This is a genomic window from Knoellia sp. p5-6-4, assembly GCF_029222705.1.
In the GTDB taxonomy this organism is placed as follows: domain Bacteria; phylum Actinomycetota; class Actinomycetes; order Actinomycetales; family Dermatophilaceae; genus Pedococcus_A.
Window position 1 is genome coordinate 2,032,051 of record NZ_JARGZF010000001.1, and the last position, 55,346, is coordinate 2,087,396.

53 protein-coding genes (2 of these 53 only partly in view) are annotated in these 55,346 nt (G+C 72.5%); 28 read left to right on the forward strand and 25 right to left on the reverse strand.

Translation table 11 applies throughout. The annotated features are described in order from the left end of the window. Nucleotides 1-83, forward strand: the 3' portion of a protein-coding gene (locus P2F65_RS09860) for an LppX_LprAFG lipoprotein (protein ID WP_275806338.1). The gene continues 646 nt to the left of window position 1, outside the view; the window shows 83 of its 729 coding nt (coding positions 647-729); the start codon falls outside the window, past its left edge; the stop codon is at nt 81-83. Next, nucleotides 64-1,698 carry an MFS transporter gene (locus P2F65_RS09865; RefSeq protein ID WP_275806340.1) on the forward strand — a complete coding sequence of 545 codons (1,635 nt, stop codon included), beginning with the start codon at nt 64-66 and terminating at the stop codon, nt 1,696-1,698. The genes P2F65_RS09860 and P2F65_RS09865 overlap by 20 nt, the downstream gene beginning before the upstream one ends. Nucleotides 1,699-1,759: 61 nt before the next feature. On the opposite strand, the gene P2F65_RS09870 is transcribed toward P2F65_RS09865, so the two are convergent. Then, nucleotides 1,760-2,551 (reverse strand): exodeoxyribonuclease III, encoded by a 792-nt coding sequence (locus tag P2F65_RS09870; protein WP_275806342.1) that lies wholly within the window; start codon nt 2,549-2,551, stop codon nt 1,760-1,762. 36 nt (nt 2,552-2,587) lie between these two features. On the opposite strand from P2F65_RS09870, the gene P2F65_RS09875 reads away from it, so the two are divergent. After that, on the forward strand, nt 2,588-3,364 hold the full coding sequence (locus P2F65_RS09875; RefSeq protein ID WP_275806344.1) for an SDR family oxidoreductase: 777 nt from the start codon (nt 2,588-2,590) through the stop codon (nt 3,362-3,364). A gap of 11 nt (nt 3,365-3,375) precedes the next feature. Then, nucleotides 3,376-3,936 (forward strand): orotate phosphoribosyltransferase, encoded by a 561-nt coding sequence (gene pyrE / locus P2F65_RS09880; RefSeq protein ID WP_275806346.1) that lies wholly within the window; start codon nt 3,376-3,378, stop codon nt 3,934-3,936. Between the two features lie 74 nt (nt 3,937-4,010). Here the strand turns inward: pyrE and P2F65_RS09885 are convergent, their stop codons facing one another. Continuing rightward, a complete protein-coding gene (locus tag P2F65_RS09885; RefSeq protein ID WP_275806348.1) occupies nt 4,011-4,883 on the reverse strand; it encodes an SDR family oxidoreductase in 873 nt (290 codons plus the stop codon). Nucleotides 4,884-4,991: 108 nt separating this feature from the next. Between P2F65_RS09885 and P2F65_RS09890 the strand changes: the two genes are divergently transcribed. The 5 genes from P2F65_RS09890 to P2F65_RS09910 all read left to right on the forward strand — a co-directional run bounded on the left by P2F65_RS09890 (nt 4,992) and on the right by P2F65_RS09910 (nt 9,309). Then, on the forward strand, nt 4,992-5,666 hold the full coding sequence (locus tag P2F65_RS09890) for a LemA family protein (RefSeq protein ID WP_275806350.1): 675 nt from the start codon (nt 4,992-4,994) through the stop codon (nt 5,664-5,666). 97 nt (nt 5,667-5,763) lie between these two features. Then, nucleotides 5,764-6,672, forward strand: coding sequence for an ABC transporter ATP-binding protein (locus P2F65_RS09895; protein ID WP_275806352.1), 909 nt, complete (start codon nt 5,764-5,766; stop codon nt 6,670-6,672). Continuing rightward, complete coding sequence (locus P2F65_RS09900) at nt 6,669-7,469, forward strand: ABC transporter permease (RefSeq protein WP_275806354.1); 801 nt, start codon at nt 6,669-6,671, stop codon at nt 7,467-7,469. The genes P2F65_RS09895 and P2F65_RS09900 overlap by 4 nt, the downstream gene beginning before the upstream one ends. Continuing rightward, on the forward strand, nt 7,469-8,665 hold the full coding sequence (locus P2F65_RS09905) for a sensor histidine kinase (protein WP_275806356.1): 1,197 nt from the start codon (nt 7,469-7,471) through the stop codon (nt 8,663-8,665). The genes P2F65_RS09900 and P2F65_RS09905 overlap by 1 nt, the downstream gene beginning before the upstream one ends. Further along, nucleotides 8,662-9,309 carry a response regulator transcription factor gene (locus tag P2F65_RS09910; protein WP_275806357.1) on the forward strand — a complete coding sequence of 216 codons (648 nt, stop codon included), beginning with the start codon at nt 8,662-8,664 and terminating at the stop codon, nt 9,307-9,309. The genes P2F65_RS09905 and P2F65_RS09910 overlap by 4 nt, the downstream gene beginning before the upstream one ends. Before the next feature lie 34 nt (nt 9,310-9,343). Here P2F65_RS09910 and P2F65_RS09915 read toward each other — a convergent pair whose 3' ends face one another. Then, nucleotides 9,344-10,981: an alpha/beta hydrolase gene (locus P2F65_RS09915; protein WP_275806359.1), complete on the reverse strand. Its 1,638-nt coding sequence runs from the start codon at nt 10,979-10,981 to the stop codon at nt 9,344-9,346. A 180-nt stretch (nt 10,982-11,161) separates the two neighbouring features. Continuing rightward, the gene (locus P2F65_RS09920) at nt 11,162-11,842 is read right to left on the reverse strand and encodes a VTT domain-containing protein (RefSeq protein WP_275807375.1); all 681 of its coding nucleotides are present in this window, start codon (nt 11,840-11,842) and stop codon (nt 11,162-11,164) included. A gap of 148 nt (nt 11,843-11,990) precedes the next feature. Between P2F65_RS09920 and P2F65_RS09925 the strand changes: the two genes are divergently transcribed. Continuing rightward, on the forward strand, nt 11,991-12,362 hold the full coding sequence (locus tag P2F65_RS09925) for an STAS/SEC14 domain-containing protein (RefSeq protein ID WP_275806361.1): 372 nt from the start codon (nt 11,991-11,993) through the stop codon (nt 12,360-12,362). A 95-nt stretch (nt 12,363-12,457) separates the two neighbouring features. After that, the gene (locus tag P2F65_RS09930; protein WP_275806363.1) at nt 12,458-12,871 is read left to right on the forward strand and encodes a VOC family protein; all 414 of its coding nucleotides are present in this window, start codon (nt 12,458-12,460) and stop codon (nt 12,869-12,871) included. A gap of 3 nt (nt 12,872-12,874) precedes the next feature. Here the strand turns inward: P2F65_RS09930 and P2F65_RS09935 are convergent, their stop codons facing one another. Next, entirely contained in the window at nt 12,875-13,429 is a 555-nt protein-coding gene (locus P2F65_RS09935) for a DinB family protein (RefSeq protein ID WP_345803684.1), read from the reverse strand. On the opposite strand from P2F65_RS09935, the gene P2F65_RS09940 reads away from it, so the two are divergent. After that, nucleotides 13,428-14,096 carry a TrmH family RNA methyltransferase gene (locus P2F65_RS09940; RefSeq protein WP_275806367.1) on the forward strand — a complete coding sequence of 223 codons (669 nt, stop codon included), beginning with the start codon at nt 13,428-13,430 and terminating at the stop codon, nt 14,094-14,096. The genes P2F65_RS09935 and P2F65_RS09940 overlap by 2 nt on opposite strands. Here the strand turns inward: P2F65_RS09940 and P2F65_RS09945 are convergent. Beyond that, on the reverse strand, nt 14,071-15,477 hold the full coding sequence (locus P2F65_RS09945) for a hypothetical protein (RefSeq protein WP_275806369.1): 1,407 nt from the start codon (nt 15,475-15,477) through the stop codon (nt 14,071-14,073). The two genes, P2F65_RS09940 and P2F65_RS09945, sit on opposite strands and share 26 nt — an antisense overlap. Continuing rightward, on the reverse strand, nt 15,474-16,016 hold the full coding sequence (locus tag P2F65_RS09950) for a SigE family RNA polymerase sigma factor (protein WP_275806371.1): 543 nt from the start codon (nt 16,014-16,016) through the stop codon (nt 15,474-15,476). The genes P2F65_RS09945 and P2F65_RS09950 overlap by 4 nt, the downstream gene beginning before the upstream one ends. A 140-nt stretch (nt 16,017-16,156) precedes the next feature. Between P2F65_RS09950 and P2F65_RS09955 the strand changes: the two genes are divergently transcribed. From P2F65_RS09955 to P2F65_RS09980, 6 genes are all read left to right on the forward strand, one after another. Then, the gene (locus P2F65_RS09955) at nt 16,157-16,990 is read left to right on the forward strand and encodes a GNAT family N-acetyltransferase (protein WP_275806373.1); all 834 of its coding nucleotides are present in this window, start codon (nt 16,157-16,159) and stop codon (nt 16,988-16,990) included. A 95-nt stretch (nt 16,991-17,085) separates the two neighbouring features. Then, nucleotides 17,086-18,117: a class II fructose-bisphosphate aldolase gene (gene fbaA / locus P2F65_RS09960; protein ID WP_275806375.1), complete on the forward strand. Its 1,032-nt coding sequence runs from the start codon at nt 17,086-17,088 to the stop codon at nt 18,115-18,117. A gap of 11 nt (nt 18,118-18,128) precedes the next feature. Continuing rightward, nucleotides 18,129-18,536, forward strand: a complete 408-nt coding sequence (locus P2F65_RS09965; protein WP_275806376.1) for a DUF3151 domain-containing protein — start codon at nt 18,129-18,131, stop codon at nt 18,534-18,536. Nucleotides 18,537-18,815: 279 nt separating this feature from the next. Continuing rightward, a complete protein-coding gene (locus P2F65_RS09970) occupies nt 18,816-19,667 on the forward strand; it encodes a hypothetical protein (protein ID WP_275806378.1) in 852 nt (283 codons plus the stop codon). A gap of 132 nt (nt 19,668-19,799) precedes the next feature. Continuing rightward, a complete protein-coding gene (locus P2F65_RS09975; RefSeq protein WP_275806380.1) occupies nt 19,800-21,089 on the forward strand; it encodes an adenylosuccinate synthase in 1,290 nt (429 codons plus the stop codon). A 9-nt stretch (nt 21,090-21,098) separates the two neighbouring features. Further along, nucleotides 21,099-21,653 carry a DUF402 domain-containing protein gene (locus P2F65_RS09980; protein ID WP_275806382.1) on the forward strand — a complete coding sequence of 185 codons (555 nt, stop codon included), beginning with the start codon at nt 21,099-21,101 and terminating at the stop codon, nt 21,651-21,653. 92 nt (nt 21,654-21,745) lie between these two features. Here P2F65_RS09980 and P2F65_RS09985 read toward each other — a convergent pair whose 3' ends face one another. From P2F65_RS09985 to P2F65_RS09995, 3 genes are all read right to left on the reverse strand, one after another. Further along, nucleotides 21,746-26,413, reverse strand: coding sequence for a SpaA isopeptide-forming pilin-related protein (locus tag P2F65_RS09985; protein WP_275806384.1), 4,668 nt, complete (start codon nt 26,411-26,413; stop codon nt 21,746-21,748). Between the two features lie 270 nt (nt 26,414-26,683). Further along, the gene (locus P2F65_RS09990) at nt 26,684-28,891 is read right to left on the reverse strand and encodes an AAA family ATPase (protein WP_275807378.1); all 2,208 of its coding nucleotides are present in this window, start codon (nt 28,889-28,891) and stop codon (nt 26,684-26,686) included. Nucleotides 28,892-29,054: 163 nt separating this feature from the next. Next, nucleotides 29,055-30,086: a LuxR C-terminal-related transcriptional regulator gene (locus P2F65_RS09995; RefSeq protein WP_275806386.1), complete on the reverse strand. Its 1,032-nt coding sequence runs from the start codon at nt 30,084-30,086 to the stop codon at nt 29,055-29,057. A gap of 291 nt (nt 30,087-30,377) precedes the next feature. Between P2F65_RS09995 and purD the strand changes: the two genes are divergently transcribed. Continuing rightward, nucleotides 30,378-31,661, forward strand: coding sequence for a phosphoribosylamine--glycine ligase (gene purD, locus P2F65_RS10000; protein ID WP_275806388.1), 1,284 nt, complete (start codon nt 30,378-30,380; stop codon nt 31,659-31,661). Between the two features lie 57 nt (nt 31,662-31,718). Here purD and P2F65_RS10005 read toward each other — a convergent pair whose 3' ends face one another. Together P2F65_RS10005 and P2F65_RS10010 are read right to left on the reverse strand one after the other, a co-directional pair. After that, on the reverse strand, nt 31,719-32,051 hold the full coding sequence (locus tag P2F65_RS10005) for an HNH endonuclease signature motif containing protein (protein ID WP_275806390.1): 333 nt from the start codon (nt 32,049-32,051) through the stop codon (nt 31,719-31,721). Between the two features lie 1,151 nt (nt 32,052-33,202). Further along, on the reverse strand, nt 33,203-34,600 hold the full coding sequence (locus P2F65_RS10010; protein WP_275806392.1) for an MFS transporter: 1,398 nt from the start codon (nt 34,598-34,600) through the stop codon (nt 33,203-33,205). A 273-nt stretch (nt 34,601-34,873) separates the two neighbouring features. Here P2F65_RS10010 and P2F65_RS10015 point away from each other — a divergent pair, with 273 nt between their 5' ends. Then, nucleotides 34,874-35,773: a phosphoribosylaminoimidazolesuccinocarboxamide synthase gene (locus P2F65_RS10015; RefSeq protein ID WP_275806394.1), complete on the forward strand. Its 900-nt coding sequence runs from the start codon at nt 34,874-34,876 to the stop codon at nt 35,771-35,773. Between the two features lie 7 nt (nt 35,774-35,780). On the opposite strand, the gene P2F65_RS10020 is transcribed toward P2F65_RS10015, so the two are convergent. From P2F65_RS10020 to P2F65_RS10040, 5 genes are all read right to left on the reverse strand, one after another. Beyond that, nucleotides 35,781-37,400, reverse strand: coding sequence for an ABC-F family ATP-binding cassette domain-containing protein (locus P2F65_RS10020; RefSeq protein WP_275806396.1), 1,620 nt, complete (start codon nt 37,398-37,400; stop codon nt 35,781-35,783). A 151-nt stretch (nt 37,401-37,551) separates the two neighbouring features. Further along, nucleotides 37,552-38,253: a hypothetical protein gene (locus P2F65_RS10025; RefSeq protein WP_275806398.1), complete on the reverse strand. Its 702-nt coding sequence runs from the start codon at nt 38,251-38,253 to the stop codon at nt 37,552-37,554. 103 nt (nt 38,254-38,356) lie between these two features. Next, nucleotides 38,357-39,298 carry an NAD(P)H-hydrate dehydratase gene (locus P2F65_RS10030; protein ID WP_275806400.1) on the reverse strand — a complete coding sequence of 314 codons (942 nt, stop codon included), beginning with the start codon at nt 39,296-39,298 and terminating at the stop codon, nt 38,357-38,359. Beyond that, nucleotides 39,288-40,058, reverse strand: coding sequence for a histidine phosphatase family protein (locus P2F65_RS10035; RefSeq protein ID WP_275806402.1), 771 nt, complete (start codon nt 40,056-40,058; stop codon nt 39,288-39,290). Before P2F65_RS10035 ends, P2F65_RS10030 begins: the two co-directional genes overlap by 11 nt. A gap of 59 nt (nt 40,059-40,117) precedes the next feature. Then, on the reverse strand, nt 40,118-40,582 hold the full coding sequence (locus tag P2F65_RS10040) for a nitroreductase/quinone reductase family protein (RefSeq protein WP_275806404.1): 465 nt from the start codon (nt 40,580-40,582) through the stop codon (nt 40,118-40,120). Between the two features lie 99 nt (nt 40,583-40,681). On the opposite strand from P2F65_RS10040, the gene purS reads away from it, so the two are divergent. From purS to P2F65_RS10060, 4 genes are read left to right on the forward strand one after another with little or no spacing between them, the layout of a single operon-like run. Further along, nucleotides 40,682-40,978: a phosphoribosylformylglycinamidine synthase subunit PurS gene (purS, locus tag P2F65_RS10045; RefSeq protein WP_275806406.1), complete on the forward strand. Its 297-nt coding sequence runs from the start codon at nt 40,682-40,684 to the stop codon at nt 40,976-40,978. Beyond that, nucleotides 40,975-41,658, forward strand: coding sequence for a phosphoribosylformylglycinamidine synthase subunit PurQ (gene purQ / locus P2F65_RS10050; RefSeq protein WP_275806408.1), 684 nt, complete (start codon nt 40,975-40,977; stop codon nt 41,656-41,658). The genes purS and purQ overlap by 4 nt, the downstream gene beginning before the upstream one ends. Then, nucleotides 41,655-43,964 carry a phosphoribosylformylglycinamidine synthase subunit PurL gene (gene purL, locus P2F65_RS10055; protein ID WP_275806410.1) on the forward strand — a complete coding sequence of 770 codons (2,310 nt, stop codon included), beginning with the start codon at nt 41,655-41,657 and terminating at the stop codon, nt 43,962-43,964. The genes purQ and purL overlap by 4 nt, the downstream gene beginning before the upstream one ends. Nucleotides 43,965-43,977: 13 nt before the next feature. Beyond that, nucleotides 43,978-44,340: a sterol carrier family protein gene (locus P2F65_RS10060; protein WP_275806412.1), complete on the forward strand. Its 363-nt coding sequence runs from the start codon at nt 43,978-43,980 to the stop codon at nt 44,338-44,340. 57 nt (nt 44,341-44,397) lie between these two features. Here the strand turns inward: P2F65_RS10060 and P2F65_RS10065 are convergent, their stop codons facing one another. The 3 genes from P2F65_RS10065 to P2F65_RS10075 form a co-directional block, all read right to left on the reverse strand. Beyond that, nucleotides 44,398-45,429 (reverse strand): Gfo/Idh/MocA family oxidoreductase, encoded by a 1,032-nt coding sequence (locus tag P2F65_RS10065; RefSeq protein ID WP_345803685.1) that lies wholly within the window; start codon nt 45,427-45,429, stop codon nt 44,398-44,400. Nucleotides 45,430-45,476: 47 nt separating this feature from the next. Further along, entirely contained in the window at nt 45,477-46,232 is a 756-nt protein-coding gene (locus tag P2F65_RS10070; protein WP_275806416.1) for a fused MFS/spermidine synthase, read from the reverse strand. Nucleotides 46,233-46,306: 74 nt separating this feature from the next. Continuing rightward, nucleotides 46,307-47,353, reverse strand: a complete 1,047-nt coding sequence (locus tag P2F65_RS10075) for a zinc-dependent alcohol dehydrogenase family protein (RefSeq protein WP_275806418.1) — start codon at nt 47,351-47,353, stop codon at nt 46,307-46,309. A 53-nt stretch (nt 47,354-47,406) separates the two neighbouring features. On the opposite strand from P2F65_RS10075, the gene P2F65_RS10080 reads away from it, so the two are divergent. Next, nucleotides 47,407-48,282, forward strand: coding sequence for an LLM class flavin-dependent oxidoreductase (locus P2F65_RS10080; RefSeq protein ID WP_275806420.1), 876 nt, complete (start codon nt 47,407-47,409; stop codon nt 48,280-48,282). Here the strand turns inward: P2F65_RS10080 and P2F65_RS10085 are convergent. The 4 genes from P2F65_RS10085 to P2F65_RS10100 form a co-directional block, all read right to left on the reverse strand. Then, entirely contained in the window at nt 48,279-49,031 is a 753-nt protein-coding gene (locus P2F65_RS10085) for an anti-sigma factor (RefSeq protein ID WP_275806422.1), read from the reverse strand. The genes P2F65_RS10080 and P2F65_RS10085 overlap by 4 nt on opposite strands. Next, nucleotides 49,028-49,627, reverse strand: a complete 600-nt coding sequence (gene sigK, locus P2F65_RS10090) for an ECF RNA polymerase sigma factor SigK (RefSeq protein ID WP_275806424.1) — start codon at nt 49,625-49,627, stop codon at nt 49,028-49,030. Before sigK ends, P2F65_RS10085 begins: the two co-directional genes overlap by 4 nt. A 27-nt stretch (nt 49,628-49,654) precedes the next feature. After that, nucleotides 49,655-50,293, reverse strand: coding sequence for a fasciclin domain-containing protein (locus P2F65_RS10095; protein ID WP_275806426.1), 639 nt, complete (start codon nt 50,291-50,293; stop codon nt 49,655-49,657). Between the two features lie 114 nt (nt 50,294-50,407). Next, a complete protein-coding gene (locus P2F65_RS10100) occupies nt 50,408-52,003 on the reverse strand; it encodes a molybdopterin-dependent oxidoreductase (RefSeq protein WP_275806428.1) in 1,596 nt (531 codons plus the stop codon). A gap of 84 nt (nt 52,004-52,087) precedes the next feature. On the opposite strand from P2F65_RS10100, the gene P2F65_RS10105 reads away from it, so the two are divergent. Then, nucleotides 52,088-52,300 (forward strand): hypothetical protein, encoded by a 213-nt coding sequence (locus P2F65_RS10105; RefSeq protein ID WP_275806430.1) that lies wholly within the window; start codon nt 52,088-52,090, stop codon nt 52,298-52,300. Between the two features lie 30 nt (nt 52,301-52,330). Continuing rightward, nucleotides 52,331-53,869 (forward strand): amidophosphoribosyltransferase, encoded by a 1,539-nt coding sequence (gene purF, locus P2F65_RS10110; RefSeq protein WP_275806432.1) that lies wholly within the window; start codon nt 52,331-52,333, stop codon nt 53,867-53,869. Here purF and P2F65_RS10115 read toward each other — a convergent pair. After that, a complete protein-coding gene (locus tag P2F65_RS10115) occupies nt 53,856-54,779 on the reverse strand; it encodes a hypothetical protein (RefSeq protein ID WP_275806434.1) in 924 nt (307 codons plus the stop codon). The genes purF and P2F65_RS10115 overlap by 14 nt on opposite strands. A gap of 136 nt (nt 54,780-54,915) precedes the next feature. Here P2F65_RS10115 and purM point away from each other — a divergent pair, with 136 nt between their 5' ends. Then, nucleotides 54,916-55,346, forward strand: the 5' end (the start) of a protein-coding gene (gene purM / locus P2F65_RS10120) for a phosphoribosylformylglycinamidine cyclo-ligase (protein ID WP_275806436.1). It continues 685 nt past the right edge of the window; only the first 431 of its 1,116 coding nucleotides appear in the window; its start codon is at nt 54,916-54,918; its stop codon lies beyond the right edge, outside the window.

Genomic DNA, 55,346 nt, shown 5'->3' on the forward strand with positions numbered 1-55,346 from the left:
GGCCGTTCTACGAGGGCGCCACCTCCACCTACACGCTGCGGCTCAAGCGGCTCGACCAGCCCGTTGAGATCACCCGCCCCTAGGGCGCTGCTCGCCACGGCCTCGGTCGCCGTGGCGCTGGCGGCGGCCGACATCTACGTCGTCGTGCTGGCGCTGACCGACATGATGACCGGTGTCGGGATCGGCATCGACGCGCTGCAGAAGGCCACCCCGATCATCTCGGGCTTCCTGCTCGGATACATCGCCGTGCTGCCGCTCATCGGGCGGCTGGCCGACCTGGTCTCACGCCAGCAGGTCCTCCTCGGGTGCCTCGCGGTGTTCGTGCTGGGCTCGGCCGTCACCGCTCTCGCCGTCGAGCTGCCCGTGCTGGTGGTCGGTCGGGTCGTGCAGGGCATCGGTGGTGGCGGGCTCGTGCCGGCCACCCTCGCCCTCGTCGCCGACCTCTGGCCGGCGGGCAGGCGCGGCACGCCGCTCGGGGTGGTGGGGGCCGTGCAGGAGCTGGGCAGCGTGCTGGGGCCGGTGCTCGGCGCCGCCGTGCTGGCCGTCGCCGACTGGCGCGCCATCTTCTGGCTCAACGTCGTGCTCGGCCTGCTCCTCGCCGGCGCGGTGATGCTCACCGGTCGGCACCGCCCGGCCCGGCCACGCGGCATGCCGGTGGTCGTCGGGGCGCTCGCCCTGGGAGCCGGTGCACTCGCACTGGCGGCGCCCTCGGCCCTCGTGACCGACGTCGAACTCGGCGTGCCGTTCGTGCCCTTCGACCCCGAGTCGGGCTCGCGGGTCGCCACCCCGATCGGTCTGACCGCCCTCGGGCTCGGTGTGGTCTGGCTGGCCGTCACCGCCCCGCGCTGGTGGCCCGTGCTGCGGCGGGCCGACCTGCCGGGCGCGGTGCTGCTGGGTGTGGCGCTCGGCACGGTGGTGCTCACCTTCGCCGCCTCCGACCCCGAGCGGGAGGTGGTCGGCCCGCCGGGGTTCGCCCTGCTGCCCGTCGGCGTCGTCGCCGCCGTGCTCTACCTGTGGCGGCACCGGCGGGCGGCGGAACCGCTCGTCGCGCGCGGGGTGGTGCGGGGGCGGGCCCGACCGGCGCTCGCGGTCAGCCTGCTCGTCGGGGTCGCCCTCGTGGCGGTCGTCGTCGACGTGCCGGTGCTGGCGCGCCTCACGCTGACCGACTCGCAGACCACCGCCGCGCTGGTGCTCGTGCGGTTCCTCGTGGCGGTGCCGGTGGGAGCGCTCGCCGGTGGCTGGCTGCTGCGACGTCTCGGCGACGGGGCGGTCGCCGGCGTCGGCCTGCTGCTGGCAGCCGCGGGCCTGTGGCAGATGAGCCGGTGGGGCGAGGGCTCGCTCGACCGGGGCAGCACCACCGTGGTGCTCGCGGCCGTGGGCGTGGGGATGGGCCTCGCGCTGGCGCCGGTCAACAACGCCGCCCTGGCCAGCGCCCCGCACGACGCGCACGGCGTGGCCAGTGCCCTCGTGGTGGTCGCGCGCATGGTCGGCATGGTCGTCGGGCTCGCGCTGCTCACCGCGATCGGGCTGCACCGCTACTACGAGACGGTCGCCGCCCTGCCCGACCAGACCGACACGGCGGCGCTGGTGGGGGCGGGCCTGGTGCAGGTGCAGACCGTCTTCGCGGGTGCGGCCCTGGCGGCGCTGGCCGGCGCCGGGCTGTCAGCGGGCCTGGGACTGCGCCGCGTCGAGGTGTGAGAGCAGGAGCCCGGAAGTCCGTGCTGTGCGGGCCCGCGAGGGTGCCGCCGAGGCCGGCAGGTCAGTCCTCGAGCTCGACGACGACCGGGGCGTGGTCGGAGGCGCCCTTTCCCTTGCGCTCCTCGCGGTCGATGACGGCGCCCACGACGCGGTCGGCCAGGGCGGGGGAGCCGAGCACGAAGTCGATGCGCATGCCCTGCCGCTTGGCGAAGCGCAGCTGGGTGTAGTCCCAGTAGGTGTAGACGCCGGGGCCGGGGGCGTGCGGGCGCACGACGTCGACGAAACCGGCGTCGAGGAAGCCTTGGAAGGCCGCGCGCTCGCCCGGGGAGACGTGGGTGCGGCCCGCGAAGTACGCCATGTCCCAGACGTCGTCGTCCTGGGGGGCGATGTTCCAGTCGCCCATGAGGGCCACCTGGGCCGACGGGTCGGCGGCGAGCCACTGCTGGGCGTTGCGCTTCAGCGTCGCGAGCCACTCCAGCTTGTAGGGCATGTGCGGGTCGTCGAGGGTGCGGCCGTTCGGCACGTAGAGCGACCAGGCCCGCACGCCGCCGCACACCGCACCGATGGCCCGGGCCTCCGCGGCCACCGGGTCACCCCATCCGGGCACGTCGGTGAAGCCGAGCTGCACGTCCTCGAGCCCGACGCGGGAGAGCAGGGCGACACCGTTCCAGTGGTTGAGGCCGTAGTGGGCGACCTCGTAGCCGAGGCCCTTCAGCCGGTGATGAGGAAACTGGTCTTCACGGCACTTGGTCTCCTGGATCGCGAGCACGTCGACGTCGCTGCGCTGCAGCCAGGCCTCGAGGCGGTCGATGCGGGAGCGGATCGAGTTGACGTTCCAGGTGGCAATACGCACGCAGTCACCCTAGGTGGCCCGCCTAGAGTGGGGCACATGAGCACCGCCCTGGTGACCGGCGCCACATCCGGTATCGGCCTGTCCTTCGCCCACCAGCTCGCCGAGCGCGGGCACGACGTCGTGCTGGTCGCCCGCGACCGGGTGCGGCTCGAGAACGTCTCCGACGAGCTGCGCGCCAAGTACGGCGTCAGCACGGAGATCCTCGTGGCCGACCTCTCCGACCGTGCCGAGACCGGCAAGGTGGCCGAGCGGCTGGCCGACCGGGCCAGGCCGGTGGACCTGCTCGTCAACAACGCCGGCTACGCCTTGAAGAAGCGCTTCCTCGACAACGACGTCACCGAGGAGGAGGCGGTCTTCGACGTGCTCGGCCGGGCGGTCCTGGTGCTCTCACACGCCGCGGCCCGCGCCATGCGCGAACGCGGCCACGGCGCCATCGTCAACGTCTCCTCGGTCGCGGGCCAGATCAGCTCCGGCACCTACTCGGCCATCAAGTCCTTCGTCACGGTCTTCACCGAGGGCCTGTCGGCCGAGCTCGCCGGCACCGGTGTGACCGCGACCGCCCTGCTGCCGGGCTTCACCCGCACCGAGTTCCACCAGCGGGCGAGGCTCAACATGTCGCGGCTGCCGAAGTTCATGTGGCTCGACGCCGACCGCCTCGTCGCCGACTGCCTCGACGACGTGGCCAAGGGCCGCGTGGTCTCCGTGCCCGGGACGCACTACAAGGCGATCGTGGCCGGCCTCAGGTTCGTGCCGCGCTCGGTCGTGCGCAGCCGGGCGCGGACCGTGCACCGGCCGAAGGCCGACCGGGGCTAGGCTGGCGGCCCGTGACCGACACCGCTGTGACCACAGACCGCGCTCGCCTCCTCGAGATCGTCAAGGCCAAGGCCATCGTGCACGGCCGGGTGACCCTCTCCTCGGGCAAGGAGGCCGACTACTACGTCGACCTGCGCCGCATCACCCTCGACGGCGAGGCCGCGCCGCTCGTCGGCCGCGTGATGCTCGACCTGGTCGATGACCTCGACTTCGACGCCGTCGGCGGCCTCACCCTCGGCGCCGACCCCGTCGCCACGTCGATGCTGCACGCCGGCGCCGCTGCCGGCAGGAGCCTCGACGCCTTCGTCGTGCGCAAGGCCGGCAAGGCCCACGGCCTCCAGCAGCGCATCGAGGGCCCGTCGATCGAGGGCCGCCGGGTGCTCGTCGTCGAGGACACCTCGACCACCGGCGCCTCCCCGCTCGAGGCCGCCACCGCCGCCCGTGAGGCCGGGGCCGAGGTGGTCGGTGTGGCCACCATCGCCGACCGCGCCACCGGCGCCGGCGCGAAGTTCGCCGAGGCGGGGCTGGAGTACCGCTTCGTCTACGGACTGGAGGAGCTCGGGCTCGCCTGAGCCCCACCCGCACAAGAGGCGGTATGCCGCGCGGTCCCCGGCCGCGCGGCATACCGCCTCTCGTCGTTCGTGGGTCAGAAGACCGGCTTGCCACCGGTGACGCCGAGCACGGTGCCTGAGACGTAGCTCGCCTCGTCGGAGGCGAGGTAGACGAACGCGCTGGCGACCTCGATGGGCTGGCCGGCGCGGCCGAGCGGGGTGTCGGCGCCGAAGCCCTCGACCTTGTCCTCGCCGAACGTGGCGGGGATCAGCGGCGTCCAGATGGGGCCGGGCGCCACGGCGTTGACGCGAACTCCCTTGGGGCCCAGCATCGCCGCGAGGTTGACCATGAGGTTGTTGAGGGCGGCCTTGGTGGCGGCGTAGTCGAGCAGCGGCTCCGACGGCGAGAAGGCCTGGATCGAGGTGGTGATGAGCACCGAGGAGCCCGCGGCCATCGTCGGGGCAACGGCCTGGGTCAGCCAGAACGTCGCGAAGACGTTGGTCTCGAAGGTGCGCTCGAGCTGCCCGGGTGGGAACTCCTCGAGGTCGGGCTGGGCCATCTGGAAGGCGGCGTTGCAGACGAGCACGTCGATGCCGCCGAGCCCGCTCCGGGCCTGCTCGGCGACGTCGCGGGCCGCCTCCTCGGTGCGGATGTCGGCCGGGATGAGCACGCACGTGCGGCCCGCCTTCTCCACCTCGGCGCGCACCTGCTCGGCGTCCCCGGCCTCCTCGGGCAGGAAAGCGATCGCGACGTCGGCGCCCTCCTTGGCGAACGCGATCGCCGTGGCGCGGCCGATGCCGGAGTCACCGCCGGTGATGAGGGCCCGCTTGCCGGTGAGCCGGTCGCGGCCGGTCCACGACTGCTCCCCGTGGTCGGGCGTGGGAGTCATCTCGGCGGTGTGGCCGGGCCACTCCTGCTGCTGGGCGGGGATGTTCGCAAGGGTCTGGTCAGTGGTCGGCTCAGGCATGCCCCCACTCTCTGTGCGGCCCCCGGGCCTCGCAACCGGTGCAGAGCCCCGGTGCGCCGAGGGGTCCGCCCACTAGGATCGGCGGCACCGAGGACAGGGGAGTTCACCATGTGGGTCTGGATCATCATCGGCATCGTCGTGGTGCTGCTCGCGCTCGCGGTGGTGGGCGTCTACAACGGGCTCGTCAAGCTGCGCAACCGGGTGCAGGAGGCGTGGCGCCAGATCGACGTCGAGCTCAAGCGGCGGCACGACCTCATCGGCAACCTCGTCGAGACGGTCAAGGGCTACGCGGCCCACGAGCGGGGCACCCTCGAGGACGTCATGAAGGCCCGGTCGGCGGCCATGGCCGGGGGCCAGAGCCCCGCGGCTCAGGCGCAGACCGAGGGTGCCCTCAGCGCCGCGCTCGGCCGGCTCTTCGCCGTCGCCGAGGCCTACCCGGACCTGAAGGCCAACCAGAACTTCCTGTCGCTGCAGGAGGAGCTGACCTCCACGGAGGACAGGATCGCCTCGGCCCGGCGCTACTACAACGCCAACGTGCGCGAGCTCAACACCAGGGTCGAGACGGTGCCGAGCAACATCGTGGCCGGCATGTTCGGCATCGGCCGAGCCGAGTACTTCGAGGCAGAGGGCGCCGAGCGCGACGTGGTGAAGGTCGACTTCGGCCAGCGCGAGGCCACCATCCCGCCCCCCAGCGGGTATGCCGGGGGCACGCCCGCCGGTTCGCAGCCCGGTTCGGAGGGGCCGGCCGACCCGCCGCGGGGGGCCGTGCCGCCGTCCGAGTAGATGTCCTCCGGGACGAACCGCCGTCCACCGACCGGTGGACGGCGGTTCATCCGGTCGATGCTCCTCGCGGCCGGCCCGAACTGGACAGACTTGGGGCATGAGCACACCCATCGAGGTCGAGGGGCTGAGCAAGGCGTATGCCGGGCAGCCTGCCGTCGACGGCATCGACCTGCAGGTCCGGACCGGCGAGGTGTTCGCCCTGCTCGGACCCAACGGCGCCGGCAAGACCACCACCGTCGAGATCCTCGAGGGTTTCCGCCACCGCGACGCCGGCCGGGTCAGCGTTCTGGGGGAGGACCCCTCGAGCGCCGGGCTCGACTGGCGGCAGCGGCTCGGCATCGTGCTGCAGAGCTCCCAGGGCCTCGACCTGCTGACGGTGCGCGAGGTCGTCGCCAGCACCGCCAAGGTCTACCGCCGGCCGCGCGACGTCGACGAGGTCATCGCGGCCGTCGGCCTCGCAGAGAAGCGTGACAGCCGCACGGCCAAGCTCTCCGGCGGGCAGCGTCGCCGCCTCGATGTGGCACTCGGCATCGTCGGCCGCCCCGAGCTGCTGTTCCTCGACGAACCCACCACCGGGTTCGACCCGCAGGCCCGGCGGGACTTCTGGTCGCTCATCGCCGGGCTCGCCGGGGACGGCACCACGATCGTGCTGACGACCCACTACCTCGAGGAGGCCGAGCAGCTCGCCGACCGGGTGGGGATCATCGCCGGGGGACGCATGATCACGGTCGACACCCCTGCCGAGCTCGGCGGGCGGGCCCAGCAGCGGGCCACCGTCTCGTGGCGGGAGGGCGGGGTGGTGCGCACCGTCGCCACCGCCGAGCCGACCGCCGAGGTGGCCCGACTGGCCAGTCGCTTCGGCGGCGAGGTGCCCGAGCTCGTCGTGCAGCGGCCGACTCTGGAGGACACCTACCTGCGGCTGATCGCCCCGTTCGCGACCGCCGAGGAGGCTGCTCCCGACCTCGCGGCACCGGTCGTGGCAGCCGCGGAGGGGGCAGTGCGATGAGCACCGCCGCCGTGGCCCTCGACCGCACGGTCCTGGAGCTCAAGATGTACTTCCGCGAGCGCGACTCGGTCGTGTTCTCCTTCCTGTTCCCCGTCGTGATGCTGTCGCTGTTCGCCTCCGTCTTCGGCGACAGCTTCGAGTCGGGCGGGAGCCCCGTCGGCGCCGCGCAGTTCTTCCTCCCGGGCATGGTCGCCGGTGGCGTGATGCTCACCAGCTTCCAGACGCTGGCGCTGGGGGTGGCCATGGAGCGCGACGACGGCACCCTCAAGCGGCTGCGCAGCACGCCCATGCCGCCGGTCGCGTACTTCCTCGGCAAGGTCGGGCTGGTCGCGGTGACGTCCGTCGCCCAGCTGGCCCTGCTGCTGCTCGTGGCGCGCCTCGTGTTCGACGTCCCGATGCCCTCGGCCCCCTCGGCGTGGGCCACGTTCGCCTGGGTGTTCCTCCTCGGCGTCGCGTCGGGCACCGTGCTGGGCATCGCCTACTCCACGCTGGCCGGCTCGGCGAGGTCCGCCGGAGCCGTGGTCATCGGGCCGCTGCTCGTGCTGCAGTTCATCTCCGGCGTCTACTTCGCCTACGGCGACATCCCCTCGTGGATGCAGCAGGTGGCAGCCCTCTTCCCGCTCAAGTGGGTGGCCCAGGGCATGCGGTCGGTCTTCTACCCTGCGGCCATGGAGACCCAGGAGGTGGCCAGCGCCTGGGAGCACCCGATGGTCGCCCTCGTGCTCACCCTCTGGCTGGTCGCCGGCCTCGTCCTGTGCACCCGCACCTTCACCTGGTTCAAGCGGGGCTCGGTCTGATGGAGGCAGCGACCGCAGCAGCGCACGACCGCGACCTCGTCTGGCGCCGTCAGCTGGTGTTCTGGCACGCGACCTTCGGCGTGCTCTTCGTGGTCACGCTCTACCTCACCGCGATGGACGACCGGGGCCAGCGCCTCGCCGGCGCGGCCTGCGTGGCCGGCATCGGGATCGCGTATGCCGTGTGGGGCGCCCGGGGCCTGCAGCTCCAGGACCGCCGGCTCGGGACGACCTACCTCGCGGTGGCCTGGCCGCTGTTCCTCCTGCTCATCGCGATCAACCCGGAGGGCGACTACTACTTCGTCTCCTTCGCGCTCTTCCCGCAGACCTGGGCGCTGCTCTCGCGCCGCGCCGCGGTGTGGGTCACCGTGGCGGTGGTCGTCGGACTGAGCGTGGTGCGCCTGCTCACGCTGCCCCAGACCACCGGCGCGCTGATGACGATCGTGGTGTCATCGGCGATCACGCTGGGCCTCTCGCTCGGCATGGGCCTGCTCATCCACGTGCTGACCGACGAGATGGAACGCCGCGCCGACACGATCGAGGAGCTCCACCGCACCCAGGTCGACCTCGCCGCTGCCGAGCGCGCCCAAGGCGTCTTCGCCGAGCGGGAGCGGCTCTCCCGCGAGATCCACGACACCCTCGCGCAGGGGTTCACCTCCGTGGTGACCCTGGCACGGGCGGCCGATGCCGCGCTCGACCGGGGCGACCTCGAGACGGTGCGCGAGCGGCTGGCGCTGCTCGAGTCGACGGCGGCGGAGAACCTTGCCGAGGCCCGGCTGATCGTCGCCGCGCTGACGCCCGGGCACCTCCAGCAGGGCACCCTTGCCGAGGCGCTCCAGCGCGTGGTCGACACCGCGTCGGCCGAGTCGGGCATCGACGGCACCCTCACCGTGGTGGGCTCGCCCGCGACGGCGGCCGCCAACTCCGAGGTGGTCCTCCTCCGCACGGCGCAGGAGGCGATCGCCAACATCCGCAGGCACTCGGGCGCCTCCTCGTTCTCGGTCCGCCTCGACTACTCAGACCCCGCCCGGGTCGGCCTCGAGGTCACCGACGACGGCCAGGGCTTCGATCCCGGCCGGGTGCGGTCGGGCTTCGGGATCGTGGGCGCCCGGTCACGGGCAGCCGACCTCGGGTCCGAGCTCGTCGTCGACACCGTGCCGGGGTCGGGCACCACGCTGCGCGTGAGCGTGCCCCGATGACGCTGCGGCTGGTGGTCGTCGACGACCACCCCGTCGTGCGTGCCGGGCTCGTGGCGATGCTGGGTGAGGAGCCCGACTTCGAGGTGGTCGGCGAGGCGGCGGACGGAGCGGAGGCCGTGGTCCGGGTCGGTGAGCTCGCGCCCGACGTCGTGCTCATGGACCTGCGCATGCCCGTGCTCGACGGCGCCGAGGCGACCGCGCGCCTGCGGGAGAACGGCGGACCGCCGGTGCTCGTGCTGACCACCTACGACACCGACGCCGACATCGTCCGGGCGGTCGAGGCCGGCGCCACGGGTTACCTGCTGAAGGACGCCCCCCGGGCGGTGCTGGCGCAGGCCGTGCGCGCCGCAGCCCGGGGCGAGACGGTGCTCGCCCCGCCGGTGGTGGCCCGTCTCGCCGGCCGGCTGCGCGCCGATGCCGCCTCCGCCCAGGCTGGCGCAAGCGCGCCGCAGCTGACCCCCCGCGAGGTCGAGGTGCTCGGCTGCGTCGCCCGCGGCCTGTCCAACGCCGAGGTGGGGCGCGCGCTGTTCATCGGCGAGGCCACGGTCAAGACCCACCTGCTGCGGACCTTCGAGAAGCTCGGGGTGACCGACCGCACGGCGGCGGTCACCGCGGCATACCGTCTGGGGCTGCTGGAGCTCTGACGCGAGCCCAGCAGCCCCAGCCGGAGCGTGGTGCTCAGCGGGTCATGCCCAGCAGGTGCTGGCGCAGCGCCAGCTGGTGCGGTGACAGGACGGCCCCTGAGCGGCTCATTCCCGAGGCGGCCGAGGCGCTCGACGGGTCGGGCGGGGGCAGCGGGTCGCACCGCAGGTCGGCGCGGTTGCCGGAGCGGCGGTCGGGCAGCTCGCCGGTGGCGAGGTAGGCCGCGATGGCCCCGTCCGTGCAGTCCACGCCGGAGAGGGAGGCGGAGTGGGTGGTGCCGCCCACGCCCTCGATGAGGCGCGACTCCGGGAACAGCCGGCGCGTGGCGAGCGCGCCGGAGAACGGCGTCGCCGCGTCGTGGGTCTCGGAGACGAGCAGGATCGGCGGTGCGTCCGAGCCGTCGACCTCGACGGGCTCGCCCACGTCACCGGCCCAGGTGCGGCAGGGGGCGTTGAACCACGCGTTGCCCCAGGTGAGGAACGGAGCCTTCTCGTGGATGCGCCAGTTGACCTCACGCCAGGTGTCCCAGTCCTGCGGCCACGGTGCGTCCGTGCAGATCACCGCGAGGTACATGGCGTAGCCGTTGTCGGCCCCCGGTCCCGAGGGGCCCTGGAAGGCGTCGGCGAGGGCCTTGACGGGGGCGTAGTTCCCGTCGTTGACCGCGGCGGCGAAGGCTGTCGCGATCTCGTGCCAGGCGAAGACCCCGTAGCCGGCGACCACGAAGACGTCGTTCCACTCGGTCGCCCCGAACTGGCCACCCGCCTGGGGCGAGCTGGTCAGCGCCTTGAGGACCTCGTAGTAGGCGTCCTCGACGTCGTCACCGCTCGTCCCGAGGCCGTAGACGTCGTCGTGCTTGGCGATCCAGTCGAAGTAGATCCCGATGGTCTTCTCGAACGCGAAGTCCTGGTCGAGGTTCGCGTGCCACCAGACCCGGTCGGGGTTGATGACGCCGTCGAACACCATCCGCCGAACGCGGTCGGGGTGCAAGGTGGCGTAGACCTCGCCGAGGTAGGTGCCGTAGGAGAAGCCGTAGAAGTTGATCTTCTTGGCGCCGAGGGCGGCGCGGATGCTCTCCATGTCGGCGATGGTGTCGGTCGTCTTCAGGTGGTCGAGCAGGCGCCCGCCGGCGGCCTCGCAGTCCTCGGCGTAGTTCTCGGTCTTGGTCAGCCAGGCCTGCTCGATGCTCTTGGTCCGCGGGACGTACGAGGGCGGTGTGTCCTCGAAGTAGCTGCCGTCGCAGGTGAGCGAGGGCCTGCTCGCCCCGACGCCGCGGGGGTCGAAGCCGATCCAGTCGTAGGTCAGGCCCGCGCCGTCGGGGACGATCCGCTGGAGCACCGAGTAGATGAGCCCCGAGCCGCCCGGACCACCGGGGTTGACCAGCATGACGCCCTGGTACTCCGAGGCCGGTGACGTGTGGCGCATGCGGGAGACGGCCAGCTGGATCTTCTCGCCCTTGGGGCGGTCGTAGTCCAGAGGCACGCTGACCATGGCGCACTCGGCGCCGAAGTCCTTCAGGAGCTGGTCGACGCAGTCGCCCCAGCTGGGCGCCGGCGGGACGTAGCCGGTCGCCATGGTGGCGGTCGTGGTGGTGGCGGTGACGCCCTGGGCCGGCGCAGCGACGGCCAAGGCGCCGATGGTGATCCCCGCGGCAGCCGCGGCGAGCAGTCTCCTCATCGTGGTCCTCCCCCGTGAGTGGCACGGCGATGTGCCGGTCGAACCACTCTTCCCGCCGCAGGGGCGCCCGGGGACCGCCACGCGGGCTAGTCAGGGGCGCCCCGCATGGGCGTCGTTTGCCGTAGTCCGCTGCGCCGGTGCGCCGCTCGGGACGGCGTGCGATGGGGGTGGGACGACGGGTCAGTCGCGGCCCTCGATGAGGTCCTCGACGACCTCCTCGGTCTCCTCGATCGCCACGCGGGCGGCGCTCTTGGCCCGGACGAACTCGAAGATCATCGGCACGACCGACACCGCGACGATGGCGAGGATCGCGAGCTCGAGGTGCTCCGTGAGCGCCGGGAACCGCTTGCCGAGGAAGTAGCCGAGCAGCGTGATGCCGGTGGCCCAGAGCAGCGCGCCGACGCCGCTCCAGACGAAGAAGTGGCGGCGGTCCATGCGGCTGACGCCGGCCACCACCGTGATGAAGGTCCGCACGATCGGCACGAAGCGGCCGATGATCAGGGCCTTGGCACCGTGCTTCTCGAAGAAGGCGTGGGTGTCGTCGAAGTACTTCTTCTTGATGAAGCGGCCCTCACGCTCGTAGAGCGGGGCCCCGACGGCTCGGCCGATCTCGTAGCCGGTGATGTTCCCCAGGAAGGCCGCCGCGGTCAGGACCGCGCAGGCGACCCCGATGTTGACGTCGATCGAGTCGCCGTTAGCGATGAACAGGCCCACCGCGAAGAGCAGCGAGTCACCGGGGAGGATCGGGAACAGCAGCCCGCACTCGATGAAGACGATCGCCGCGCTCACCCAGAAGAACTGCCCGCCGAAGCGGTCGAGCAGCCATTGGGGGTCCATCCAGTCGGGGCCGAGAGAGTGCATCACGAGCCCAAGGGTATGCCGCGGAGCCGGGTCTGCCCGAATCCGCGCGGTCCGCCCGGCGGGCTTTGCTCCCTCTTGGGGCCAGGCAACCGTGACGGTCACCGCCTGCCATTGACACGGTCTGCCGTGCCTGAGGACAGTGAGAGGCATGATCCGCCTACTGCGTGACATGCCCGCCGGGGTCCTCGGGCTCGAGGCGGTGGACGACGTGGAGAAGGAGGACTACCAGAAGGTCATCGTGCCCGCAGTCAACAAGGTCATTGAGGAGCACGGGAAGGTGCGCCTGGTCTACGTCCTCGGGCCGGAGTTCGACGACTACGAGGGGGACGCGGTCTGGGAGGACCTGAAACTGGGCGCACGGCACCCGACGTCGTTCGAACGAATGGCGATCGTCACCGATGCGGCTTGGGCAGGCCCGGCGGTCAAGGTGTTCAGCGTCCTGTGGCCCGGGCAGGCACGCGCGTTTCGCCTCTCTGACCTCGAGGCAGCCAAGCATTGGGCGGCCGAAGACTCCAGCTGACGGGGATGACGCCGCCCGAGGTGCTCATCCAAGGACTGGGTCAGTCCGCGCCCCGCTGCAGGAATGTGAGCGTCCGCACGGCGGTTGGCCTGCACATGGGACAGACACCAGGTCCGGGGGTCCGGCAGCTGCGCCTCACGGTCCACGCCGAGGACTACGAGCAGGCGGTGGCCTTCTACCGCGACACCCTCGGCATGCCGGTCGAGCTGCACGTCGAGAGCGAGGGCGGGGCCGAGGTGATGATCCTCGACGCCGGCCGCGCCACGCTCGAGCTGTGCAACACCGCCCAGGTGGAGCTCATCGACCAGGTGGAGGTCGGTCGTCGCGTCAGCCCGAAGTTCCGCCTCGCCCTCGAGGTCATGGACGCCGACGGAGCGACGACCCGCGCGGTGGAGTCCGGGGCCGATCTGGTCGCCGAGCCCACGCGCACCCCGTGGAACTCGCTGAACTCGCGCCTGGAGACGCCCGGAGGCATCCAGCTCACGCTGTTCGAGGAGCTCGGCGACTGAGCCCTACTGGCCCGTGCGTCCGTCGATGCACTCGCGGAGCAGGTCCGCGTGCCCGCAGTGTCGGGCGTACTCCTCGACCATGTGCACCAGCACGTCGCGCGCGCTGACCGTGTCCCCGTGGTGGGTGACCTCCAGCGCCATGTCGGGGTTGCCCTGCACCCACTGCTCGGCGAACGCGACCTCCTCACGCCACGCTTTCCACGCCTCCTCGACACACGCGGCGTCGCCGACCGCGCCGTCCCAGTCGGCGTCGGAGCGCCGCGGGCCCCAGAGCCGGGGAGCGTCCTCCTGGGACAGCACCCGGCGGAACCACGAGCGCTCGACCTCCGCCATGTGCCGCACCAGCCCCAGGAGGGACATCGTCGACGGCGGCACGGATCGCGTGGCCATCTGCTCCGGGCTCAGCCCCTCGCACTTCATCTCGAGGGTGAGGCGGTAGTGCCTCAGGTAGTCGGCGTAGGTGCCGCGCTCGTCCTTGGGCACGTTCTCGAAGGGCTGGCGCGGGTCGACGTCCGGCTCGACCCACATGTCAGGGTGCTTCCGCGGTGTCTCGGGCATGCCTGCCATCGTGGTGGTCGTGACCGATGAGGACAACCGAGTTGGAGTCGGCCCGTGGAAGGGGCCCTGGCCGGACGACGAGCGTTACGACCCCGACCTGCTGCGCAACGGCGACAGCCGCAACGTCGTCGACCCGTACCGGTACTGGAGGCTCGAGGCGATCGTCGCCGACCTCGACACCCACCGCCACGACTTCCACGTCGCCGTGGAGAACTGGGGCCACGACTTCAACATCGGGTCCGTGATCCGCACGGCAAACGCGTTCAACGCCAGGGCTTTCCACATCGTCGGCAAGCGACGCTGGAACCGGCGGGGCGCCATGGTCACCGACCGCTACCAGCACGAGCACCACCACCCCGAGGTGACCGACCTCGTGGCCTGGGCCGCCGCGGCGGGAGGCGAGGGACGCGGCATACCGCTCATCGGCATCGACAACCTGCCGGGCTCGGTGCCGCTGGAGACCTTCGACCTGCCGCGCGAGTGCGTGCTCGTCTTCGGGCAGGAGGGGCCCGGGCTGTCACCGGCGATGCGGGAGGCGTGCGTCGCCGTGCTCGACATCGCGCAGTTCGGTTCGACGCGCTCCATCAACGCCGGGGCGGCCGCTGCCATCGCGATGCACGCGTGGGTGCGTCGCCACGTCTTCAACCAGCCTGTGCGCGAGACCTGACGCGGTGCCGTCGACGTAGCCACAGCAGGACGACGAGCCCGACGCCGCCGGCGACGAGGCCGGCCTCGGGCCACCGCCACGACAGCGTCGAGACGGACGTGCCCCAGATGCTGGTGTGGGCCGGTCCGGAGAGCGCGTCGTCGGCGAGGTCGAGCCGAGTGAGGTGGAGTCGTGGGTCGGTGACGACCAGCGCGCCGGACGGGTCGGCGACACCCTCGGGGCCGAGCCTCAGCCCGTCGGGCTCGAGGCGGGGGAGCACCCAGGTGCCGTCCTGCCACTCGACCGGTGTGCCGGAGTAGAGCGGGGGTGACTCAGTCTCTGCCCCCACCGATGTCCAGCCCTCACTCGTCTGCGCGCCGGACCGCAGGTCGAAGGACAGCAGCCCGATCCCGCTCTGCCCCATGCCCTGCGGGTAGCTGCGGCTGACGCCCAAGGCGACGAACAGGGTGTGGTGATCCGGCGACAACGAGGGGCTCCACTGGGTGTAGGTGGAGCCCGGCACCTCGGTCTCGCTCAGGAGCACCGGCAGGCGGCGGCGTTGGCCGGCCAGGTCCAGGGCCACCGGTGTCAGTTCGAGTGTCGCCAGGCCCTCGACCTCGGCGGCGCGAGGCTCGAGCACGAGGAGCTCGGAGCTGCCCAGCCACCCGGCGAGGTTCACCTCCTCGGCCAACGGCAGCTCGCGCACCGACCCGTCGACACCCAGCACCAGCAGCAAGGGAGCGGCCGCGGCCCCGCCCGTGGCTCGCACGGCGACGTGACGCCCGTCGGGAGCGAAGTACGCGGGCGTCTGCACCTCAGCGAGGTAGGGCGTGGGCGACTGTGGGGTGTCGCCGCCGTAGACCCGTGCGCTGCCCACGGTCGGGAACTGCGTGAGGTCGCCGGACACCACGTCGTGGATGACGTAGCGCTGCGTCTCCCTGTCGATGTAGCTGAGCCGTCGGCCGTCTGCGGAGATGGCCGGCACCGCGACGTCCAGGAGGTCGTGGGTGGTGGGGAGACGGGTCAGGTCACCGTCCTGGGCCACGGCATACCAGGTGCCGTCGCTGGGGCCGCGGCCCTCGGTGGTGCCGAACGCGATCCCGGCCAAGGGCTCACCGCTCTTGGGCAGGTCGCTGACACGCCAAGGCTTGGCGATGCGCTCGGGGTGACCGACGCCAGGACCGCCCTCGGCCGGTGGTGCGGGCTGCGCCTGGAGCCCGGGAAACGCCAGGAATGCGGCAGCGACCAATGCGGCCGCCACCGCAGCCGTGCGGCCAGCGCGCGAGCGGAGGCGTCGACGCCGTCCCTGCCGCCAGGCCACGCCGGCCAGGTCGCGTCCGACATCCGTCGGCTGGACCTCCACGGCGAGCTCGTCGAAGGCCTCTGCCAGTGTCCTGCTCATCGCGCCGCCACCTTTCCGTGGGTGCCGACCCAGAGGTCGGCCAGCTCAGGAGCGGTGGCGCGCAGTCGAGCCAGGGCTCCCCGGGTGGAGGTCTTCACCGTGCTGACCGACCAGCCCAGGATCGCTGCCGTCTCGGCCTCGGTGCGGTCCTCGTAGAAACGCAGCACCAGCACCGCGCGCTGCTTGGGGCTCAGCCGGGCAAGCGCGTCCTTCAGCAGCAGGCGTTGGTCACTGTCGGCGAACTGGTCCGCGGTGTCCGCGCGGTGGACGGTGTCCTCGGCCGCCGGAGCCACGAGGGTGGGGCGCCTGCGGCGAGCCCGCCAGCCGTCCACGGCACGGTGGTAGAGCGCCCGCCGGGCGTAGGCCTCGGGGTTGCCCTGCCGCTGCACCGACTCCCAGTGCTGGGCGAGACGGCTCAGGCAGTCCTGCAGGAGGTCCTCCGCGAGGTGTCGGTCTCCCGTCAACAGGTAGGCCGTGCGGAGCAGCCCGACCGAGCGCGTCTGCACGAAGCGCTCGAAGTCCTCCACCGTCCCCTCCATGCCCCTCTTGACGTCCGGAGCCCGCCCGGCGGGTGTACGACGGGGGAAAGAATGCCGGATAACCGTGCTGGCCGAACAGAAAGTGCTGGCCGAACAGAAAGTGCTGGCCGAGTTCGGGCTGCTGCGGTGGGATGGCGCGAGTGACCCCTGACGAGCTGCTCGCCCGCTTCCACCAGCAGATCCGCCTGCGTGACCGCGACGCCGAGCCCGGCAACGTCGTCGAGCGCGATGGCCTCGTGCACCGCAACTACCCGGCCGACCCCACCACGCCCGGCGCGATGATCGAGACCCCGGAAGGGCTCGGGCTCGACCCGGATGCCGTGATCGCCCGTCAGCGCGACTTCTTCCGCCACCGCGGGCAGCGGGTGGAGTGGAAGACGTACGGGTACGACGAGCCGGCCGACCTCGGGCAACGCCTGGCCGCAGCCGGGTTCGTGGGCGAGGAGCTCGAGGCGCTCATCCTCGGCGACGCCGAGGTGGTCGCCGTCGACGTCGAGCTGCCGCCCGGGGTGCGGGTGCGGGCGGTGGAGGACGGTCCCGGCCTCCAGCGCGACCTCGAGCGGATCGCCGACCTCCACGACCTCGTCTGGCCCGGCACCCGCTGGATCACCCTGCGGTTCGGCGAGGAGATGCGGGCCCGCCCCGACCTCGTGCGCGGCTGCCTCGTCGAGGAGTCGGCCGACGGCCCGGTGCTCTGCGCGTCCTGGCTGCGGATGGTCGAGGACACCGACTTCGCCGGCCTGTGGGGCGGCGCCACCCACCCGGACTGGCGGCGCCGCGGCCTCTACCGCGCCACCGTGGCCCACCGGGCCCGGCTCGCGCTCGTTGCCGGCTACCGGCTCCTGCGCGTCGACGCCTCGCCGCACTCGCGGCCGATCCTCGAGCGGGCCGGCCTGCACCAGGTCTCCACCACGACGCCCTACGTGCTCGACCCGGCGACCGCCGACGGCGGGCCCGCGAGCGACCACGCCTAGAGCCGGACGGCCCCTACGCGCGCCTCGGCGAGGCATGGAAAGATCGGGGCCGAAGCTGCGCACCGCGACCTTCCGATCTCAAAGAGGAGAGACCCATGCCCATCGCCACCCCAGAGGTGTATGCCGACATGCTGGATCGCGCGAAGAAGGGCTCCTTCGCGTACCCGGCCATCAACGTCACCTCCAGCCAGACCCTGAACGCGGCCATCCGCGGGTTCGCCGAGGCCGGCAGTGACGGCATCATCCAGGTCTCGACGGGCGGCGCGGATTACCTCAGCGGCCCCACGGTCAAGGACATGGTGACGGGTTCGCTGGCGTTCGCCGCGTTCGCCCACGAGGTCGCCAAGAACTACGACGTCAACATCGCGCTCCACACCGACCACTGCCCCAAGGACAAGCTCGACGGCTTCGTCCGTCCGCTGCTCGCCGCGTCCACCGAGCGCGTCAGGGCCGGCGGCACCCCGTGGTTCCAGTCGCACATGTGGGACGGCTCGGCCGTGCCGCTCGATGAGAACCTCGAGATCGCCCGTGAGCTGCTCGACGCGTGCAAGGCCGCGAACGTGATCCTCGAGATCGAGGTCGGCGTCGTGGGTGGCGAGGAGGACGGCATCGTCGGAGCCATCGACGAGAAGCTCTACTCCACCCCCGAGGACGCCATCGCCACGGTCGAGGCCCTCGGCCTCGGCGACAACGGGCGCTACATGACTGCGCTGACCTTCGGCAACGTCCACGGCGTCTACAAGCCCGGCAACGTCAAGCTCCGCCCGGAGATCCTCAAGGCCGCCCAGGAGGCCGTCGTCAAGGCCAAGGGCCTCGGCGAGGGTGAGCGCCCGTTCGACCTCGTCTTCCACGGCGGTTCGGGCTCGACCGCGGAGGAGATCGGTGCGGCGGTCGACTACGGCGTGGTGAAGATGAACATCGACACCGACACCCAGTACGCGTTCACCCGCCCGGTGGCCGGCTACATGTTCAAGAACTACGACGGCGTGCTCAAGATCGACGGCGAGGTCGGCAACAAGAAGCAGTACGACCCGCGCGCCTGGGGCAAGGAGGCCGAGGCGGCCATGGCCCAGCGCGTCGTCGAGGCCTGCCAGAACCTCCGCAGTGCCGGCACCTCCGGAAAGTAGGGCCTGCGCCAGTGACCTCGGAGAACCTGCTCGGCATCCCGCCCACCCACCTGCCGGAGGACCCGGCCGCAACCCGGCTGGAACAGGGGGTGGCCCCGGACCAGGTGGCCGCGGCACACCCCACCTCGTCGCTGGCCTGGGCCACGCTCGCGGAGGACGCACTCGAGGACGGGCGCACCGTCGAGGGCTACGCCTACGCCCGCACCGGCTACCACCGCGCCCTCGACGCGCTGCGGCGCTCGGGCTGGCGCGGCCAGGGACCGGTGCCGTGGTCGCACGCCCCGAACCGGGGCTTCCTGCGCTCGCTCGCTGCCCTCTCGAGGGCGGCCGGCGCGATCGGTGAGGTCGACGAGGAGCAGCGGTGCCGGCAGTTCCTGCGCGACTCCTCGCCGGAGGCCGCCGACGAGCTCGGCCTGTGACGGCCTGAGCCTGCCGGCTCCGGCAGGCGCCTGTCGCCACACATGGTGAAGCCGGGGGGCCGGACCTTTACGATCCAGGCCCCCCGGCTTCGCCCCCTGCGGTCGAGCGGCCCCCATGTGCCCGCTCTGTGCCGCGACCTCGTCGTCCCCGTGACCGCGCGACACCGCCCATGATGCACACTGCAAGCGCTTGCAGGCGGTCACGAAAGTGCCATTGGCCATAACATGTCATAAATCCTGTGGACCGTCTGTGGGAGTGCTGGCGAAAGGGGCAGACCGGTGGAGGACGACTACACACCCGCGCCCGATCCCGAGTTCCTCGTGACCGACCCTCTCCAGACCCTTCACCAGGTGCTCGAGCGCGAGGTGCGGCGGGCCGAGCGCCGGCGGCTCGAGCTCGCCGAGATCGGGAACGCACTGTTGAAGCTCAGCAAGCAGCACGAGCAGCCGGCCTCCGAGCGGGCCGCCCCGGTGTGGGAGCCCGTGGCCGCCGACCTCGCCCCCACCATCGTCGAGCGCCTGGTCGCGGGCACCGAGGGCCCCCTGCGCCACTGCGTCGTCGACCTCGACGTGGGGCCGGGGCTCGAACCGGAGATCGTCGAGGCCGCCACCCGGCGGCTCGCCCAGGGGAGGGTGCAGCGCGGCATCTACCCGCTGAGCGCCTACCACCGACCCGAGACCCGCAGCCGCATCGACGCCTGGGCGCGGGCGGGCGAGGTGCAGCGGATCTGCCTCCAGCCGCCCACCGACTTCGCGGTCTTCGGCGACACGGCGGTCATGGCGGTGGCGGAGTGGGGGGACGCCCGCTCCAACTACGTGCTCATCCGCGACCCCATGCTCGTGCAGGCGTTCACCGCCCTGTTCGAGCGGGTCTTCGAGCAGGCGCTGCCCGTGCCCGACGGCGGCGGCATGGGCAGTGACGTCGACCTCGAGATGCTCAGGCTGCTCGGCGCCGGGCTCAAGGACGAGGGCATCGCCCGCCACCTCGGGTGCAGCCTGCGCACGGTGCGCCGGCGGATCGCAGTGCTCATGGCGCGCCACGACGCCGAGACCCGGTTCCAGCTCGGCCTCGCCGTCGCGGACAGCGGCCTGCTGCGGCCCGCGCGGGTGCCGAAGCCACGCGGGCGCTGATGCCCACGGCGGGAGACGGCTTGGGCCGTGCAGCGCCCGACCGGTAGCCTTCCGAGGTACGGGCCCCCGTGCACACGCACGACTGGGGCCTGTGCTGTGACCGCAGCCGCGACCTGAGGAGAAGGTGTAGCCATGCCGGCAATCGTGCTGGTGGGAGCCCAGTGGGGCGATGAGGGCAAGGGCAAGGCGACCGACCTGCTGGGCAGTGCCGTCGACTACGTCGTGAAGTTCAACGGCGGCAACAACGCCGGCCACACCATCGTCATCGAGGGTGAGAAGTACGCCCTGCACCTGCTGCCGTCGGGCATCCTCACCCCGACCTGCACCCCTGTCATCGGCAACGGCGTCGTCATCGACCTCGCCGTCCTGTTCGAGGAGATCGACGGCCTCGAAGCCCGCGGGGTCGACACCTCGCGCCTGCTCGTCAGCGCCAACGCCCACATCATCGCGCCCTACAACCGGGTCCTCGACAAGGTCAACGAGCGCTTCCTCGGCTCCCGCAGGATCGGCACCACCGGCCGCGGCATCGGCCCCACCTACGCCGACAAGATGTCGCGCACCGGCATCCGGGTGCAGGACCTCTTCGACGAGAAGATCCTGCGCCAGAAGGTCGAGGCAGCCCTGGAGTTCAAGAACCAGGTCCTCGCCAAGATCTACAACCGACGCGCGATCGGGGTCGACGAGGTGCTCGAGGAGCTGCTCGGGTATGCCGCGCGGTTGCGCCCCATGGTCGCCGACACCTCGCTGGTGCTCGAGCAGGCGCTGAACGAGGGCAGGACCGTGCTCATGGAGGCCGGTCAGGCCACCCTGCTCGACGTCGACCACGGCACCTACCCGTTCGTCACCTCCTCGAACGCGACCTCGGGCGGTGCCTGCACCGGCTCGGGCATCCCGCCGACCCGCATCGACAGTGTCATCGCGATCCTCAAGGCCTACTCGACCCGCGTGGGCGAGGGCCCGTTCCCGACCGAGCTGCACGACGACCAGGGCGAGTTCCTGCGCAAGACCGGGGCCGAGTACGGCACGACCACCGGTCGCCCGCGTCGCTGCGGCTGGGTCGACACCGTGGTGGGCCGTTACGCCACGCGGATCAACGGGGTCACCGACTTCGTCATCACCAAGCTCGACGTGCTGACCGGGCTGGAGAAGGTCCCGGTCTGCGTGGCCTACGACGTCGACGGCGTGCGTCACGACGAGATGCCGGTCAACCAGACCGACTTCCACCACGCGGTGCCGGTCTACGAGGAGCTCGACGGCTGGTGGGAGGACATCTCCGACTGCCGCAGCTTCGAGGAGCTGCCCAAGAACGCCCAGCAGTACGTCCTGCGCCTCGAAGAGCTCATCGGGGCCCGGGTCTCGGCGATCGGCGTCGGCCCAGGCCGTGACCAGATCATCAGCCGTCACTCCCTCCTCGGTGACTGACAGGGGCCAGTGAGCGACCGGATCGCCTCCGGTCCCGGCGCGCCGGCGCCGGGCGATCCGGTGCGGGTCCGCTTCCGCAAGTGGGGAGGCGGTGATCACTGGTCAGCCGACGTGGTCTGGCTGGGGGAGGACGAGCACGGCTGGTGGGCCGGCTGGCTGCCCGGCACCCGCTGGACCCGGCCCGGCACGGAGTTCGTGTCCCACGGCCGCCAGGTCGGCCTCTTCCCGCGCGACCGCGGCTTCGCAGCGACGTTCTACGAGCCGGTGGCTGACTACGCCTGGCGGCTCTACGTCGATGTCGCCACCACCCCGGCCCTGCAGGACGCGGAGCTGAGCGCCATCGACCTCGACCTCGACGTCATCGAGCGGTTCGACGGAGGGGTCTTCGTCGATGACGAGGACGAGTTCGCGCTGCACCGGGTGGTCCTCGGGTACCCGGGCGAGGTCGTCGCGGCGGCCGAGGCCGAGCGCGACCGCCTGCTCGGCGAGCTGAGGGACGGCGCCGCCCACTTCTCCGAGACCGTGGCCGCCCACTGGCGGTCCCGGCTGTCCGGGCTGGCCTGAGCCGGTCCGAGCCATCCTGAGCTGGACGCTGTGACCGTGAACAGCACCGGGGGCGCCGACCTCGTGCTGGGCGCCCCCGGCCCCTCTGCTGCTCAGACCTCCCGGCGCCCGGCGAGCCGCCACAGCCCGGCGCCGAGCGCCAGGAGCAGCGCAGCCGCACCCATCAGCTGCGGCAGCCCGTCGACGCCGGTGTAGGCGAGTGACGGCGAACCGCTCGGCGTGGCCGGCAGGGCCGGGGCCTGGGGCACGGGGCCTCGGACCGCGACGTTGACGAACACCCCCGCGTCGACGGCTGCGGCGCTGGCCCCGACCTCGACCTGGCGGCTCTCCTCGTCGAGGAGGTAGCCCGCCGGAGCCCGCGTCTCGACCAGCGTCCAGGTGCCGAAGTCCAGGCCGGAGACGGCGAACTCGCCTGCGGCAGGGTCCTCGTCGCGGCCGGTGTAGTCGCTCTGGCCCAGGTTGTCGGCCACCTCGAGGTGCTGGTCACCCAGGCCGAGCCGGAACACCGCCCCGCCCAGCGCCGCACCGTTCCCGTCGACCTTGCTCCAGCCGAGGCGTCCGTCCTCGCTGTTCACGACCGACCCGATCTGGGCGCTGCTGTCGTCGCCGTCGACCGTGAAGGTCAGCGCCGCCGCCCCCGCGTAGCCCACCGGCACGGTGGTCTCGGTCAGCGTCCAGGTGCCGAAGTCCAGGCTGTGCACCGCGAACTCGCCGGCGTCGGGGTCGGTGTCCGGGCCGGTGTACCCGGCCTGGCCCGCGAAGTCGTCCACCACGATGCGCTGCTCGTCCTGCGTGAGGGTGAAGCCGGCTCCCGCGAGGGGCCGCCCGTCCTCGCCGACCTTGGTCCACGACGCCTGGCCGTTCTCGGTGTTCTCGATGTCCGCGAGGCGCAGGATGCTGCCGGATCGGGGCAGGGGCACGGTCACAGCCGCCCCCGCGGCATACCCGGAGGGCACCGTCGTCTCCGTCAGCGTCCAGGTGCCGAAGTCGAGCCCGTCGACCAGGAACTCGCCGGTGTCGGGGTCGCGGTCGCGGCCCTCGTAACCGGCCTGGCCGGTGAAGTCGTCGACGACGACGCTCTGGCCGGGCGTGGTGAGGGTGAAGCCGGCGCCGGCCAGCGAGGTGCCGTCCTCGCCCACCTTGCTCCAGGCCAGGCGCCCGTCCTCGGTGTTCTGCACGGCGCCGAAGGTGGCGACCGGGTTGCCCGCGTCGACGGTGACGGTCCGCGGCGCACCGGCGGTGTAGCCCGTGGGCGCCCGGGTCTCGGTCAGCGTCCAGGGACCGAAGTCCAGGCCGACGACCTTGTAGGCCGCGGGGGCCGGGTCGCGGTCCCATCCGTCATAGCCTGCCTGACCGGTGTTGTCCTCGACCTTCAGCAGCTGCTCGCCCATGGAGAGCTCGAACAGCGCGCCCGTGAGGGGCTCACCGCCCTCGCCGACCTTGGTCCAGGTGAGGATGCCGTTGGTGCTGTTGACGATCGTGAGCTCGTGCCGGCTGTCCTGCGCGGTGACGGTCACCTGCCGGTCAGCCGCCTGGGCGTAGCCGCTGGGCACGGTGGTCTCCGACAGGGTCCAGGTGCCGAAGTCGAGCCCGGCGACCGCGAACCACCCGGCGCGCTCGTCGGTGTCGGCGCCCTCGTAGCCCGGGCGGCCGGTGTTGTCTGGGACGGCGACGACCTGCCCCACCCGGGTGCCCGGCACCTCGAGGGTGAGGGTGAAGCCGGCGCCGTCGAGGGGCGCGTCGTGCTCGTCGACCTTGCGCCAGACGATGCGCCCGTCCTCGGTGTTGCGGACCGCGCCCACCGCGTGCGAGCTGTCCGCTGCCGTGACGGTGAACTGCACCGCCGCGCCACCGGCGTACCCCGCGGGGGCGGTGGTCTCGGTGAGCGTCCAGGCGCCGAAGTCGAGCCCCGCCACGGCGAACCGGCCGGCGGCGGGGTCGGTGTCGGCGCCCTGGTAGCCACCCTGGCCGGTGTTGTCGACCACGACGATGCTCTGGGCGCCGGTCCGGTCTGGCGAGGTCAGCGTGAAGACCGCGCCGCCGAGCAGCTCGTCGTGCTCGCCGACCTTGCTCCAGGTGACCCGCCCGTCCTCGGTGTTCGTGATGGCGCCGAGCAGGATCGGGGTCGCCGACGCGACGACCTCGACGGTGCGCGGCTCGATGCCCTTGTAGCCGGTGGGCACCACGGTCTCGGTGAGGGTCCAGGTGCCGAAGTCGAGGCCCGCGACGGCGAAGACGCCCACGGCCGGGTTGGTGTCGGCCCCCTCGTAGCCGGTCTGCCCGGTGAAGTCGGGCACGCTGACGGTCTGGCCGCCCAGGGTCAGGGTGAAGGTGGCGCCCGCGAGCGGGCCCCCGTCCTCGCCGACCTTCGACCAGGCCAGGCGCCCGTCCATCGTGTTGCGGATCGCTCCGAGGCCGACGGTCTGGTCGTCGGCGGAGACCGTGAACGGGATGGGCGTTGCGAGGCCCGTCCAGCCCAGTGGGGCCACGGTCTCGGTCAGCGTCCAGTCGCCGAAGTCGAGGCCCTCGAGCGCGAACCGGCCAGCGCGGGCGTCGGTGTCGGCCCCGTCGTAGCCGCCCTGGCCGGTGTTGTCGGTGACGTGGATGGTCTGGGTCCTGGCCCCGGTGCCGGTGGCCGCGGTGAACTCGGCACCCGCGAGCGGGGCGCCGTCCTCGCCGACCTTGGTCCAGCTGACCCGGCCGTCCTGGGTGTTCACGACGTCGCCGACGTCGACGGCGGCCGTGCCGGCGGTGATGGTGACCTGCTCGGGTGCGCCCCCGGCATACCCCTGGGGCACGGTCGTCTCGGTGAGCGTCCAGGTGCCGAAGTCGAGGCCTGTGACGGCGAAGTGGCCGGGCTCGGGGTTGGTGTCGCGACCGGTGTAGCCGGCGGCGCCGGTGTTGTCGGTGACGACCACCGACTGCCCGGTGCGCGAGAGCGTGAAGGCGGCGCCGTCGAGCACGGTGTCGAACTCGTCGACCTTGCGCCAGGTGACCTGGCCGTTCTCGGTGTTGACGAACGAGAACGTGACGGTGTGGCTCTGCGTCGACAGCTCGAGGGTCCTCGCCGGCCCCGCGAGGTAGCCCTCGGGTGCCTCGGTCTCGGTGACGCGCCACGTGCCGAAGGCCAGCCCGCTGACCCGGAACTCGCCGGTGTCGGGATCGGTGTCGAGGCCGGCGTTGTCGGTCACGGTCACCGACTCGACCACCTGGACCCCCTCCAGGCGGTCGAGCCGGAAGCGTGCGCCGGCCAGACGGGTCTGCTCGTCCTCCCCGACCTTGGCCCAGACGAGCTGGCCGTTCTGCCGGTTCTCGAAGGCGCGGGCCAGCACCGGGTCGGGCGTCTCGTGCGACACCGTCAGGGTCTGCGCGTCGCCGTCGAGCAGGTAGCCGGCCGGGGCGTCGGTCTCGGCGACCCGCCAGTCGCCGGTGTAGAGCCCGCCCGCCTTGACGTAGCCGGCACGCGGGTCGAGGTCGCCCTCACCGTTGTCGCGCACCGTGATGGCGGTGTCCTTGTAGGGGTCCCGCGTCTTGGTGAAGGTGAACTCCGCCCCGCCGAGCGGGTCGCCGGTGGTCGCGTCGACCTTGAGCACCGTGCCGGTGCCGAGCGGGTCGACGACCTCGATCGGCACGTCGCTGTAGCGCGCGATGGTGACAGTGGTGGACGCGTCGCCCGGGAGCAGGTAGCCGGCCGGGGGAGCGACCTCGGTGACCGTGTAGACGCCGAAGCGCGAGGTGGTGAAGGCGACATAGCCGGCGCGGTCGTCCGCGTCCGCGACCTCGTTGCCGGCGAGACCGGTGGTCACGTTGTCGTTGACGTATGCCGTGCCGACCCCGTCGCGGGGGTCCGGCGAGATCTCGAAGCGCAGGCCGGCGTCGCCGACCACCTGGCCGGACGGTCCGCGCTTGGTGATGGTGGCGCGGCCGCAGTTCGGCATCACGTGCGTGGTGCCCGTGGCGACGTCGGACATCTCGGAGCTGATCGACGGCGACTGGCGGCTGCGGACGTTGAAGGTGCCGAAGCCGGCGCTCTCGCAGCCGGGCTCCATGCCGAGCACGGTGAGGTCGAGCGCGACCTCCATGAAGGCGCCGGGCGCGGCCTGGGCCGAGCCGCACAGGCCGGCGACGGCTGCGGTGTTGGACAGGCCGGCGATGGCGCTCGGAGTGATGGTCTGGGCCACCCACTGGCCGTCGACCCAGCGGTCCATGCCGTCGATGACGATCTTGCCGAGCTGCTCGTTCTGGGCGTTGCCCTGCTGCTGGAACATCAGGCGCAGGTCGCCCGTCGTGCGGGTGGGCACCGCGGCCGGCTTGCCGTTGCCGCCGGGTCGGCTCTGGTGGTTGGGCTTGTGGTTGTACTCGAAGGTGAAGTAGGTCGACCCCTCGGTGGTGGCGCGCTGGACCGCGACGTAGGTCCACTGGTGCCCGGTCTGGTCCACCCGGGAGTAGGTCTGGATCGCCGCGATGTCGGTCTTGCCGGTGGCCACGGACTCGCCTGCCCACGAGTCGACGTCCGAGCTCTCGGCGCCCTTGTAGCCGGTGGCGTCGGAGACCCCGTCCACGACGCACGCGGCGCCGCTGAGGCCGGACCAGTCGGTTGGGCCGCCTGCCGCCGGGGTCAGGTTGCCGTCGATCTCGAAGCCGCCGAGGTCGGCGGCCCACACGGACTGCACCGGCGTGAGCACCATGGCCGCCACGACGGCGGCGACCAGGGCGGCCCCGCCTCGACGTCGTGCGGTGAGTCCCGAGAACGTTCTCATGACACTTCCCCTCCGTGACCCGCGACCGTTCCGATCCCCCTCGATCCGGTCTAGCGCGCGCCTGTTAAAGGCAAAGTATTAGTAAAGAAAACGTAAAGGCAGGAGAGAATTCATGACGGTGACGTAGTCCGTTCGGCCGAACATTTCGAGCACAAGGCGCCGCGGGTCACGTCCCGTCCCACCAGTCACAGGTGCGACCGATCAGGCGGCAGCCTCCGGGCCCTGGCCGACAGGGAGCAGGGGCCGGAGCCCGGGGTCAGAGGTTCGGGGTCAGTGCACCCGGACCACGGACATCCGGTGGGCCGCGCGGGTCAGGGCGACGTAGAGCACGCGCACCCCGCCGGGCGACTCGGCGGTGATCTCCTCGGGGTCCACGATCACGGTGGCGTCGTACTCCAGGCCCTTGGTCGACATGGGGTCGATGACCTGCACCCGGCCCGACCCCGCTCCGGCCAGTGACGCGAGCCCTGTCGCGTGGGCGGCAGGAGTCACCACAGCGATCGACCCCTCGACCTCGTCGAGCCAGCGGTCCACCTCGGCCCGGGCGGCCTGCAGCACGGCGTCGGCGGCGACAGCAGCCTCCACCGGCTGGACGCCGGTCTCGCGCACCGCGGCCGGGATGTCGGCGTCGGGCACCGCGGCGCGGACCACCTCGGCGGCGTAGTCGAAGATCTCCCTGGCGTTGCGGTAGTTGGTGTCCATGTGGAAGAGGCGCCGCTCCTGGGAGCCGAACGCCTCGGCGCGGGCCCTGGCCGCCTCGGCTGCGTCGGGCCAGGACGCCTGGGCCGCGTCGCCGACGACCGTCCACGACGAGTAGCGCCCGCGGCGCCCGAGCATCCGCCACTGCATGGGTGAGAGGTCCTGCGCCTCGTCGACGAGAACGTGCGCGTACTCCTCCGGTCCGCCGATACGGCCGTGCATCAGGCGCGCACGGGGGTCGTGCGCCCGCTGCACGTGGCCGACCGCGGCCGGGGCGGCGCCCTGACGGGTGGCGCGCACCTCCGCGACCCCGTACTGCGCGAGGTCGTCGAGCTCCTCGATCTCGTAGAAGCCCCGCTCCTCGGCCGGCTCGTCCTGGATCGTGCCGAGGCGGGTGGTCAGGTCGTCGAGGAGGGCGACGTCGGCCACCGACCACTCGCCGGTCTCGAGGGCCGTGGCGAAGGAGTCGGCGAGCAGCTCTGCCTCACCCGGGGCGAGGACGCCCTGGCCGTAGCGGCGCACCCGGGCGCTGTCGGTCATCCACAGCAGCACCTCGCGGGCGTCGACCTGCGGCCACCACTGCTTGAGGAACGCCTCGACCTCGAGGTGGTCCTCGAAGTGGTCGAGGAACTCGTCGCGGTCGCCCTCGCGGTGGGAAGCCCACGCGGCCTCCGCGAGCGCCCTGGTGACGGCGGGAACGGCCAGGTTGCGGTGGTGGTTGCGCAGGACCTGCGCGCGGATGCGGTCCAGCACCGGCGCCTCGAGCCGGATGGCGCGCCCGGCCACGAAGGCGCGGAACTGGGTGGGGGCGTCCGGCACGGCGTCGTGGCAGGCGCGGGAGAGGAGGCGGCGCATGCGCAATGACCCCTTCACGGCTGCGGCCGCCGGGGTGTCGAGACGCGCCGCGGTGACGCCCTCGACGACGTCACCGAGGGAGCGCATGGTCACGGACTCCTCGCCGAGCGAGGGGAGCACCCGCTCGATGTAGGCCGTGTAGGCCGCGGAGGGGCCGACCACGAGGATGCCGCCGGACTCGAACCTGCGGCGGTCCGAGTAGAGCAGGTAGGCGGCTCGGTGCAGCGCGACCACCGTCTTGCCCGTGCCCGGCCCGCCGGTGATCTCCGTGACGCCGCGAGCCTGCGCGCGGATGGCCTCGTCCTGGTGGCGCTGGATCGTCGCGACGATGTCTCGCATCTGGGTGCCGCGGCTGCGGGTGAGCGCAGCCAGCAGGGCGCCGTCGCCCACCACGACCATGTCGTCGGGCGCCTCGGCCACCATGAGGTCGTCCTCGACCCCGATGACCTCCGAGCCCTTGCAGCGAAGCACCCGGCGGCGGACGACACCCATCGGCTCGACGGGGGTGGCCCGGTAGAACGCGGCGGCCGCGGGAGCGCGCCAGTCGATGACCAGCGGCTCGTAGTCGTCGTCGCGCACGCCGAGTCTTCCGATGTACCGCGCCTCCCGCGGCTCACCGGCCTGGCCGGGCCGGTCGAGGTCGAGGCGTCCGAAGACCAGGCCCTCGTACTGGCTCTCGAGCGTGGTGCGCCGGCGTACGGCGTTGAAGACCAGGGCGTCGCGCTCGAACAGGCCGGTGAGCTCCTCGTCGCGGACGTCGCCGGTGCGGTCGGTGCGACCACGCGCGAGGCCGTCGGCCTCGACCAGGCCCGCTCGCGTCGCGGCCTTGGCCAGCTCGGCGTAGACCCGGTCGACGTAGGCCTGCTCCACAGCGATCTCGTGGGCGACCTCGTGCTCGGATCCGTGCTCGGATCGGTCGGCCACGTGGTCGGTGGCGGCCTCGGTGCTGAGGTGGTCCGGACGCGTCACGGTTGTCTGCTCTTCCCCTGGTGTGCGAACGCACGAGTCTAGCCACGGCGCGGGCGCAGTCGGCGCCCGACTCGGCCCACCTGGTGGGAGGAGGGGGCGCGGTCGGGCGGGCGGGCCGTCAGAGGAGGCCGCGCCGCGCGGCCTGCACGCCCGCCTGGAACCGGGTGCCGGCGCCGAGCTGGTCCATCAGGGCGCGGACCCGCCGCTCCACGGTGCGCTGGGAGACGCCGGTCTGCCGGGCGATCGTGGCGTCGGGTGCCCCGGCCGCCAGCAGGGCCAGGATGGCCCGGTCCCGCGCCTCTGCGGTCCGGGCGCCGGCAGTGCGGGGCAGCGGGGAGCCGAGGTCCCAGAACAGGTCGGCCAGGGCCGCCAGCGCCCGCACCATCGGTCGGCTGCGCACGAGCACGGAGCCGGCGCCGTTCTCCTCGAACAGGGTGGTGTCGACGACCGCGGCCGTCTCGTCGACGACCAGCGCGGAGAACGGAACCGAGTTGACGAAGCGGAACCGCTCCCCGCCGCGCTCGCGGGCCTCGAGCACCTGCAGGGCGTTGTCGAGGTCGAGGACCTCGGCGGTGTAGGTCGTCGCCATGTCGAGCGGGACACCCCCGACGCCGGTGCTGCGGGCCTCATGGCTGTGCAGGGGGGCGGCGAAGAGCTCCCGGGTGCGCGGCGACATCGACCGGAAGCAGCGGATGCGCTCGGTGCCGGTGCTGATGATGTCGGCCGTGGCGGCCGCGAGCTCGTCCATCGACTGCAGCACGCGCAGGCTGGCCGGGTCGGGACGGATCGTGTTGGCCCTGGCCTGGAAGTAGACCTGCGCCAGCTCGTGCGCGGCGGAGCGGGTCTGCCGGGCCCGGTGCTCGAGCTCGGCGGCGACGTTGGGCAGGGCGATGTCGGGTGGCACGACCTCGAGGTGGCCCCCCTCGTGGAGTCGGATGAGGCCCTGGGCGTCGAGGATGCGCAGGCTCGCGTCGACCAGGTCCTCGCGGATCCCGTGGGCGATGAGCAGTGAGCGGGAGGGCTGCGGGTGCTGCAGCACGGCGAGGTAGACGCGGGTGGCCGCCGACTCGGTGTCGGGGTCCGGGTACGCGATCGGCACGTCCCCCTCGAGGCCGGGGGCCACTTTGGGCTGCTCGTCGCCAAGATCCATGCAGCGCCTCTTCCGGTCAGGCGGGGGGCCCCGCGCGGCCCCGTCGAATCACATCGTCAGGCCTTGGCGACTATCCGTCAATGACGGAACTCCGCCGCATCAGCCCTTTACCTCGGGCCCCGTCGTTTGCCACAGTTGTCCTCGTCGACCCCGTCGACCCACGTGCCAGGTTGCAGGTTCCCCCGCCAGGCGACCGCACGTCGGATGCGCGGCGTCCCCGGGAGATGTCCCCCCTGCCTCCCCGGGACGCCGCGCACTTCATTGTGGCGGGTCGTTCTCTAGGGTGTGCCTGTGAAGGTTCTCGTCATCGGCACCGGTGCCCGTGAGCACGCCCTCGTCCGCGCCCTGGCCGCAGACCCCGCGGTGGACGCCGTGATCGCGGCCCCGGGCAACCCCGGCATGGATGCGTCCGCCCTGTGCGAGCCGCTGACGGGCGGCCTGCTCGACGGCGAGGGCATCGCGGCCCTGGCGCAGGCGCGGGGCGTCGACCTCGTCGTCGTCGGGCCGGAGGCACCGCTGGTGGCCGGCGTCGCCGACGCCGTGCGCGCGGCGGGCATCCCCTGCTTCGGCCCCTCGGCGCGGGCCGCCCAGCTCGAGGGGAGCAAGGCCTTCGCCAAGGAGGTCATGGCGGCCGCCGAGGTGCCGACGGCGATGGCCCACGTCTGCGCCTCGATCGAGGAGGTCGGGGCTGCCCTCGATGCGCTCGGCTCCCCGCACGTGGTCAAGGACGACGGCCTGGCCGCCGGTAAGGGCGTCGTCGTCACCACCGACCGCGCCGAGGCGCTCGAGCACGCCCGCGCCTGTCTCGCCAAGGAGGGTGGCCGCGTGGTCGTCGAGGAGTACCTCGACGGCCCGGAGGCGTCCCTCTTCTGCATCTGTGACGGCAGCACCGTGGTGCCGCTGAGCCTGGCCCAGGACTTCAAGCGGGTCGGCGATGGCGACCAGGGGCCCAACACGGGGGGCATGGGCGCCTACTCGCCGCTGGACTGGGCGCCGTCGTCGCTGGTGGACGAGGTCGTCACCCGGGTGGCCCAGCCGACCGTCGACGAGATGCGTCGCCGCGGCACCCCCTTCGCGGGCGTCCTCTACGTCGGCCTCGCGCTGACGTCGAAGGGCCCGCGGGTGATCGAGTTCAACGCCCGCTTCGGCGACCCCGAGACCCAGGTCGTGCTCGCCCGGCTCGAGACCCCGCTCGGTGGCCTGCTCCACGCCGCGGCGACAGGCCGGCTCGACAGCGTCGGCGCGCTGCGCTGGTCGGAGCAGCACGCGGTGACGGTCGTGGTCGCGGCACACAACTACCCCGGGACCCCCCGCTCCGGCGACCCCGTCCTCGGCCTCGACGCCGTGGCGGAGGTGCCCACGGCCTACGTCATGCACGCCGGCACGGCGCTCGGCCCGGACGGCACGCTCGTGTCGGCCGGCGGGCGGGTGCTCTCGGTCGTGGCGCTCGGCGACAGCCTGTCGCAGGCGCGGGAGCGCGTCTACGAGGCGGTCGGCAAGATCGAGCTCGAGGGCTCCCACCACCGCACCGACATCGCGCTCGCCGCCGAGCGCCGTGAGCTGCACGTCGGCTGACGTCCACCGTCGGGCATGCCTCAGGCCCCACCGGTGGCGGCGGGGTGTGGGGCGGGGTCACGCTGGTTCCTGCGCGGCGCGCCTGGCGAGGAGCTCGTCGTAGGAGCCCCGGGTGAGGTCCCACTCGACCCGTTCCCCGTCGGTGTCCTTGACGACGTGGCCGGCGTGGCGGCGGGCGTGCACGATGGTGTGGTGCCGCTCGCACAGCAGGGCGGCGTTGTCGAGGTTCGAGGGGCCGGCATCTGCCCAGTGCACGAGGTGGTGGGCGTCGGTCCACTGTGGCGGGGCGTCGCAGCCGGGGTAGGTGCAGCCGCCGTCGCGGAGCCAGAGCCTCTTGGTCTGGGCGACTGCGTTCGTACCGCTTCTCCAGGCCCCAGTCCACGACCTCACCCCGGCCGCCGAGCACGATCGGGACGACCGACCCGTCGCAGCACAACCGGCGCACGGTCTGCGGGGCCAGGTGGGTGCCGGCGTCCAACCCGCCCAGGGTGGTCGCCGCCCCGAGCCCGTCGCGCAGGGACTCCCAGTCCATGGTCAGCAGCAGGGTGGTCTTGTTGGTCCTGCCGACCTCGTCCCCGGCCGCGACCGCCCGCCTCACCAACGTCACCAGGGCGTCGCCCCGCCTGCGGTCGCTGGAGCGCAGATCGCGTTCCCCGTCGACCGGCTTCGGCGCCGACAACGGCCCCAGCGCGGCCTCCAGGACTGCCTTGCCCTCGACGTCGAGGGTCAGCCGGTACTCGAAGGTGTCGGCGCCGGTGTCCCGCGGCTGGGACAGCGCGACGAACGCCTTGCCCAGGTTCTGCTGGCTCTGCAGGACATCGTTCAGCCCGTAGCGGGCCAGCATCGCCGGGCGCAGCTGCCGGCAGGCCCGCGGGCCCTGTTCGGCGGCCAGGCCGACCAGCCCCTCCAGCACGGGCGGCTCTGCGCCCTCGGCCAGCAGCGGCCGCAGCTTCTCGAACTCGGACACGACCGCCGCCGCGGATGCCACCGGCAGCCGGCCGGTGTCCACGGCCTCCATGACCGGGGCGTTGACCTGCTTCTGGAACGCCTGCGCCACCGCGACCACCGTGCCCGCCCCACCGGCCCTCGTCGACGGCGCGTGATGCCTGACCCACTGCACCATCGTCATCGCCGCCGGACCACCGGAGGTTTCGCCCCGTTCCATGGCCTCACCGACCACCGCGACCCGGCCCGCATCGCACGCCATGCCGAGGGCGTCCACCTCGCTCAACAACCCAGCGAGACCGTCCGGCCCACCGCCCGACGGTGTCTGCCACAGCACATCGCCGAGGGCAGCCATCGCGGTCCTGGCAGCCGCGAACCGCTCGAGGCACTCGGCCATGCTCAGCTGCTGCTTTCCCTCCATGACGACCACAGTAGAGCCGACCGCCGACAGCTCAGTTCGACACGATGCGGACGAAAACCATTGCAGCACAGCCAGATTCGGCGACATGGGTGCGTGTGACGCACCACAGGAGACGGGTGCCCTGTGGACGGTGTGACGACGCGGCGGCGCCTGTGGACGGTCGCGCTCGCGCCACCTAGCGGGCTCGACCGGCGACCGCTGCGCCGCCGAGGGCGATGACCCCGCCGGCGGCCATGACCGCGGCGAAGAGCCATCCCGGCAGCGCGGGCGACTGCCAGGCGATGAGCGCCCCGGCTGCCCCCAGGGTGAGCGACTGCGACACCGAGCCGGTGAGGTTGCTCGCGGCGGTGTGGCGGCCCTGCGTCGTCGCCGGCGAGAGGCTGAGCAGGTGGGTCGACAGGGTGGGCGACGACAGTCCCATGCCGATGCCGGCCACCGCCCACAGCGACAGGCCGGCCCACGCCGGGAGCAGGCCCAGGCTCAGCAGGGCCGGTCCCGCCACTCCTGCGGCGATGAGCCCGAAGCCGATGCGCAGCCGCTGCACGGGTGGGACCGTGCGTTGCACCCAGCCCAGCCCGTGTACCTGCGAGCCGAGCGACCAGAAGAGCCCGGTGACGGTCAGGCTCACGCCCGCCGTCGTGGGTGTGAAGTCGTGGACCGCCGTGAGCATCAGCGGGATGAAGGCGCCCACCAGTCCGAAAGCTGCGGCAAGGACGCCTCGCAGGGCGATGACGGTGGGTATGCCGCGGTCGAGGGTCAGCACGCCCGGCGGCAGCACCGCACGGACGGACGGCAGGAGGACGAACAGGCTCACCAGCGAGGCGGTCGCGCCGAGGAGGGCGAGCGAACCCTCGCGCGTGACGAGCGAGCCCCCCGCGGTGAGCAGGGCCAGCGCTGCGGCGACCAGAGCCGCCGCGCCGACCACCCGCCGCTCGCCGGAGGTCCACCGGGTCGGTGCCGGCGCCGTGGCGCGAGCCTGTGCCATCGCGGGCCGCAGCATCGCCGTGGCGGGCACCACCAGGACGATGGCCATGAGGAAAACGGTGCGCCAGCCGAGGTGCTCGGCCACCGCGCCGGCGAGGGCCGGGCCCATCACCGACGGCAACACCCAGGCCGCAGCGAAGGCGGCGAACATCTTGGCGCGCAGCTCCTCCGGCAGCGCGCGGGCCATGAGCACCACGAGGCCGAGGTCGATCAGGCCCTCGGCGAGCCCGCCCCCGAGCCGGGCTGCCGCGAAGACGGCCATCGAGGGGGCCAGCCCCATCGTGGCCTGGGCCAGCACGAACAGGCCCAGGCCGGCATACATCGGCTCCAGCGGACCGCGGCGGTCCGCCCACGTGCCGGCGACCGCGGTGGCGAGGACGAAGGAAATCATCGGCGCCGCCGACGCCGCACCGAAGAGCCACAGGCCGCCGAGCCGCTCGGCCACCGTCGGGAGCACCGTCATGACGGCCCGGTTCTCGAACGCCCCGAGGGTGACGAGGGCGACGGCCCCGGCGGCGAACGGGAGGTGCTCGCGCTGGAGCAGCGACGGCGGCGAGGAGGCGCAGGTCGCCCCGGCGGTGGCAGTCATGCGAGCCATCGTGAAAGATGAAGTTCACTTCAAGTCAACACCTCGTGTGAGAATCTCTCGCGTCGCACCCAACCGCCGTGCCCCGTCACCGCCTTGCCGTGGTGGAGCGAGGAGGGGCTCGGTGAGGGCACACCTGCAGGAGGAGTTCCGCGAGTTCGCGGCGGCGGCGATGCCGCGGCTGGCGCACGCCTCCTGCCGCGATCCGCACCGGGCTGAGCTCGACGCGCCGGGCGGCTCGACAGCCCGGCCCGGGCGGCTGGGAGGATGTCGGCCATGACGACCTCCGCGCCGCTGGTGCTGCCCGGCTACGCCCACGTCTACTCCGGCAAGGTGCGCGACCTCTACGCGCCGCTCGACGCCGCAACCGGCGAGCCGCGCGGCGACCAGCTGCTGCTGGTCGCCAGCGACCGCATCTCGGCCTTCGACTTCATCCTCGACAGCCCGATCCCCGACAAGGGCGCCGTGCTGACCCAGATGTCGCTGTGGTGGTTCGAGCAGCTGCAGGACCTCGTGCCCAACCACGTGGTGTCCACCGATGTGCCCGCCGAGGTGGCCGGGCGCTCGGTTCTCGTGAAGCGGCTGGCGATGCTGCCCGTCGAGTGCGTCGCTCGCGCCTACCTCACCGGTGGCGGCCTGCGCGAGTACACCGCGAACCGTCACGTCAGCGGCGTGCTGCTGCCCGAGGGCCTCGTGGACGGGTCGCGGCTCCCGGAGCCGGTGTTCACGCCCTCGACCAAGGCGCCGGTGGGCGAGCACGACCAGCCGATGCCGTATGCCGACGTGGAGCGTGTGCTCGGAGCTGACCTCGCCGCGCGGGCGAGGGAGCTGACCGTGGCGATCCTCAAGCGGGGCAACGAAATTGCCGCCGACCGGGGGATCCTCATCGCCGACACGAAGGTCGAGTTCGGCCTCGAGGACGACACGCTGGTGCTCGCGGACGAGGTGCTGACCCCGGACTCCTCCCGCTTCTGGCCGGCCGACCAGTGGAAGCCGGGGCACCCCCAGCCCTCCTTCGACAAGGAGTTCGTGCGCGAGTGGCTGACCTCCCCTGCCAGCGGGTGGGACCGTTCCTCGGAGCAGCCGCCCCCGCCGTTGCCGGACGAGGTCGTCGAGCGCACCCGCGCGAAGTACGTCGAGGCCTATGAGCGGCTCACGGGGCGCCGATTCGGCTGAGGTGGGGTCAGGCCGGGCCGAGCTCGGTGTGGTTGCCTGACCACCGGCCGCGCAGCCACCGGTCGTGGCTGGCCACGACGACGGTGGCCGGGGTGTCGCGCAGGGCGTCCTCGAGCTCCTCGACGAGGGCGAGCGACAGGTGGTTGCTCGGTTCGTCCAGCAGCACGAGGTCGGGGAGGCCCGCCATGAGCAGGGCCAGCGCCAGCCGTCGTTGCTGCCCGAGGCTGAGCTCGCCCACGGGGCGGGAGTGCTGGCCAGGAGGGAGAAGCCCCAGCTCGGCCAGGTCCCGTCGCGGAGATGCCGCCTCGAACACGGCCTTGGCGCTGCGGCCGGGATGGGTGAAGCGCACGTCCTGCGGGAGGTGGCCGACCCGTCGGGCCTGCACGTCGACGACGCCTCCATCAGGAGACACCCGGCCGGCCAGGACGGCGAGCAGGGTCGACTTGCCCGAGCCGTTGGGGCCGGTGAGCAGCAGCTTGTCCCCGGGTTCGACGTCGAGCCGGTCGAGGCGGAGCCTCCCCTCGGCGGCGACCTCTCGGGCGCGCACCCGGGCCGCGCGCACCTGCTCGTCGAAGGCGCCAGTCAGCGTCAGCGGTGCCGGTGGGCGCGGCACGGCCCTCCGGTCCAGCGCAGCGAGCCGCTGCTCGGCGTTGCGCACGCGGCGCCGCACCGTGTCCTGGACCCGGGATCCCTTGAAGTGGTGGATGAAGCCGTCGTTGTCCCGCGGGGCGCGGCCGTGGGCGACGTCCCGAGCGACCGTGCGGGTGGCCGCGTGCAGGGCTGCCCGCTCGTCCTGCTGCGCCTCGTACGCCTCTTCCCACCGTCGGCGAGCCGCCTGCTTGTGGTGCAGGTAGGTGGAGTACCCGCCGGTGAACCGGCGGCCACCGCGGCCGTCGGTCCCGAAGTGGGAGGGGTCGAGGTCGACCACACTGGTGCACACGCGCTCGAGGAACACCCGGTCGTGGCTCGCCGCGACCACCACGCCCGGGAGCGCGACCAGAGCCGACTCGAGGAAGTCCAGTGCCTCGTCATCGAGGTGGTTGGTGGGCTCGTCGAGCAGCAGGCACGCGGGCCGCCGGGTCAGCAGGGCAGCCAGGGCGAGCCGGCTGCGCTCACCCCCGGACAGCTCCGCCACGAGCTGTCCGGGCCGCAGCCCGTGCAGGCCGAGTCGACGGGCTGCCACCTGGCTGCGGCGGTCGGCGTCCCACGCGTCATGGGCCTGCGCCCAGGCCAGCGCGGCGTCGTAGTCGGCCGCCAGCCGGTCCTGCGAAGGGCGGTCATGGGCTTTGCCGTCGTGCTCAACCAGGGCGGCGGCAAGGTCTTCCAGCCGCGAGACCGCCTCGTGCAGGGGTGCCAGCGCGCGGTGCAACACCTCGCCGACCGTGGACTGCGGGTCGAGCCCGCCGTCCTGGGGGAGGTACCCCAGGTCGGGGGGCACCTGCGTCTCACCGCCGTCGGGCGAGAGGTGGCCGGCGGCTGCGCGCAGCAGGGTGGACTTGCCGGTCCCGTTCTCGCCGACGAGGCCGACACGCTCACCGGGTCGGGCGGAGAGGTCGACGCCGTCGAGGACGACGCGACCGCCGAGGGACACCATGAGGTCACGGAGACGAAGGGTGGTGGTTGACATCAGCACTCCAGGGCCGGGGCCCGGTCGATGGTGGCTCGCCGGGCAGGGCCGCGGGCGCGAGCGGGTGCGTGATGTCAGATCTCCATGATGTGGCCACGGTAGGCGGCCCCCGACGGGCGCCGCAACGGGATATCTGCGGCCACACCCCTGCTCACCGGGCAGCCATACCCTCTGCCCGCCTCTTGATGCCCTTGAGCATCCCGGCCTCCATGTAGTGGTGGAGAGGGTCGGCGACGAAGAGGTCGATGCCGCGGGCGAGCAGGTCCAGGCCGGGCACGGTGCGCACGGCGGAGCCGATCAGCCGCAGCGCAGTGGGGGCGTCCGGATCGACCGCGCGGAGGGCGGGCTCGGCGAAGCCGTCGCCGCGGTACCGGACGACCAGGCGCGTCCGGTTCCCGGGCAGCGGCCGCAGCACGAAGGTCTCGAAGGTGACGAGGTGCCGGTTCGGCTCGATGTGCGACACCGGCGCGTGGACGCCGCCGCCCATGTAGATGCGGTCACCCTGCTTCAGTTCCTGCAGCTCGGGGTGGATCCTCGTCGCCGAGTGCCGTCCCTCGACGTAGCGGGCTCGGAAGAGCAGTCGCTCCACACGGTCGTGGGTGTAGAACCCGGCCCGACGGATACCCATCTGGACCAGCCACGGCCAGACCTGGTCGGGGGGCGCCTCGATGGTGATCGCACGCGTCCACTGGCTGCGAGCGCCCGGTGTGTCCTCGTCGCCGGGCAGCGCCTCGACTGCCTCCTCCCGGGTGGCTCCCCAGGTCAACATCCGGGGACGGTAGGCCAGGTAGCCCGTCACCGTGGCTGCCGCCGCGGCACCGGCGACGCTGCGAAGCAGGTGTCTGCGGTCCATGCCCTCCTCCTCTCGACCTCCACGCTGATGGGTGGTGTGGGGTCGGGACAGGGTCGAAGGGCCGCAGAGCGCGCCGCCAGGCGCCGAGGGCAGCCCGGGCGGCTCAGGGGCTCAGCTCGTCGAGGAGCCGCGGCACACACCCGGCGATCTCGCGGGCGAGGAAGCCCAGCGTGCCGACCTCCTTCGCCAGGCGGTCGCCCGCGGACCCGTGCAGGTGCCCACCCCAGACCGCGGCCTGTTCCGGCTCGGCGCCGCGACTGAGCAGCCCCGCGACGATGCCGGCCTGCACGTCACCGGATCCGGAGACGCCCAGGCCCGGGTTGCCGCTGCTGCTCGTCCAGAGACGCCCGTCCGGGGCGGCGACGGTCTTGCCCTGGCCGCCGCACACCACGACGGCCGTGGCCTCCCGGGCCAGGCGTAGGGCCGCCGCTGCAGGGCCGTCCTCCACCTCACCGGCCTCGATGCCGAGCGTCTTCGCGAGCTCGTCGGGGTTGAGGGTCAGCACGGCCCTGCCGCCGAGGTGGGCGAGCCCGTCGCGGTGCGCGGTGACGTAGGCCGAGCCCAGCGCGTCGACCACGACCGGGCACGTCAGCTGGGGCAGCAGGTGCTCCAACAGGTGCACCGAGGCGTCCACGTCGGAGAAGCCCGGTCCGACGAGCAGCGCGTCGCAGCCGTCGGACAAGCACAGCACCTCGTCAGCGGCGCCCGGGTCGATGTTGCCGCCTCGGTCGGTGGGCAGCGGAGCCACCAGGGACTCCGGCGCCGCGACCGCCAGCGCGCTCGCCACCGGTTCCGCCGTGGCGATCTGCAGCTTGCCTCCGCCCGCCCGCAGCGCCGCCTCGCCGGCGAGGAGCACCGCTCCCGGTGTGCTTGCCGTGCCCCCGAGCACCAGCACGCGGCCACGGGACTCCTTGTCCTTGCCGGGCTCGGGCAGTGGCCACCGGCGCAGCAGGCCGGCGGTGACGTCCACCGCGGCGTCCACCCCGGCGTCCGTCGAGTCGTCAGTCGAGTCGACCGCTGCGGTGGTCGTCCGGTCAGCGGGCATCGTTGGCCTCCCGCGACCTCGAGGGCTCGGCGGTGGTCGGCGCCTGCGACTCCTCGACCGCCGTGGTGTCGGCGAAGTCGACGAGCGCGAGACCGCCCTGCTCCGACCGGTACGACGTCACCGAGCAGTTGGGCAGGTCCAGCGTGCTGTCGATCTCGAGCAGCTCCTGCTCGGTCAGGTGCTCCAGCACGTAGCGGAAGCTCATGATCACCGCCTGGTGGGTGAACAGCCACACCCGCTTGCCCTCGTAGCCGTCGCGCAGGTCCGCGAGCAGCGAGCGCACCCGCAGGGTGACGTCGCACCAGCTCTCGCCCGAAGGTGGGGTGTAGTAGAACTTGCCGATGCGGTGGCGGCGCTCGGCCTCCGAGGCGTACTGCGCCTTGATGCCGGCCGAGGTGAGCCCGTCGAAGACCCCGAGGTCACGCTCGCGGAGGCGCTCGTCCAGCACGATCTCGTGGTCGCAGCCCCACGCCTCCACGGCCGTGCGCGCCGTCTCCGCCGCGCGGCGGTAGGGGGAGCTGACGATGAGGTCGGGGCAGGCGTCCTGCGCCCGGCGGCCGAGGTGGGTGCCGACGGCCCGCGCCTGCTCCAGGCCGGTGTCCGACAGCGGGGTGTCGGCGTCGCGGTAGTCGAGGTCGAGGCGCTCGGCCCCGCTGCGTCCGGCTTCGGTCGCGGCGATGTTGCCGACACTCTGCCCGTGGCGCACGAGCACGAGCTCGCTGGGCCACCGGTCGGTGACGATGAGCTTCCCTCGGGGCATTGCAGGGGCACCTTCCATCGAGAGTCTGGTGCCCTCTTCCTACCCTGTATGCCGCCCGCTCACCTGTCGACGGCGTCCTGGCCACCCTCGTCCTCGGCCACGGTATCCAGGACGGTCAGGCGGGCGACAGGGATCGGACGCCCGGCCCGACGGGCGTACCGGGCGACCTTCGGCAGCCTCCGCAGCACGACGTCGTGCCAGACGTGCTCGCGGTCCTCCCCGGTGAGCTCGCGCGCGGTGAACCGGAACCGCTGCCCCCCGATCTGCCCTTCGCCGGCCCCCGCGTGCCGCAGGTTGCGGAACCAGTCGGGGTCGGTGGGGGAGCCCGCGCCGGTGCCCCACACGAGGTAGTCGCCGTCGTGGGGGATGGTGCGGACGCAGGCGGAGCGCGGCAGGCCGGTGCGCCGACCCGGCACGGTCAGGAGCAGCACCGGCGCGTCATCGGTGCCACCGGCGAGCCGGCCACCGGACCGGCGGTACAGAGCCGTCCCGATGTGCGTCGACCACGCCTTGGTGCGCGTCACGGCTCCATGGTCCCGCAGGGTGACCGCGCGGCATACCCCTCGTCGGGCGGTGGATAGACTGGCCGCGCTCCCTCCCGATTGCCTCCCAGGAGACCCCGCATGGGCAACGTCGTGATTGACGTGATGCTGAAGCCAGAGATCCTCGACCCCCAGGGACAGGCCGTGAACGGGGCACTGCCCCGGCTCGGCTTCGACCAGTTCACCGACGTGAGGCAGGGCAAGCGCTTCGTCCTCACGGTGGACGGGGAGGTCACCGACGAGGTGCTCGAGGCCGCCCGCAAGGCCGCCGAGACGCTGCTGTCGAACCCCGTGATCGAGGACGTCGTCTCGGTCCGGGCGGAGCACGACGTCAACGCAGGCGTCCGGGCGCAGGACGAGAAGGACCCCGACCGGTGAAGGTCGGGGTCGTCACGTTTCCGGGGTCGCTCGACGACCGTGACGCCGCCCGGGCGGTGCACGCCGTCGGCGGCGAGCCGGTCAGCCTGTGGCACGGCGACGCCGACCTCAAGGGCGTCGACGCGGTCATCCTCCCCGGTGGGTTCTCCTACGGCGACTACCTGCGCTGCGGTGCCATCGCCCGGTTCGCGCCCGTGATGGACCAGCTGGTGCCCGCGGCCAGGGGTGGACTGCCGGTGCTGGGCATCTGCAACGGCTTCCAGGTGCTCACCGAGTCGCACCTGCTGCCGGGCGCGCTGATCCGCAACGACCACCGCAAGTTCAACTGCGTCGACACCCGCCTGCGGGTCGAGAACGTGCAGACCGCCTGGACCTCCGACTTCGCGCAGGGCCAGGAGATCACCATCGTCCTCAAGAACGGCGAGGGCGGCTTCGTCGCCGACGAGCGCACCCTCGACGAGCTCGAGGGCGAGGGCCGCGTCGTGTTCCGCTACGTCGTGCCCGAGGGTGGGCGCAACCCCAACGGCTCCTACCGTGACATCGCCGGCATCACCAACGAGCGCGGCAACGTGGTCGGCCTCATGCCGCACCCCGAGCACTGTGTCGAGACCGGCTACGGCCCCAGCCTTGACGGCCTCCCGTTCTTCACCTCGATCCTCAAGCAGGTGGTGTCAGCGTGACCGTCCCGACCAGCACCTCCCAGGCCCCGCACGTCGACACGGTCACGAACGCGGGAGCGACCCCCGACCACGAGCAGCCCTGGCTCGAGCTCGGCCTCAAGGAGGACGAGTACCAGCGGATCCGCGACATCCTCGACCGCCGGCCCACGAGCGCCGAGCTCGCGATGTACTCGGTCATGTGGTCCGAGCACTGCTCGTACAAGTCAAGCAAGGTGCACTTCAAGCACTTCGCCGACAACACCACCGACGAGATGCGCGAGAAGCTCCTCGTCGGAATCGGCGAGAACGCCGGCGTCGTCGACATCGGCGACGGCTGGGCGGTGACCTTCAAGGTCGAGTCGCACAACCACCCGTCCTACGTCGAGCCCTACCAGGGCGCGGCCACCGGCGTCGGCGGCATCGTGCGCGACATCATGTCGATGGGCGCCCGGCCGATCGCGGTCATGGACCCCCTGCGGTTCGGCAACCTCAACCACCCCGACACCGCTCGCGTCCTGCCCGGCGTGGTCGCGGGTGTCGGCGGCTACGGCAACTGCCTCGGCCTGCCGAACATCGGCGGTGAGGTCGTCTTCGACGACTGCTACCAGGGCAACCCGCTCGTCAACGCGCTGTGCGTCGGGGCCATGCGCCGCGAGGACATCCACCTCGCCAAGGCGTCCGGCGCCGGCAACAAGGTGATCCTGTTCGGCGCCAAAACCGGTGGCGACGGCATCGGCGGCGTCTCCGTCCTCGCGTCCGAGACGTTCGAGGAGGGTGGTCCGGCCAAGCGCCCCGCCGTCCAGGTGGGCGACCCGTTCGCCGAGAAGGTGCTCATCGAGTGCTGCCTCGACCTCTACAAGGCTGGTGTCGTCGACGGCATCCAGGACCTCGGTGGCGCCGGCCTCTCCTGTGCCACCAGCGAGCTCGCGTCCAACGGCGACGGCGGCATGCAGGTCGAGCTCGACCTCGTGCCGCTGCGCGACGCGACCCTCCGCCCTGAGGAGATCCTCATGTCGGAGAGCCAGGAGCGCATGATGGCGATCGTCGAGCCGGCCAAGCTCGACGAGTTCATGGCCATCTGCCGCCGTTGGGACGTCGAGGCGACGGTCATCGGCGAGGTCACCGACGGAGAGCACCTCGTCATCACCTGGCACGGCGAGGTGATCGTCGACGTGCCGCCGCGTTCGGTGGCCCACGACGGCCCGGTCTACCACCGCCCGATGGAGCGGCCGGCATACCTCGATGCGTTGCAGGAGAACGGAAGCCGAGCCCTGCCGAAGCCCACGACGGGTGACGAGGTCAAGGCCGACCTGCTCGCCCTGCTCGCCTCGCCGAACCTGTGCGACAAGTCCTGGGTCACCGACCAGTACGACCGCTACGTGCTCGGCAACACCGCCCTGGCGATGCCCGACGACTCGGGTGTCGTGCGCGTCGACGAGGAGACCGGCCGCGGCGTCGCGGTCAGCACCGACTGCAACGGCCGGTTCGCCAAGCTCGACCCGTATGCCGGCGCGCAGCTCGCGCTCGCGGAGGCCTACCGCAACGTCGCCACGGTCGGCGCGACCCCGCTGGCGATCACCGACTGCCTCAACTTCGGCTCGCCCGAGGACCCGGGCGTGATGTGGCAGTTCGCCGAGGCGGTCAAGGGCATCGCCGAGGGGTGCCGCGAGCTGGGCGTCCCCGTGACCGGCGGAAACGTCTCCTTCTACAACCAGACCGGTGACACCGCGATCCACCCGACGCCGGTCATCGGCGTCCTCGGCGTCATGGACGACGTCGCGCGGCGCACCCCGAGCGGGTGGAAGACGCCGGGCCAGGTGATCTACCTGCTCGGCACGACGGGCCAGGAGCTCGACGGCGGCGAGTGGGCGCACGTGCGACACGGCCACCTCGGCGGGCGCCCGCCGAAGGTCGACCTCGCGGCCGAGAAGCTGTTGGGCGACATCCTCGTCAACGCCAGCCGCGACGGCCTCGTCGACGCCGCCCACGACCTGTCCGACGGCGGTCTCGCCGTCGCGCTGGCCGAGGCGACGCTGCGCAACGGCGTCGGGGCGCGAATCTGGCTCGAGGAGGTCTGCGAGCGCGACGGGATCGACGCGTTCACCGCCCTGTTCAGCGAGTCGACGGCCCGCGCGGTCGTGGCGGTCCCGCGCTCGGAGGAGGTGCGGTTCACCGACATGTGCACCGCCCGCGGCCAGGCCCACGCGCGCATCGGCGTCGTTGACGACGAGACCGACGGACTCGACGTGCAGGGCGAGTTCAGCGTGAGGCTGGCCGAGCTGCGCGAGGCCCACACGCGGACCCTGCCGGCCGTCTTCGGCGAATGAGGGGTTGAGCGGTATGCCGCCGCGTCGCCGGGTCCCCGTCGCAGCGGGGACCGCCGCGCTGCTCGCCTGGCGCGACGACCCCGACATCACCGACCGGGAGACGTTGGCCACCGCCGTGCGCTACGCCCTCGAGGAGCTTGCCCAGCGGGCGCCGGGGCGCAGCGTCGAGGTGCGTGTGCCGCCCTTCGGCGCGGTGCAGTGCATCGAGGGCCAGACGCACACGCGCGGCACCCCGCCCAACGTGGTCGAGACCGACGCCGTCACCTGGCTGGCGCTCGCGGTGGGGCAGCTCGGCTGGGAGCAGGCCTGGGAGGCGGGCACGCTGCGGGTCAGCGGCCACCGCGCCGACCTCGAGCCCTACCTGCCGCTGGTCTGAGTCCGCGGCAGCAGCCGCGGGTCTCACGCTCCGGCCGCCCCTCGGCGACCGGCTGCGTCACTCCCCGGGGTAGCGCACCCCCACCTGGCGGCGGACCTCATCCATCGCCTCCATGACCCGCAGCGTCTCGGCGTGGGTCATCAGCGGCGACTCGAGGGCCCCGTCGTGCAGGCAGCGGGCGACCTCCGCCGCCTCGTAGCGGAAGCCGTGCTCGCGGACGTCCGGCTCGTAGCGGTCGAGCTCCTCGCCCAGCGGCGTGAGCAGGCGAACCGGCTGGGGCACGAAGAAGTCGCCCGGGATCTCCAGGCGCGCGTGCCGCCCCACGACGGCGGCCGAGGTCGGCGTCTTCGTGACCATGGACGAGCCGACCAGTCCCAGAACCTGCTCCGCGCCCGTGACCGTCACCGACAGCTGGGCGTCGACGCCCTCGTCGGTCAGGTGACCCACCGCCGTGACGGATTCGAACGGGCCGAGCACCATGGACGTGAACGACAGGGGGTAGACGCCGAGGTCGAGCAGCGAGCCGCCGGCCAGGTGCGGCGACGACAGCCGTTCGGGGCCGTCAGGGTGCAGCGTCTGCCCGTGGTCGGCCATGACCGTGAGCACGTCGCCGAGCAGCCCGGCCTCGACCGACTGGCGGACGACGTCGATGTGGGGGAGGAAGCGGGTCCACATCGCCTCCATGGCGAACAGGCCCCGGTCGCGGGCCGCGTCCAGCACCTCGCGGGCCTCGGCGGCGTTGCGGGTGAACGCCTTCTCCACCAGCACGGGCTTGCCCGCCTCGAGGGCCAGCAGCGCGTGGTCGCGGTGCTCGGAGTGCGGCGAGGCGACGTAGACGACGTCGACCGCGTCGTCGGCCACGAGGTCCTCGTAGGAGCCGTAGGCCGCGGGCAGCCCGAACTCGTCGGCGAACTCGCGGGCGCGGTCGATGCTGCGGGAACCCACCGCGACGACCTGCTGGCGCGTGCCTTCGCGCAGGGAGGTGGCAAAGGAGCGGGCGATGTTGCCGGGGCCGAGGATCCCCCACCTCACCGGGGGTGCCTGCAGGGGGTCGGGGGTTCGGGGAGCGGGCAGGGTCTGCGCGGGCATGCCGACCATCCTGCCCCGGACCGCGGGTGGGCGCAGCGGCTGACCGGTCAGCGGAGGCGCCAGCCGTCCTTGGGCGGCGGCTGCGGCGACTCGCTCGTGTCGGCGTCCGTGTAGGGCCGTCCCCCGCCGAGCAGCCGTTCGAGCTCCGCGCGGGTGCGCAGCGAGCTGGGGAACGGGCATCCGGCCACCGCCCGGGTCAGCCGGGAAACGTCGAGCTCGACCGAGGAGCCGGCCAGGACGTAGTTGCCGAACCGCCGGCGCTTCCAGACCTCGGCCAGCGCGATCCCCAGGGTCTGCGGGAACACCTCGGCCAACCCGGCGTGCCACCGGCGCAGGTGGTCGCGGGCCGGTTCGTCGCTGACGTTGGCGAGGAAGACGCCCTCGGGCTTCAGCACGCGGCGCACGTCGGCGAGGAACTCCACCGTCGACAGCTCGGCGGGCATCCGGCCGCCGGCGTAGGCGTCGAGCACCAGGACGTCGGCGCTCGCGCCACGCAGCGCCGCCAGGCCGGTGCGGCCGTCGACCGGCCGGATCCTGATCCGGTGCCCGCGGGGCAGGGGCAGCTCGTGGCGGACTGCCTCGGTGAGCGGCACGTCCGGCTCCAGCACGACCTGCGGCGAGCCGGGGCGGGTGTGCTGCACGTAGCGGGGCAGCGTCAGCCCGGCGCCGCCGATGTGGGTGACGGCGAGGGGGCCCTCGGGGAGGGTGTCGAGAACCAGGGCGAAGTGCAGGACGTACTCGAAGAGGAGGTGGGTGGGGTCGGCGAGGTCGACGTGCGACTGCGGCTGCTCGTCGACCACCACGATGACGCCGCCGTACCCGTCCGGGACGAACTCGGCCGCCCCCGGCTCGCTGCGCTCCCTGCGCTCGGTGGGGCTCAGGGCCGCACCAGCGACTTGATGGCGCGCCGCTCGTCCATGGCGGCGTAGGCCTCGGCCACGTCGTCGAGCGGCACCTCGAGGTCGAAGACGAGCCCGGGGTCGATCGCGCCGGCGAGCACGTCGTCGCGCAGGTGCGGGAGGTACTGGCGCACGGGCGCGACGCCCCCGGCCACGCCGATGTTGCGGCTGAACATCTCGCCGATGGGCAGGTCGACGCCATGGGGGACGCCGACGTAGCCGACGGTGGCGCCGGGGCGGGCGACGGTGATGGCGGTGTTCATGGACTCGCCCGTGCCCACGCACTCCAGCACGGCGTCGGCGCCGACGCCGTCGGTGAGGTCCAGCACCGCCGCCTCGCCCTCACCGCCCCGCTCGGCGATGATGTCGGTCGCCCCGAAGCGCCGGGCCAGGCGCTGGCGCGACTCGTGCCGCGACATCGCCACGACCCGCTCGGCGCCCATGCGGGCAGCGGCGAGCACCCCGCACAGCCCCACGGCTCCGTCACCCACGACCACGACGGTGTCGCCCTCGCGGACGCCGGCGGCGACGGCCGCGTGCCACCCGGTGCCCATGACGTCCGACAGGGTCAGCAGGGAGGGGACGAGCGAGTCGTCGGGCACCTCGCGGGTGGAGACCAGGGTTCCGTCGGCGAGGGGCACGCGGACGTACTCACCCTGGCCGCCGTCGACCACGAGCCCGTCGCTGTCGCGCCCTCCGTAGCCGCCGCCGTTCCGGCAGGCGCTCTGCATGCCCACCAAGCAGTGCGGGCAGGTGTTGTCGGAGAACAGGAACGGCGCGATCACGAAGTCGCCGGGCCGCAGGCTGCGGACCTCCGACCCCACCTCCTCGACGATGCCGACGAACTCGTGCCCGATCCGCCGGGGTCGCCTGACCTCGTTGATGCCGCGGTAGGGCCACAGGTCGCTGCCGCACACGCAGGCGGCGGTGACGCGGACCAGCGCGTCGGTCGGTCGCTGGATCGTTGGGTCGTCGACCTCCTCGACGCGGACGTCGCGGGTGCCGTGCAGGATCGTGGCCTTCATGGGACCCAAGCCTGTCACGGGGCCGCCGGGAACGCGGCATACAGTCTGTGACCATGAGGTTCGGCATCACCATCCTCCCCGAGCACCGCTGGGCCGACGCCGCCCCGCTGTGGCGAGGCGCCGAGGAGCTCGGCTTCGACCACGCCTGGACCTACGACCACCTCGTGTGGGCCGGGCTGCAGGACGCGCCGTGGTACGGGACCACGCCGACGCTCACCGCTGCGGCCATGGTCACCGAGCGGATCCGCCTCGGCACACTGGTGTCGTCACCCAACTACCGCCACCCGGTCACCTTCCTGCGCGACCTCCTGGCCCTCGACGACGTCTCCGGCGGCAGGCTGCTGTGCGGCCTCGGCACCGGCGGCGACCTCGACTCGCGCCTGCTGGGCGAGGAGCACTCGGTGCGCGAGCGTGTCGACCGGTTCCACGAGTTCACCGAGCTGCTCGACCGGCTGCTGCGCGAGGACCACGTCGACCACGACGGCGAGCACTACCGGGCGGTCGACGCCCGCACCCTGCCCGGACCGGTCCAGCAGCCGCGCATCCCGTTCGTCGTCGCCGCCAACGGCCCGCGCTCGCTGCGGCTCGCGGCCCGCCTCGGGCAGGGCTGGGTGACGACCGGCGGCAGGGCACAGACGCTGGAGGAGTGGTGGGCCGGTGTCGCACGCCTCGCCGAGCGCTTCGACGAGGCGCTGGCCGGGGCCGAACGCGACCGGGCGTCGTGCGACCGCTACCTGCTGCTCGACAGCTCGCCGGCGTTCTCGCTGGAGAGCGCCGACCTCTTCGAGGAGATGACCGGCCGCGCCGGCGACCTCGGCTTCACCGACGTCATCACCCACTGGCCACGACCGGAGGGTGTGTATGCCGGAGACCTGCGTGTGCTGGAGGAGGCGGCCTCGCGTGTGGTCCGGCCGCGGGCGGGCGCCTAGCTGAACTCGATCAGGGCGATCGGGTCGCTCGTCGGCGCCGGTGAACCGCCGGCGGGTTCCACGGTGATGCCGACGCCGGTGAACTTCGAGGCGTCGCCGTCGAGCTCCATGGTGACGCTCGGCTTGGCCTCGTGCGGCATGACCCCGGCACTGACCATGGCGCCCTCCGGGTTCTGGAACCAGATCTGGAAGTCCTTGCCCTCGGGGGCGGCAGGCATGTCCTCGGCGATGATGACGGCCTTGCCGAGCGAGACGCTGCGCACGATGGTCGCCCGGGCCCCGTCGATCACCTTCTCGTAGCGCTGGGCGTCCTTGGCCTGGATGACCTGCTCGGTGGCCGTCAGCGGGCGCTGGGGCGTCTCGCTCTCCCAGGGGCTCCAGACGATGCCGCCGATCACGAGCACCGCCGCGGCGGCAGCCGCGACCAGCCAGGTCATCGGGTTGGCCCGGCGGCGCCGGCTCTCGAGGGTGGTGACGCCGGCGGGTGCAGGCGCGGCCGTACCGGTGTCCCCGGTCACCGGGGGCAGGGGGCGCACGGTGGAGATCTGGCTCAGCACCGACTCGCGCAGTGACGCAGGTGGGGTTGCCGCGCTGGCGTGGGTCAGCTCGACTGCCGCGGCCCGCAGGCTCGCGACCTCGTCCTGGCACTCCGGGCACTGCCCGAGGTGGCGCTCGAACTCAGCGCGCTCGCCGTCGTCGAGCGCGTCGACGGCGTAGGCGCCGCTGAGCCCGTGGATGTCGGCGTTCATGACTGCATTCCCAAGGTGTCGCGAAGACGGATGAGTCCGTCCCTGATTCTGGTCTTTGCCGTGCCGAGGGGGATACCCAGCAGGGCGGCGACCTCGTTGTGGGTGTAGCCCCCGAAGTAGGCGAGCTGCACCGCGCCCCGCTGGGTCTCGGTCAGCGAGGCGAGCGCCTGACGGACCCGCTGGCTGTCGAGGCTGCGCTCGACCTCCTCGGCGGTGATGTCGTAGGCGCGGTCCTGGGTGGTCGCCTCGTAGGTCGCGTCGCGCCGGCTCGAGGCCTCGGCGGAGCGGACCCGGTCGACGGCCTTGCGGTGGGCGATGGTCAACATCCAGCTCATCGCACTGCCCTTGGCCCGGTCGAAGCGCGCGCTGGTGCGCCAGATCTCGAGGAAGGCCTCCTGGGCCACCTCCTCGGCCTGGGAGGGGTCGCGCACGACGCGCAGGACCAGTCCGTAGAGGCGGCGGGACGTGGCGTCGTAGAGCTCGGCGAACGCCTGCTCGTCACCACGGGCCGAGGCCCGGAGCAGCTCGGCGAGGTCCGGCTGCCCGGGGGCAGCGCTCCCCCCAGGGGCTGGGCCTCCCGGGGAGAACGCTGACATGAGGACCATGATGGCTGAACCTGCGGCTCACTGCGCAGGGAGAAGCACGCCGTCGATGACGTAGACGGTGGCGTTGGCGGTCTGGATGTTGCCGCAGACGACCTTGGCCTCGCCCACCGTGAAGTCCTCACCGGAGCCCTCCACCGTGATGGTGGTGCCGGCCAGGGTCTTGTGGTCGCCGGCAACCTGGTCGGGGCTCAGCCGTCCCTGGACGACGTGGTTGGTGAGCACCTTGGTGAGCAGGCCCTTCGGGTCGGCCATCGCGGCGTCGAGGGTCGCCTTGGGCACGGCCGCGAAGGCGTCGTTCGTCGGGGCGAAGACGGTGATGTCCTGCGTCGTGTTGAGCGTCTCCGCCAAGCCGGCCTCGCCGACGGCCGAGACCAGGGTGGACAACAGGGGGTTGTTGCTCGCAGCAGTCGCCACCGGGTCGGTGGCCATGCCGGCGAACGAGCCCTTGCCGTCGGCCGGCACGGCGGAGCAGCCGGCGCCGAAGGGCTCGCCAGCCGTGGCGCCCATGGCCTCGGTCGTGCTGCTGCTCGACGACGAGCTCGAGCTGCTGTCCATCGCGCTGGTCCCGCTCGACTCCGCATCCCCGCCACAGGCCGCCAGGCCGAGCGGGATGGAGAGGGCGAGGGCGGCGATGGCGCTGCGCCTGGTGCGGTTCATGGGTGGACTCCTTGCAGCTGGGTGGTCTGACACCAGTTGTTCGGAGCGGGCGACCCGCTGGATTGCCTTGTCCTGCAACAGATTCCGCGCCCTTGGGCCGTTGCCTGTCGATGGTCATGAGACGAACACCACGACGGAGTGCCATCCTGTGGCGCCTTTGGGGAAGGGCTCTGCCCTGGTTTCGGTCTGCACCTGGCCGTCGTTGTCGGTGGCCCGCACCGTCAGCGTCCGGCGACCACCACCGGGCTCCGGCGTCCAGGGCAGGTACCACTGCCGCCAGTAGTCGATGCCTGCCTCTGGCCCCAGCGTCGCGGGCCTCCATTCCCCGTCGTCGACCCGCACCTCGACGGACCGTATGCCGCGTCCCTGCGCCCAGGCGACGCCGCCGATCGGCACGCTCTCCCCGGCGCGAACGGTCGACAGGCCCTTGGGCGTGTCGATGCGCGACTGGGTGAGCACCGGGGCGTCGGTGGCCCAGCCACGCTCGGTCCAGTAGGCCTTGTCCCCCGCATAGGTCGTGGCCGTGAGCCGAGCCAGCCACTTCGTGGACCCGACGAACCCGTACAGGCCAGGGGTGACGAGCCGGGCAGGGAAACCGTGCCGAGGGGGCAGCGGGTCGCCGTTCATGGCAACCGCCACCAGGGCGTCGCGGTCGTCCACGAGCGCCTGCAGCGGGGTCGAGATGGTGAAACCGCTCGTGGAGGTGCTGAGGACCTGGTCGGCGCCGCTGCCCACCTGTGCCCGGTCGAGCAGGTCGCGCACCCTGACGCCGAGCCAGCGGGCCGAGCTGACGTAGCCGCCCCCCACCTCGTTGCTGACGCACGTCAGGGTGATGTCGCGCTCGATCATGGGCAGGTCGAGCAGCTCGGCGTAGGTGAGCCGGAAGGGGTTGGCCACGTCGCCGTCGATCTCAAGCGCCCAGTCGGCGGGGTCGACGCGCGGAACGATGAGCGAGGTGTCCACGCGGTAGAACGAGCGCACCGGGGTGCGGAAGGGGCTGATCCCGCGGACCCGCTGCTCCAGCCCCGCCGGCAGTGCGGGCAGCGGCGGGCCGGGCCGGGGCAGGTCGGCCGCGGTCGGCAGCGTGGGGTTGGTGCCGACCTTCTGCCCGAGGGCCGCGCCGGCAGCCGCCGCCGCGGCAACGCCCGCCGCGCCGAGGAGGAACGAGCGGCGGGCGGCGGTGGGCGGCGCGCCTGCCTCGTGTGCCGTCCCGTCCAGGGGGCTGTGCACGGCTGGGGTGGCCGCCGCGGCAGTCCGGCCGCCGGGCGGCAGCCGGTCCGCGCGACCCGCGAGCCAGTGGAGGGCCACGACGCCGACCAGGGCGGTCGCGAGGGCGGGGAACACGTCGACGGGGGTGCTGGTGGGTCGGGTGAGGGCGGCCAGGGCCGGCAGCACGGTCACCGCGCCGAGCAGCACGAGGGCGAGGGTGCGCCGACTGCGGGCCAGCACGCCGATGCCCGCTGCTGACAGCAGGGCGACGACAGCCACCGAGCCGAGCAGCACCGGCTTGTCGGCGGTGCCGAGGGTGGCCACCGCCCACTCCTTGACCGGGGTGGGGGTGGCGTCGATCACCGCCGCACCCACGGCCACCACGGGGGAGGCGTCGGGGTTGACCAGGGCAGCGACGAGGTGGCCGGCCGCGGCGCCGGCGGCCGCGGCGAGGGCGCCGGACACGGCATACGGCCAGCGCGGCGCGCTGCTGCTGCTCATGTCAGTCATTCGTAGCCCGGTTCGTCCCGGATGGGCACCCCCCACAGCACGGTTCGTCGCGGCGGCGCGGGTACGGTGGGCCGCGTGAACGCACCTCGCCCCTCGCCCAACTTCACGCGGTTCATCGCGGCGGGGGCGGTCGTGGGCTTCGTCGTCGGCGGCGGCCTGGCGGTGCTCGGCGACCCGGCCCCCGGTTACGGCGAGGGGGCGGCAGTCGCCTACATCGGTCTCTTCGCGGCAGCGATCGGGGCGATGCTGGCGGCTGTGCTGGCTGTGCTCCTCGACCGACGGGGCTGACCGCCGCCAGCCTGTGGGAGACTGGCCGGCGTGGCACGCGGAGACGGACGGCTCACCCACGACCTCCTTCCGGGCGAGAGGGGCCCGCAGGACGCCTGCGGCGTCTTCGGCGTCTGGGCGCCCGGCGAGGATGTCTCGAAGCTCGCCTACTACGGCCTCTACGCCCTGCAGCACCGTGGGCAGGAGTCGGCCGGCATCGCGACGTCCGACGGGCGCAGCATCCTCGTCTACAAGGACATGGGCCTGGTCTCGCAGGTCTTCGACGAGCGCTCGCTGAACTCGTTGAGGGGGCACCTGGCCGTCGGCCACTGCCGCTACTCGACCACCGGCGGCTCCACCTGGGAGAACGCCCAGCCCACCCTCGGGGGCCACGAGCAGAGCACGGTCGCGCTCGCCCACAACGGCAACCTCATCAACTCCGCCGAGCTGCGCGAGCTGGTGGCCCTTCGCGCCGAGTCCGGCTACGAGGTCGCCAAGGGGGAGCTGCGGCGCGGCAACACCACCGACACGGCCCTCGTGACCGCCCTGCTCGCCGACGACCCCGACCGGTCCGTCGAGGCCGCGGCGCTCGACGTGCTCCCGCGGCTGCGCGGCGCCTTCTCCTTCGTGTTCATGGACGAGCAGACGCTGTATGCCGCGCGCGACCCCCAGGGGATCCGCCCCCTCGTCCTCGGTCGGCTCGAGCGCGGCTGGGTGGTGGCGTCCGAGACTGCCGCCCTCGACATCGTCGGTGCCTCGGTGATCCGTGAGGTCGAGCCTGGCGAGCTGATCGCCATCGACGAGGCCGGCCTGCGCTCGCAGCGCTTCGCCGAGACCCAGCGCAAGGGCTGTGTCTTCGAGTACGTCTACCTAGCCCGTCCCGACACCACCATCAACGGCCGCGGCGTGCACGAGGCCAGGGTCGAGATGGGGCGCACGCTGGCCCGCGAGCACCCCGTCGAGGCCGACATGGTCATGCCGACGCCGGAGTCGGGGACGCCTGCCGCCATCGGCTACGCGCAGGAGTCGGGCATCCCCTACGGGCAGGGCCTGGTGAAGAACTCCTACGTGGGCCGCACCTTCATCGCCCCGTCGCAGACCATCCGCCAGCTCGGCATCCGGCTCAAGCTCAACCCGCTCCGCGAGGTCATCCGCGGCAAGCGCCTGGTCGTGGTCGACGACTCGATCGTGCGCGGCAACACCCAGCGGGCCCTCGTGCGGATGCTGCGCGAGGCCGGGGCCGCCGAGGTGCACGTGCGCATCTCGTCGCCACCGGTGCGCTGGCCCTGCTTCTACGGCATCGACTTCGCCACCCGGGCCGAGCTCATCGCCACCGGCATCGGCGTCGAGGAGGTGCGCAACAGCATCGGCGCCGACAGCCTCGGCTACATCAGCGAGGAGGGCATGGTCGCCGCGACCGAGCAGCCCCGCACGGCGCTGTGCACCGCCTGCTTCACGGGCGACTACCCGATCCCGCTCCCGGATGACAGCCAGCTGGGCAAGAACCTGTTCGAGCCGCTGCCGCTCGACGTCGAGGGCGTGCCGACCGGGGTGCAGGGCGGCGCCGACGACGCGCTCACGCGCCCCTAGACGCGACCAGGAGGACCGGCGGCGGGGCCGGGGTCGTGAGGCCGGGCGAGGGCTCCGGCGCCTCGGCGCGCTCGACGACGTTCCACAGCTCGACGGTCTGCAGCACCCAGTAGACGGCGAACTCGGCCAGGAGGAGGGCCTCGAGCCAGAACAGCCACTGCAGGAAGCCGGGCACCGCCCAGTGCACGACCAGCACGCCCACGAACGTGGCCACCATGGCCAGGCCCACGACCGTGTAGCGGTTCGCTGCCCGTCGGGCGAGCGGCCTGCCGCCGTCGGAGTGGGCGGCCAGGCCGAGGGCGTTCATCCCCACGACGACCACGATGCCTGCGAAGAGGGCGATCGCGGCGACGTCGTGGCCGTGGTCGCGCACGGCGTCGTGCCAGTTGACGAAGACGAACGGGAACACCACGACCGCCACGCCCGAGAAGACCAGTGGCCACAGCGACAGGCTGCCGCCCCGCTCGTCGGGGGCGGTCAGGTTGCGCAGGAACCAGGCAACGGCCGTGAGGGCCACGCCCGCCGCGTACAGCGCCCAGACGTTGTTGGTGACGGCCGCATCGAGCTCGGCCGGGGACGGGGCGTTGCTCGCCGGGCAGGCGTCGTCCACCTGGGTCGGCACGAAGGCCACGACGAACGCCAGCAACCCGGAGGCGTTGAGGGCGATGTCCTCGGCGTCGGTGTTGCCGCGGTAGATGACCAGGCAGGCCCCGATGGCGCACAGGCTCGCGACGAAGACCGCCCTGGCCGGCGTGTAGTAGTAGGCGCTGACCGATCGCTGCCAGCAGTCGGGGGCGGGCCCGAAGACCTGGAGCGCCACCGCTGCGGTCAGCAGCAGGACGAGCAGCACCATGGCCACCCGGAGGTACCGGTAGGTGTTGAGGACGCTGCCTTCGTGCCGTGTCGCCATGCCATCCCCCTCAAACGCAGGCCAACGCGTGATACCGCAGGTATAGCGCCTTCGCCGGTCGAGGTAAACGCGCCGGGCATCCCCGGCGGTTCCACCTCGACCGGGGGAGGGTGCGGGCGCCCACTAGGCTGATGGGGTGAGCGAGCCGATCACGTATGCCGCCGCCGGAGTCGACGTCGAGGCCGGTGACCGGGCCGTCGAGCTGATGAAGGCCTCGGTGCGCCGCGCCACCAGGCCCGAGGTGCTCGGGGGCCTCGGCGGCTTCGCGGGGATGTTCGACGCCTCCGCCCTCACCGGCATGACGCGGCCGGTGCTGGCCACCTCCACCGACGGGGTGGGCACCAAGGTGGCGATCGCGCAGGCCCTCGACAGGCACGACACCATCGGCTTCGACCTCGTCGGCATGGTGGTCGACGACATCGTGGTGTGCGGGGCCGAGCCGCTCTTCATGACCGACTACATCGCCACCGGCAAGGTCGTGCCCGAGCGCATCGCCGCGATCGTCTCGGGCATCGCGGCCGCCTGTGAGCAGGCCGGCGTCGCGTTGGTGGGCGGCGAGACGGCCGA

What these genes read in the sequence shown, in the direction of transcription:
- P2F65_RS09875 (WP_275806344.1), top strand. Translation starts at nt 2,588, where the DNA reads ATGAGCACCGCCCTGGTGACCGGCGCCACATCCGGTATCGGCCTGTCC.
- P2F65_RS09885 (WP_275806348.1), bottom strand. Translation starts at nt 4,883, where the DNA reads ATGCCTGAGCCGACCACTGACCAGACCCTTGCGAACATCCCCGCCCAG.
- P2F65_RS09890 (WP_275806350.1), top strand. Translation starts at nt 4,992, where the DNA reads ATGTGGGTCTGGATCATCATCGGCATCGTCGTGGTGCTGCTCGCGCTC.
- P2F65_RS09895 (WP_275806352.1), top strand. Translation starts at nt 5,764, where the DNA reads ATGAGCACACCCATCGAGGTCGAGGGGCTGAGCAAGGCGTATGCCGGG.
- P2F65_RS09900 (WP_275806354.1), top strand. Translation starts at nt 6,669, where the DNA reads ATGAGCACCGCCGCCGTGGCCCTCGACCGCACGGTCCTGGAGCTCAAG.
- P2F65_RS09905 (WP_275806356.1), top strand. Translation starts at nt 7,469, where the DNA reads ATGGAGGCAGCGACCGCAGCAGCGCACGACCGCGACCTCGTCTGGCGC.
- P2F65_RS09910 (WP_275806357.1), top strand. Translation starts at nt 8,662, where the DNA reads ATGACGCTGCGGCTGGTGGTCGTCGACGACCACCCCGTCGTGCGTGCC.
- P2F65_RS09915 (WP_275806359.1), bottom strand. Translation starts at nt 10,981, where the DNA reads ATGAGGAGACTGCTCGCCGCGGCTGCCGCGGGGATCACCATCGGCGCC.
- P2F65_RS09920 (WP_275807375.1), bottom strand. Translation starts at nt 11,842, where the DNA reads ATGCACTCTCTCGGCCCCGACTGGATGGACCCCCAATGGCTGCTCGAC.
- P2F65_RS09925 (WP_275806361.1), top strand. Translation starts at nt 11,991, where the DNA reads ATGATCCGCCTACTGCGTGACATGCCCGCCGGGGTCCTCGGGCTCGAG.
- P2F65_RS09930 (WP_275806363.1), top strand. Translation starts at nt 12,458, where the DNA reads ATGGGACAGACACCAGGTCCGGGGGTCCGGCAGCTGCGCCTCACGGTC.
- P2F65_RS09940 (WP_275806367.1), top strand. Translation starts at nt 13,428, where the DNA reads ATGCCTGCCATCGTGGTGGTCGTGACCGATGAGGACAACCGAGTTGGA.
- P2F65_RS09935 (WP_345803684.1), bottom strand. Translation starts at nt 13,429, where the DNA reads ATGCCCGAGACACCGCGGAAGCACCCTGACATGTGGGTCGAGCCGGAC.
- P2F65_RS09945 (WP_275806369.1), bottom strand. Translation starts at nt 15,477, where the DNA reads ATGAGCAGGACACTGGCAGAGGCCTTCGACGAGCTCGCCGTGGAGGTC.
- P2F65_RS09950 (WP_275806371.1), bottom strand. Translation starts at nt 16,016, where the DNA reads ATGGAGGGGACGGTGGAGGACTTCGAGCGCTTCGTGCAGACGCGCTCG.
- fbaA (WP_275806375.1), top strand. Translation starts at nt 17,086, where the DNA reads ATGCCCATCGCCACCCCAGAGGTGTATGCCGACATGCTGGATCGCGCG.
- P2F65_RS09975 (WP_275806380.1), top strand. Translation starts at nt 19,800, where the DNA reads ATGCCGGCAATCGTGCTGGTGGGAGCCCAGTGGGGCGATGAGGGCAAG.
- P2F65_RS09985 (WP_275806384.1), bottom strand. Translation starts at nt 26,413, where the DNA reads ATGAGAACGTTCTCGGGACTCACCGCACGACGTCGAGGCGGGGCCGCC.
- P2F65_RS09995 (WP_275806386.1), bottom strand. Translation starts at nt 30,086, where the DNA reads ATGGATCTTGGCGACGAGCAGCCCAAAGTGGCCCCCGGCCTCGAGGGG.
- P2F65_RS10010 (WP_275806392.1), bottom strand. Translation starts at nt 34,600, where the DNA reads ATGACTGCCACCGCCGGGGCGACCTGCGCCTCCTCGCCGCCGTCGCTG.
- P2F65_RS10015 (WP_275806394.1), top strand. Translation starts at nt 34,874, where the DNA reads ATGACGACCTCCGCGCCGCTGGTGCTGCCCGGCTACGCCCACGTCTAC.
- P2F65_RS10020 (WP_275806396.1), bottom strand. Translation starts at nt 37,400, where the DNA reads ATGTCAACCACCACCCTTCGTCTCCGTGACCTCATGGTGTCCCTCGGC.
- P2F65_RS10025 (WP_275806398.1), bottom strand. Translation starts at nt 38,253, where the DNA reads ATGGACCGCAGACACCTGCTTCGCAGCGTCGCCGGTGCCGCGGCGGCA.
- P2F65_RS10030 (WP_275806400.1), bottom strand. Translation starts at nt 39,298, where the DNA reads ATGCCCGCTGACCGGACGACCACCGCAGCGGTCGACTCGACTGACGAC.
- P2F65_RS10035 (WP_275806402.1), bottom strand. Translation starts at nt 40,058, where the DNA reads ATGCCCCGAGGGAAGCTCATCGTCACCGACCGGTGGCCCAGCGAGCTC.
- purS (WP_275806406.1), top strand. Translation starts at nt 40,682, where the DNA reads ATGGGCAACGTCGTGATTGACGTGATGCTGAAGCCAGAGATCCTCGAC.
- P2F65_RS10060 (WP_275806412.1), top strand. Translation starts at nt 43,978, where the DNA reads ATGCCGCCGCGTCGCCGGGTCCCCGTCGCAGCGGGGACCGCCGCGCTG.
- P2F65_RS10065 (WP_345803685.1), bottom strand. Translation starts at nt 45,429, where the DNA reads ATGCCCGCGCAGACCCTGCCCGCTCCCCGAACCCCCGACCCCCTGCAG.
- P2F65_RS10075 (WP_275806418.1), bottom strand. Translation starts at nt 47,353, where the DNA reads ATGAAGGCCACGATCCTGCACGGCACCCGCGACGTCCGCGTCGAGGAG.
- P2F65_RS10080 (WP_275806420.1), top strand. Translation starts at nt 47,407, where the DNA reads ATGAGGTTCGGCATCACCATCCTCCCCGAGCACCGCTGGGCCGACGCC.
- P2F65_RS10085 (WP_275806422.1), bottom strand. Translation starts at nt 49,031, where the DNA reads ATGAACGCCGACATCCACGGGCTCAGCGGCGCCTACGCCGTCGACGCG.
- sigK (WP_275806424.1), bottom strand. Translation starts at nt 49,627, where the DNA reads ATGTCAGCGTTCTCCCCGGGAGGCCCAGCCCCTGGGGGGAGCGCTGCC.
- P2F65_RS10095 (WP_275806426.1), bottom strand. Translation starts at nt 50,293, where the DNA reads ATGAACCGCACCAGGCGCAGCGCCATCGCCGCCCTCGCCCTCTCCATC.
- P2F65_RS10100 (WP_275806428.1), bottom strand. Translation starts at nt 52,003, where the DNA reads ATGAGCAGCAGCAGCGCGCCGCGCTGGCCGTATGCCGTGTCCGGCGCC.
- P2F65_RS10115 (WP_275806434.1), bottom strand. Translation starts at nt 54,779, where the DNA reads ATGGCGACACGGCACGAAGGCAGCGTCCTCAACACCTACCGGTACCTC.